The organism is uncultured Campylobacter sp., from assembly GCF_938045625.1.
In the GTDB taxonomy this organism is placed as follows: domain Bacteria; phylum Campylobacterota; class Campylobacteria; order Campylobacterales; family Campylobacteraceae; genus Campylobacter_A.
Map to the genome: position 1 here is coordinate 57,672 of NZ_CALIAV010000023.1, position 44,082 is coordinate 101,753.

The 44,082-nt window shown below is 46.1% G+C and carries 34 protein-coding genes and 2 pseudogenes (1 of these 36 cut by a window edge); 28 read left to right on the forward strand and 8 right to left on the reverse strand.

From position 1 onward, the window contains the following. The 3 genes from Q0386_RS02240 to pbpC form a co-directional block, all read right to left on the reverse strand. Positions 1-7: the beginning of a valine--tRNA ligase gene (locus Q0386_RS02240; RefSeq protein WP_299026441.1), read on the reverse strand. It extends 2,795 nt beyond the left edge of the window; the window shows 7 of its 2,802 coding nt (coding positions 1-7); the start codon lies at positions 5-7; its stop codon lies beyond the left edge, outside the window. 130 nt (positions 8-137) lie between these two features. Beyond that, positions 138-5,303, reverse strand: coding sequence for an alpha-2-macroglobulin (locus tag Q0386_RS02245; protein ID WP_299026443.1), 5,166 nt, complete (start codon positions 5,301-5,303; stop codon positions 138-140). After that, the gene (pbpC, locus tag Q0386_RS02250) at positions 5,303-7,471 is read right to left on the reverse strand and encodes a penicillin-binding protein 1C (RefSeq protein WP_299026446.1); all 2,169 of its coding nucleotides are present in this window, start codon (positions 7,469-7,471) and stop codon (positions 5,303-5,305) included. The genes Q0386_RS02245 and pbpC overlap by 1 nt, the downstream gene beginning before the upstream one ends. Positions 7,472-7,572: 101 nt before the next feature. On the opposite strand from pbpC, the gene fumC reads away from it, so the two are divergent. The 19 genes and pseudogenes from fumC (at position 7,573) to Q0386_RS02345 (ending at position 26,120) form a co-directional block, all read left to right on the forward strand. Continuing rightward, entirely contained in the window at positions 7,573-9,000 is a 1,428-nt protein-coding gene (fumC, locus tag Q0386_RS02255; RefSeq protein WP_299026449.1) for a class II fumarate hydratase, read from the forward strand. Positions 9,001-9,149: 149 nt separating this feature from the next. Then, entirely contained in the window at positions 9,150-9,530 is a 381-nt protein-coding gene (locus tag Q0386_RS02260) for a hypothetical protein (RefSeq protein ID WP_299026452.1), read from the forward strand. 320 nt (positions 9,531-9,850) lie between these two features. Further along, positions 9,851-10,999: a hydrogenase small subunit gene (locus tag Q0386_RS02265; RefSeq protein ID WP_299026455.1), complete on the forward strand. Its 1,149-nt coding sequence runs from the start codon at positions 9,851-9,853 to the stop codon at positions 10,997-10,999. 2 nt (positions 11,000-11,001) lie between these two features. Beyond that, positions 11,002-12,720, forward strand: a complete 1,719-nt coding sequence (locus tag Q0386_RS02270; RefSeq protein ID WP_299026458.1) for a nickel-dependent hydrogenase large subunit — start codon at positions 11,002-11,004, stop codon at positions 12,718-12,720. An 11-nt stretch (positions 12,721-12,731) separates the two neighbouring features. Continuing rightward, positions 12,732-13,415 carry a Ni/Fe-hydrogenase, b-type cytochrome subunit gene (gene cybH, locus Q0386_RS02275; protein WP_299026461.1) on the forward strand — a complete coding sequence of 228 codons (684 nt, stop codon included), beginning with the start codon at positions 12,732-12,734 and terminating at the stop codon, positions 13,413-13,415. Beyond that, positions 13,415-14,068, forward strand: coding sequence for a HyaD/HybD family hydrogenase maturation endopeptidase (locus Q0386_RS02280; protein WP_299026464.1), 654 nt, complete (start codon positions 13,415-13,417; stop codon positions 14,066-14,068). The genes cybH and Q0386_RS02280 overlap by 1 nt, the downstream gene beginning before the upstream one ends. After that, positions 14,065-15,606 (forward strand): hypothetical protein, encoded by a 1,542-nt coding sequence (locus tag Q0386_RS02285; RefSeq protein WP_299026467.1) that lies wholly within the window; start codon positions 14,065-14,067, stop codon positions 15,604-15,606. Before Q0386_RS02280 ends, Q0386_RS02285 begins: the two co-directional genes overlap by 4 nt. Next, positions 15,590-17,815: a carbamoyltransferase HypF gene (gene hypF, locus Q0386_RS02290; RefSeq protein ID WP_299026469.1), complete on the forward strand. Its 2,226-nt coding sequence runs from the start codon at positions 15,590-15,592 to the stop codon at positions 17,813-17,815. The genes Q0386_RS02285 and hypF overlap by 17 nt, the downstream gene beginning before the upstream one ends. Before the next feature lie 51 nt (positions 17,816-17,866). Then, complete coding sequence (gene nikR / locus Q0386_RS02295; protein ID WP_299026472.1) at positions 17,867-18,280, forward strand: nickel-responsive transcriptional regulator NikR; 414 nt, start codon at positions 17,867-17,869, stop codon at positions 18,278-18,280. A 131-nt stretch (positions 18,281-18,411) separates the two neighbouring features. Beyond that, positions 18,412-19,595: pseudogene (gene nhaA / locus Q0386_RS02300) on the forward strand (Na+/H+ antiporter NhaA). A 4-nt stretch (positions 19,596-19,599) separates the two neighbouring features. Continuing rightward, on the forward strand, positions 19,600-20,883 hold the full coding sequence (locus Q0386_RS02305; RefSeq protein ID WP_299026475.1) for a DUF2157 domain-containing protein: 1,284 nt from the start codon (positions 19,600-19,602) through the stop codon (positions 20,881-20,883). After that, complete coding sequence (locus Q0386_RS02310; RefSeq protein ID WP_299026477.1) at positions 20,880-21,407, forward strand: GDYXXLXY domain-containing protein; 528 nt, start codon at positions 20,880-20,882, stop codon at positions 21,405-21,407. The genes Q0386_RS02305 and Q0386_RS02310 overlap by 4 nt, the downstream gene beginning before the upstream one ends. 237 nt (positions 21,408-21,644) lie before the next feature. After that, a complete protein-coding gene (gene hypB / locus Q0386_RS02315; protein WP_299026480.1) occupies positions 21,645-22,451 on the forward strand; it encodes a hydrogenase nickel incorporation protein HypB in 807 nt (268 codons plus the stop codon). Next, positions 22,451-22,765, forward strand: a complete 315-nt coding sequence (locus Q0386_RS02320; protein ID WP_299026522.1) for a HypC/HybG/HupF family hydrogenase formation chaperone — start codon at positions 22,451-22,453, stop codon at positions 22,763-22,765. Before hypB ends, Q0386_RS02320 begins: the two co-directional genes overlap by 1 nt. Continuing rightward, positions 22,762-23,859 carry a hydrogenase formation protein HypD gene (gene hypD / locus Q0386_RS02325; protein ID WP_299026524.1) on the forward strand — a complete coding sequence of 366 codons (1,098 nt, stop codon included), beginning with the start codon at positions 22,762-22,764 and terminating at the stop codon, positions 23,857-23,859. Before Q0386_RS02320 ends, hypD begins: the two co-directional genes overlap by 4 nt. Before the next feature lie 12 nt (positions 23,860-23,871). Beyond that, positions 23,872-24,921 carry a hydrogenase expression/formation protein HypE gene (gene hypE / locus Q0386_RS02330; protein WP_299026526.1) on the forward strand — a complete coding sequence of 350 codons (1,050 nt, stop codon included), beginning with the start codon at positions 23,872-23,874 and terminating at the stop codon, positions 24,919-24,921. Positions 24,922-25,066: 145 nt separating this feature from the next. Next, positions 25,067-25,408, forward strand: coding sequence for a hydrogenase maturation nickel metallochaperone HypA (gene hypA, locus Q0386_RS02335; RefSeq protein ID WP_299026528.1), 342 nt, complete (start codon positions 25,067-25,069; stop codon positions 25,406-25,408). A gap of 135 nt (positions 25,409-25,543) precedes the next feature. Continuing rightward, positions 25,544-25,834 carry a hypothetical protein gene (locus tag Q0386_RS02340; protein ID WP_299026530.1) on the forward strand — a complete coding sequence of 97 codons (291 nt, stop codon included), beginning with the start codon at positions 25,544-25,546 and terminating at the stop codon, positions 25,832-25,834. A 70-nt stretch (positions 25,835-25,904) separates the two neighbouring features. Continuing rightward, a complete protein-coding gene (locus tag Q0386_RS02345; RefSeq protein WP_299026532.1) occupies positions 25,905-26,120 on the forward strand; it encodes a hypothetical protein in 216 nt (71 codons plus the stop codon). Here Q0386_RS02345 and Q0386_RS02350 read toward each other — a convergent pair. Both Q0386_RS02350 and Q0386_RS02355 read right to left on the reverse strand, forming a co-directional pair. Continuing rightward, positions 26,117-26,299: a hypothetical protein gene (locus tag Q0386_RS02350; protein WP_299026535.1), complete on the reverse strand. Its 183-nt coding sequence runs from the start codon at positions 26,297-26,299 to the stop codon at positions 26,117-26,119. The two genes, Q0386_RS02345 and Q0386_RS02350, sit on opposite strands and share 4 nt — an antisense overlap. 776 nt (positions 26,300-27,075) lie before the next feature. Further along, a complete protein-coding gene (locus tag Q0386_RS02355) occupies positions 27,076-29,625 on the reverse strand; it encodes an AsmA-like C-terminal domain-containing protein (RefSeq protein ID WP_299026537.1) in 2,550 nt (849 codons plus the stop codon). A 37-nt stretch (positions 29,626-29,662) separates the two neighbouring features. Here Q0386_RS02355 and mltG point away from each other — a divergent pair, with 37 nt between their 5' ends. The 9 genes from mltG to Q0386_RS02400 all read left to right on the forward strand — a co-directional run bounded on the left by mltG (position 29,663) and on the right by Q0386_RS02400 (position 38,154). Then, a complete protein-coding gene (mltG, locus tag Q0386_RS02360) occupies positions 29,663-30,517 on the forward strand; it encodes an endolytic transglycosylase MltG (protein WP_299026569.1) in 855 nt (284 codons plus the stop codon). 64 nt (positions 30,518-30,581) lie between these two features. Then, the gene (locus tag Q0386_RS02365; protein ID WP_299026539.1) at positions 30,582-32,798 is read left to right on the forward strand and encodes an NADP-dependent isocitrate dehydrogenase; all 2,217 of its coding nucleotides are present in this window, start codon (positions 30,582-30,584) and stop codon (positions 32,796-32,798) included. A 12-nt stretch (positions 32,799-32,810) separates the two neighbouring features. After that, a complete protein-coding gene (locus Q0386_RS02370; protein ID WP_299026541.1) occupies positions 32,811-33,698 on the forward strand; it encodes a malate dehydrogenase in 888 nt (295 codons plus the stop codon). 120 nt (positions 33,699-33,818) lie between these two features. Continuing rightward, the gene (locus tag Q0386_RS02375; RefSeq protein ID WP_299026544.1) at positions 33,819-34,433 is read left to right on the forward strand and encodes a CHAP domain-containing protein; all 615 of its coding nucleotides are present in this window, start codon (positions 33,819-33,821) and stop codon (positions 34,431-34,433) included. Positions 34,434-34,731: 298 nt separating this feature from the next. Next, entirely contained in the window at positions 34,732-35,043 is a 312-nt protein-coding gene (locus Q0386_RS02380) for a 4Fe-4S dicluster domain-containing protein (protein ID WP_299026546.1), read from the forward strand. Next, on the forward strand, positions 35,040-36,200 hold the full coding sequence (locus Q0386_RS02385; RefSeq protein ID WP_299026549.1) for a 2-oxoglutarate synthase subunit alpha: 1,161 nt from the start codon (positions 35,040-35,042) through the stop codon (positions 36,198-36,200). The genes Q0386_RS02380 and Q0386_RS02385 overlap by 4 nt, the downstream gene beginning before the upstream one ends. Further along, on the forward strand, positions 36,190-37,035 hold the full coding sequence (locus tag Q0386_RS02390) for a 2-oxoglutarate ferredoxin oxidoreductase subunit beta (protein WP_299026552.1): 846 nt from the start codon (positions 36,190-36,192) through the stop codon (positions 37,033-37,035). Before Q0386_RS02385 ends, Q0386_RS02390 begins: the two co-directional genes overlap by 11 nt. Then, positions 37,032-37,592: a 2-oxoacid:acceptor oxidoreductase family protein gene (locus Q0386_RS02395; protein WP_299026555.1), complete on the forward strand. Its 561-nt coding sequence runs from the start codon at positions 37,032-37,034 to the stop codon at positions 37,590-37,592. Before Q0386_RS02390 ends, Q0386_RS02395 begins: the two co-directional genes overlap by 4 nt. An 82-nt stretch (positions 37,593-37,674) precedes the next feature. After that, complete coding sequence (locus Q0386_RS02400) at positions 37,675-38,154, forward strand: flavodoxin domain-containing protein (protein WP_299026558.1); 480 nt, start codon at positions 37,675-37,677, stop codon at positions 38,152-38,154. A gap of 195 nt (positions 38,155-38,349) precedes the next feature. Here the strand turns inward: Q0386_RS02400 and Q0386_RS02405 are convergent, their stop codons facing one another. The 3 genes and pseudogenes from Q0386_RS02405 to Q0386_RS02415 all read right to left on the reverse strand — a co-directional run. Next, positions 38,350-41,325, reverse strand: coding sequence for a hypothetical protein (locus tag Q0386_RS02405; RefSeq protein WP_299026561.1), 2,976 nt, complete (start codon positions 41,323-41,325; stop codon positions 38,350-38,352). Further along, on the reverse strand, positions 41,312-41,881 hold the full coding sequence (locus Q0386_RS02410; protein ID WP_299026563.1) for a DUF4214 domain-containing protein: 570 nt from the start codon (positions 41,879-41,881) through the stop codon (positions 41,312-41,314). The genes Q0386_RS02405 and Q0386_RS02410 overlap by 14 nt, the downstream gene beginning before the upstream one ends. 40 nt (positions 41,882-41,921) lie before the next feature. Further along, positions 41,922-44,082: pseudogene (locus Q0386_RS02415) on the reverse strand (autotransporter adhesin); the annotation flags it as partial.

The following is a 44,082-nucleotide window of genomic DNA, read 5'->3' on the forward strand; positions in this document are numbered from 1 at the left end:
CCGCCATATTTTATCCTTAATAATTGTTTAAAAAATGTCGGATTTTACTACAAATTTGCTAATAGTATGTTTAAAATAGGTTGTTTTTAAGAATAGGCAAAGAAAGCGAAGCGGCTAAAAAACCGCTTCGCAAAGGATCATTTGACGATAAATTCGTGCTGAGCTAGATCGTAGTCACTCATGCTCTCGTCGTACATGTTTTCCGTGATGACCGCAGGTAGCATGCACTTACCGCTCATGACGACGCGAAGAGGCGTGTAGAGCACGTGCGCATCCTTGCTAGCATCCAAGCTATAAAAGCTCAAAACTCTGTCGTCCTCGATGTTTTGATGCTCGAGAGTTAAAGAGTTTTTCGTGGCTTCAGTTCTTACGTTTGGTACGATGTTTTCGTTTACCACCTCAAGGCAAGGGCTGATCGTTTCGTTTATCACGCCGTTTCTGATAAACTCATTCGTTTTAAGAGAAAGCTTCGAGTAGATGACGTCGTTTACCTTAAGCGCGTTGATATCGATCTCTTTGCCGTCTTTGCCGACGAAGGTTCTGTAGATATCAAGCCCTTTTTTGTCAAATTTGTGACTTACGTCTAGCTTTTTGTAGCCTGACGCACTAACGCCTAGATACACGGCTGCGCCGTTTTCAGGCACGATAGTAATCTCAGGCTTTTTAGGAGCGATGTTGATAGCTCCGCGACCGTCGAAATTTAGATCGTGTCCGTCGGCGATAAGCTTAAATTTGTTCTCGCTTGAGACGTCTTTGATATAAGCTCTTAGCGCTCTTAGCGTAAATGCGCGCTCCTGCGTCGAATGTAGCTTATCTACGCGAGCGATCAGGTAGTCTGCTAGCTCGTCGCTAAATGCGTTTTTCTCAAAGTGATTAGCGTGTAAAAGTAGCATAAAGGCCTTGTTTCTGATCTCTGAGCCAAAGTTATCGGCCAGCTCTTTTTCGCGGTTATAGGCTGATTTATTTAGCTCTTTTAGCACTTTTTCGCTCTCTTTATTTAGTCCCTCGTTTTTGAGGATCGCCGCCATCAAGTAGCCTTCAAGCGCGCTACCTTGGTATCTTTTTTGATCGTATAGAGCGTTTAGCTTTGATCTATCGAGCTTCTTTTGCGTGCTTAGGACGTAGGCTGCGTAAAGAGCTTGGAAGTTGTCGTTGCTGCCAAACGCCTTTAACCAGTCGATCGCTTTATTTTTTACGTGGCTATCAAGTGCAAAGCCTGATTTTTCAAGGGTAAATAGCATATCGATAGAGTAGATAGAAGCAAAGTTGTTCGTGTAGCCTAGCTGATTCCAGTAGCCGATGCTGCCGTCTGTTTTTTGCATATTGACGACGTCTTGCAAGCCAGCTTCGACAAATCTTCTTCTATCGGCTTCTTTTGCTTTAGCTTCTTTAGAATCATCTCCGCCAAGCACTAGGAAATTTAGCTCAAAAAGCTTACTTGAGCGCTGCTCGGCGCATCCGTAAGGGTAGTTTACGAGCTTATCGCTATTTGCGCTTAATACGCCTTTTATAGAGCTTGAAGCGTCGATCCTGATGCGTTTAAACTCGCTGTCAAGCTTAAATGTTTTTTCCACGGTAGCCTGGAAATTTTTAGCGTAGGTGCTAAGCGGATAGGCGTGGATGACGTCAAGCTTTTGTGAGTAGGTATAGCCGTTTTTACCGTCGTTTGCGGTGAAATTTATATACGCTTTGCCAGTAGCGTTAGCATCGACCGTGAAATTTAGCTTAGCGTTTTCCTCGGGTTTTAGCTCGATACTATCTACGCCTAGTTTCGCGTTTAGGTTGGTATCTAGGCTTAAGGCTACCTTTTTTGGCTCTTTGGTCGTATTTATGACTCTTAGAGAGTAGTTTATCTTATCGCCCTCGATAAGATACGCCGTTTGAGTCGGTTTTAGGATGATATCGTCTTTTACCTTTATGGCATTTACGCTAAAGCCGAGCTTATCGCCGACTACGCTGAGCGCGGCTAAATTTATCTCTGAGTTAAAGTCGCTAGGCACTTCTATCTCGAAATTCGCTACGCCGTCGGCACCGGCTTTTGCCGTTTGCATTTTGATGTAGGTTTTGACGTTTTTCTTATCGACCGGGCTAGCAAATTTTGCCATTCTCATCTCCATAAGGGCAGCCGCCGCGTCGCCGCCGAAGCTTAGTACTTTACCGTCTTTTTTAAATCCGCTCAAATTTGCGTAGATGTCATAATCAAGCACGCCGTCGTTTAAAATTTTGTCAAAAAAGTCAAGCGGGCTCTTTAACTTTTGATTTGTTACTTGTAGTACGCCTTCATCAACTGCAAATAACGTAACTTCCGCATTTGGCTCAGTTTTTACGGTAGTTTTAAATTTGGAGTTTGACTTCACGACTTTTGGCGCTTCGATGCTGACGTTTGTCGCTCGGTATGATTTATCCGCTTTTGCATAGACTTTATCGTAGGTTCTAAACGGCAAGACGTCGTTATCGGCTACGCGCATGATGGATGCAGTTACATAAAGTCCCTCAAAATCGAAGTCAAGGTCAAATTTGGCGTTTGCTACGTTGTTTTCTATATTTACGACTTTATACTTTTTGACGTTTTCTGACTCGACCGTGATGATGCCGATGCCGCTTTTTAGCACAGAGCTAACGTCTACGTTTAGCAAGTCGCCTTTTTTATAGGCTTTTTGATTTAGCTTGATTTTAGCTTTAGCTAGCTCTTTTGTCGGTTGCAACGTGCCGCCGTAGTCCCAGCCGCTAACGTAGATATCTAAATTTGCCGAGTGGCCGCTTAGGATATCGGAAACCACGACTATGAAGTCGCCGCTTTGATTGAAATCATAAACGAATTCGTTACCGCTAAGAGTATCGCTAAAGACCTTTTCGTAGCGTTTGTTCCATTTTAGATAGCCTTCTTTGTCGTAGTTGTATTCCCAGATCGCTTTTTTGATCTCGACGGCTTTTTGTCTATCTTTTAACTCCTCGTCTTTAAGCGGATCGACGCTTACGAAATTTAGCGTTAGTTTGGAGTTTGCGTCGATGTAGGTGTCGTTTGCCCTGACGCCGACCATCACGTCAAAAGGATATACGCTAAAGTCGTTGCTAGCGCTTACATTTTTGCCGTCATCGTTAATGGTAAATACCGCGGTGCCTTTTAAAATGCTTGCGATTTTGCCTTTGCTTTGTAGCTTAAACGCAGTCGCGCCTTTGCCTTCGTTGTCTAGAGTGACTGGTTTAGTAAACTGATCTAGGCCGTTTGCAGCGTATTCGCCGTTGCTAAATTTATACTCTTTAAATTTATCGTTTTTGTAATCTTGCTGATATAAATTTAACGCCACGTCGCCTTCTAGATTAGCCGCCGCTCCGCCAAAAAGGTAGTTGCTTTGTAGTTTTACGTCTATTAGATCGTCTAGAGCGTAAATTTGCTTATCTAGCTTGACCTCGTTTTTGATGCGTTGCGGGGTGAAGGACTCGACTGAAAAGTCGTAGCTATCGATGATTTTATTTGCAAAGATCACTTCAAATTTAAACGTTCCGGTTAGTCCAGAGTTTACCGGCTCGTCGAAATTTATCACGCCAAGCTCGGTGGTATTTACGCCTTTATTTAGGATCACTTTGTTTTGCGGATCTCTGATTTTTAGCTTAACGGGCATGTTTGAGAGGCTCTTAAACAGCGCGTTTTTGATGATGATCTCGCCTTTTATATTTTCCTGCGGGCGGATGATGTTGCTAGCAAAGTGCAAATACGCGCTATACGTTTCGCTTCTATCTTTGGCGTCTAAATTTGACTCCTCGTTTAGGCGTTTGTTTTGCGATAGGGCGATGAAGCTTTGCTCTTTACCTAGCGTTAAAACTGCGCTTGAGACGTCCTTGCCGATGTCTTTTTTATTAAATTTAAATACGCCTTCGTCGTTTGTGATGCCGCTTGCGATGAGATTGTTTTTAGTGGAGTAAATTTTGACGTCCGCGTTTGCGACCACTTCGTTTTTACTCAAGCGGTTGGCAAATAAAAATACCTCGTCTTTTGAAACCTTCATGCTTAGGCCGATATCGGTTAGATAGACCGCTTTTTGTACGCTTTTGTCTTTGTCGTAGTAGACCGTGACTAGATAAACTCCGTCGCCGCCCTCGGCAAAGTCAAGCTTGATCTTGCTTTTTTGCATTTCGTTTTGAGCGCCGCCTAGGTCGTAGTTTTTGCTAGCTACTTCCTCGGCGTAGTTATCCAAAGGAGTCTCGGTAAAATTTAAAAAGTATCTTAAATTTTGCTCTTTTAGCTTCTCGACGACGACTTTAGCGGTGTTTGTATTTACGCTTTTTATGCCGATCTCGCCCAGGTTAGACATATACGTGCCGCTATCGGTAAACTCCAAAAACGGCTTTAGATCGCCGAACGCGACGTTAAATGAGGAGTTTTCTCGTAGCATCGAGTAATCGTCGCCAAAGCCCTTATAGAAGGTGACTTTGTATGTTGTCTGCGGTTTGAAGTCTTTACTGGTAATGTCGATATAGTAGTAGTAATACTCGCCGTCTGGGTCTTGGTGGCTAGTGTACTCCATTTCGCCAACTTCAAAGCTATTTACGCCCTCGACCTTGATAAATTTTTTAATATTGTCAGAATCTATCCAATCTTTAAGATAGAGTCTAGCCGCTAGTTTGCCGTTATCTAGGCTAATGCCTTCGACTTCGCTTAAAAACATAGTCTTGGCTTTTGGCTTATCGACGAAATTTTCATCGGGATTTGAGACTTTTTGCACGACTTCAAAACTATCGGCCAAATTTATACCCGAAGTATTTTTGAGGTTTTTAGAAACCGAAAATACTAAATTGTCGCCGCTTTCAAGTAACTTTATCTGAAAGCTTTTAGGCGTTTTGGCTACGATTTTATATTTGATGTTTTGCTTGGCCAAATTTTGCTTGTCGTAAATTTTAAAATTTGCGGCAAACTCATCCTCGCTAACATTATCGTTAAATACCGCTAAAAAGGTATCTCCGGAGTACTCGATCATGTTTGATAGCACGAAATCTCCGCCGTAAAATTTAACCTTACTATCGCCTTTTTTGCACGAGTAGCTTATGCCTTTTGCAAGAGGCTTTTTAGGGTAAAAGAAAATCGAGTCTGATCCATACTCAAAGGCTCCCGTTATCTCGGGCGAACACTCGATTATTTTTTTGTGCGTGACCTTGCCGATGAGAGACTGTTCGTTTTGGGCGTATTTTACGCCAATGCTTACCGAGCCATCGTCTAACGCCTTGCTTGAACCGTCAAGCGTAAAGGCGCTCAAATTTGCTGCCAAAATGCAGCTTAGGCTTAAGCTGACTAGCTTTAAACGCATTAAAACCTCCTTATTTCGATATTGATTTCGCTTAAATTCGAATTTTCGTCCAGACACCCGAGCTTGTGTTTGCCTTGCGTTAAATTTAAGGTATTTTCGCTCGCGTTGTTTACTTTTTCCCATTCGTTTTCGTCGATTTTGAGATATATCTCATCGCCGATATATGCGTAACATTTTAGCATAACTTTAGTTAAATTTTCATCGCTTAGCAGAATTTGATTATTTGACGGCGTTGCAACGAGAGGTTTATAGCTTTTAAATTTATAGTAACAAGGACTTTCTTTGATATCTTCTTGAGTAATCGCGCCGTTTTTTAGTAAAAATCCTACCTCATCGCCTCTGATACTCTCGCAGATATCTTTTAGCGCTACGCCCTCTATTTGCCAGTCATCCTCTTCATCTCTGCACTCTTTAAATTTAAACGCGTCAAGACAGGTTTTTTTGGACTCAATGCCGCCTGGCGCGCCCATGAAAGACAGTTTTTGCTTTTGAGCTAGTAGTTTAAAGACGTCAAAAACCGTGCGAGACGCGTCGCTAAATCCGCTTAAATTTTGCGTCTTTTTGCCGTTAAAGTTACCAAACCACACCGCGACCGTGTAGTCGTTATTTACGCCGATCGTGTATATATCGCGCGAACCGTAGCTGGTGCCGGTTTTAAAGGCGATTTGAGGCGTGTCTTTTGCGTATTGCCATGCGACGCCCAGATAGCTTCTTGACGCGCTTGAGAGCATTTTTGAGGTTAGATACGCGCTTTGCGGGCTGATTAGCCGTCCGTAGCCTAGTATCGTCTTGCCGGCCGCTTCCAGCGGTTTTAGCTCGCCGCCGTTTGCGTAGATAGTGTAGAGGTGGGCTAAATTTAGCAGGCTCATTTCCGCACTTCCAAGCGCGATACTATCTGCGTAAAATTCCTTTGAATTGCTCACCAAACGCACTCTAGAAAGCAGCTCGTAAAGAGAGTTTTCGCCTAATTTGTTGTTTAGGCTAACGGCCGGGATATTTAGGCTAAGCGCTAGCGCCTCGGTCGCTGAGATGATACCAAAAAACCTGCTGTCGTAGTTTTTGGGCACGTACTCTCCGAGGAAAATTTCTGTATCTATCATCTGGCTTTTTGGCGTGATGAAACCCTCGTCGAGTCCTAGCGAAAATATAAACGGCTTTAGCGTCGAGCCCACGTTTCTGCTCATCGTTACGCCGTCGTTTTGTCCCTGCGGAGCGTGCCAGTCGTGCGAGCCCACGTATGCCGCTACGCTCATGTTTTTGTTGTCGATTATTATCCCCGCGGCGTTGTAGGCGTCTTTTGATTTTAGCGAGGTAGCCGTATTTTTTAGCGCGTTTTCTAGTAAAATTTGCAAATTTAGATCCAAATTTGAGTGTGTAACTCCGTTTTTTAGAGCTTGCGCGGCGTAGTGCCTGGCCTTATAAACGGCGTCGTAGCGTTTGTTTTTAAATGGCTCTCTTTGCGCTCTTTGGAATGCGCTTTGATCTATCACGCCGGCTTTATAAAGCAACTTTGCGACGCGGTTTTTTAGCGCGTTGATGTTTGATTTTTTATCTAGGCGGTTGGCGTTTGGGTTTTTTGGGATCGTGCTCAAAAGCGCGCACTCGGCGATACTAAGCTCGCCAAGCTCTTTGCCGAAATAAAACCTCGCCGCAGCCGCCGCACCCTCGATATTTCCGCCGTATGGAGCGAGGTTAAAGTAAAAATTTAAAATCTCGTCTTTGCTATAGTGCCACTCCAGCTGAAGCGCGGTAAAGATTTCTTTAAATTTGTTTGCATAGGTGCGCTCCTCTCGCTTCATCATGCGCGCGACTTGCATCGTGATCGTAGAGGCGCCGATACGGTTAGAGTGCGTGAGATTGTGCGCGGTCGCGCGGATCATGGCAAATGGATTTACGCCGATGTGGTAGTAGAAAAATTTATCCTCAAACAAAACAACGCTATCTTTTAGTGTCTGCGGTATGTTTTTAGCCTCAAATCTCCAAATTTCGTCGCTGCTAGGCCGAAGGGCGACGATCTGGCCGTTTTTATCAAAAAGTATGAACGAATTTTCCCGCTTTAGCGCTTTCGTGTCAAGCGGATAGGCAAAGTCAAGCACTAAAAAAGCTACAAAGCAGAGCAGGGCGACTGCGGCGAAGTATTTGATAAATTTAGCTAAAACTCTTTTCATTTCGCGATTATATCGAATTTGCGCGTAAAATCTCGAAAGATTAAATTTATGATAATTGATATATAATTTCAAATACTAATTTAAGTAAAGGAGATAAAGGCATGGAATATAGAATAGAAAAAGACACGATGGGCGAGGTGAAGGTACCAAACGATAAATATTGGGGTGCGCAGACACAGCGCAGCCATGAAAATTTCGAGATCGGAGTAGGGCTGGAGACGATGCCAAGGGAGGTCATAGAGGGCTTTGCCTATCTAAAAAAGGCGTGCGCGCTGGTTAATCGCAAGCTGGGCCGCCTAGACGAGCCTCGAACCGAGGCGATCGCGCAGGCGTGCGATGAAATTTTAAACGGCAAGCTGGATGGAAATTTCCCTCTGGTCGTGTGGCAGACCGGATCTGGCACGCAGTCGAATATGAATTTAAACGAGGTCGTTTCAAACCGCGCAATGGAAATTTTAGGACTAAATTTCCGCGATAAAGCGGCACTTGATCCTAAAGACGCGAAGTTTGTGCATCCAAACGATCACGTAAATAAAGGTCAGAGCTCAAACGACACCTATCCTACGGCGATGCGAATAGCCTTTGTACTGGAGCTGCAAAAAAAGCTGCTGCCAGCGATAGAAAAGCTTGAAGCGACGCTGGATAAAAAGACCGCCGAGTTTGCGGGGATCGTAAAGATCGGCCGTACTCACCTGCAAGACGCCACACCGCTCACGCTCGGGCAGGAATTTAGCGGCTACGCGCATATGCTAAAGGCGAGCAAGGCGCAGATCCTCGCTACCGTGCCGTTTTTAGAAGAGCTTGCCATCGGCGGCACCGCGGTGGGCACCGGGCTAAACTCGCACCCGAAATTTAGCCAGATGGTAAGCGATGAGCTAAACGCTCTAACGGGCACGGCGTTTAAATTTAAATCCCATCCGAATAAATTTCACGGCCTAACCAGCCACGACGCGGAGGTGTTTTTAAGCGGCGCGCTAAACGGTCTGGCGGCAAATTTGATGAAGATCGCAAACGACGTGCGCTGGCTAGCAAGCGGGCCAAGATGCGGTATCGGCGAGATAAACATCCCTGAAAACGAGCCTGGAAGCTCGATAATGCCAGGCAAGGTAAATCCGACGCAGTGCGAAGCCGTCACGATGGTCGCCGCGCAGGTGATGGGCAACCACGTCGCGATCTCCGTCGCCGCAAGCCAAGGCAACTTTGAGCTAAACGTCTTTAAGCCGGTGCTTACCTACAACCTCATCCAAAGCATTCGTCTATTAAGCGATGCGATGCTAAGCTTTGAGAAACACTGCGCTTGCGGTATCACGGCAAATGCGGCAAAAATCGACAAGTTACTTCACGAAAGCCTGATGCTCGTAACCGCGCTAAATCCGCACATCGGCTATGCAAATGCCGCCAAGATCGCCAAAACCGCGCATCATAACGGCACGACGCTGCGCGAGGAAGCGATAAGATCGGGCATACTAACCGCCGAGGAATTTGATGCGTGGGTGGTGCCTGAGGATATGATCGCGCCGAAGGAGTAAATTCGGTCGCTTGATTTTTGGGCTCGGCGGGATTTGGGCGATTTTGCCGAGCCTTCTTTAAAATCCATAAATTTGAGAGTAAAATTTACGGTTGCGCCTTAAATTTTACTCAAATTTGCCGATATACTTTTAAATTTAAAGGCACGGCGATGGATGTAAAACTAAACATAAATTTAAATTCAAATTTGATGAGCGTCGGCAAAAGCTCTGCAGCGACTAGCGCGGCAAATTTAAAAAACGTAAATTTGCAAAGCGGCGATAGAGGCGATATCTTGCGCGACGCGTCAGATTTTTTTGATAGCGCAAACGAGGGCGAAAGCAGCGCCGATATCCTAAAAAAGCAGCTAGAAAAACTGCAAAAACGCCTAAAAGAGCTTGAAGCCGCGATAAAGCGAGTAAAAGCGAGCAAAAATCCATACGCAAAAGATATGGCGGCCTCGCTTGAGACGCAAAAGGGAGCGGTGTTTGCGCAGATAATGCAAATAAGCGCGCGAATTTTAGAAATACAAGGCGGTCAGGGTAAAATTTGACGCCGTAAATTTGTATTTCAAATTTTAAAGCCTTGAAACCAATTAAGAAATAGGGTGATTTTGATTTTAAAATATCAAAATGTAAAAATGATTTGTTAAATTTATCTTTTTATACTTTAATTATTTTTAGAGCTTTCTTTGCAAAAATATCACTAAAATAACAATATACTTAATTATTAAAACTAGTTCTTTTACTAAATATAGAATTTTAAATTTTAGTTGTAATATTTCAATATTTAAAGCTATTTGATAATAATTAAAGACAAATTTACTCTTTTATCAAACATGCCAAAATGCAAATTTCACTCCAAGGAGAGAGCATGAGAGACGATGTCCTAGTTAGGATAAACGAGAGGCTTAGCGTGCTTGCCGCGCTTCCGACTTTAAAAAACGGATCGATCGGCGAAGCTTTAAAGAAAAGCGGATTTAGTAGGCGAGATTTTATGAAGTGGGCTGGCGCGATGACGGCGTTTATGGCGCTGCCTGCGTCAATGACGCCGACCGTAGCTAGAGCTGCCGAGCTTAGCGATAGATTGCCAGTGATATGGCTACACATGGCCGAGTGCACCGGATGCAGCGAGAGCTTGCTTCGCACCGATGCGCCGAGTATAGATAGCTTGATTTTTGACTACATTAGCCTCGAGTATCACGAAACCGTGATGGCTGCGGCAGGCTGGCAGGCTGAGGAAAACCTAGAAAGCGCGATCGAAAAATACAAAGACAGATACATCCTTCTAGTCGAGGGCGGCATACCTACGGGCGATACGGAAAACTATCTAACGGTCGGTCCTTTGGGGCTTAGCGGACTTCATCACGCAAAGCACGCGAGCGAAAACGCCGCGGCGATATTTGCTATCGGTACCTGTTCGAGCTTCGGCGGTATACAAGCGGCAAAGCCAAACCCGTCAAATTCCGTCGGCCTATCAAAAGTAACCTCAAAACCGGTCATAAACGTCCCGGGCTGTCCTCCTAGCGAGAAAAATATCGTGGGCAACGTCCTTCACTACATACTTTTTGGCACCTTGCCCGCACTTGACGTATATAACCGTCCGAAGTGGGCTTACGGGCTTAGGATCCACGATCTTTGCGAAAGACGCGGTAGGTTTGACGCGGGCGAGTTCGTGCAGACCTTTGGCGACGAGGGCGCGAAAAACGGCTACTGCCTCTATAAAGTCGGCTGCAAAGGCCCATATACGTTTAATAACTGCTCTCGTGAGAGATTTAACCAGCACACCAGCTGGCCGGTGCAGGCCGGTCACGGCTGCATAGGTTGCTCGGAGCCTGATTTTTGGGATACAATGGGGCCTTTTGAGGAGCCGATGGCAGATAGGCTGTTTAACACCGTTTTAGGCCTAGGCGTCGATAACGTCAGCGATAAAATCGGCATCGGAGTACTGGCGCTCGCAGGTATCGGTATAGCAGCGCACGCCGCGGTAAGCATTTTTGCTAAAGACAAAGAGGAGGCGTAAAAATGAGCGAGCAAAGAATAGTAATAGACCCGATAACCAGGATAGAAGGCCATCTGCGCATAGAGGTCGTCGTAGATGAAAATAACGTAGTGAAAGAAGCCTACTCGGGCTCGACGCTCTGGCGCGGCATAGAGCAGGTCGTAAAGGGGCGCGATCCGAGGGATGCTGGGTTTTTCATGCAGAGGATTTGCGGCGTTTGTACGTTTTCGCACTATCGCGCGGGTATCATGGCCGTCGAGAACGCGCTAGGCATCGTTCCTCCGCTAAATGCGCAGCTAACGCGCACGCTGATGAACAACGCCCTTTATATGCACGATCACGTAGTGCATTTTTATCAGCTTCACGGCCTTGACTGGGCGGACGTGGTCTCGGCTCTAAGCGCGGACGCACACAAGGCTAGCGACGAGGCGTTTAAATACTGCGATACGCCTTATGCGACCGGCGCAGATAAACTAAAAGAGGTAAAAGAGCGCGTCGAAGCCTTCGTAAAAAAGGGAAATTTAGGGCCTTTTGCCAACGCATACTGGGGACATCCGACCTATAAATTTACGCCCGAGCAAAATTTGATCGTGCTTTCGCACTACATTGAGTGTTTAAGGATACAAAGGACGGTAGCGCAGATGATGGCGATATTTGGCTCCAAAAACCCGCACCCCCAAAGCCTTACCGTTGGCGGCGTGACCTGTGTCATGGATCTGCTTGATCCTGCAAGACTGGGCGAATACCTAACTAAATTTCAAGAAACTGCCGATTTTATTAACAGGGCGTATTATCCCGATCTCGTCATGGCTGCTAAAGCCTACGGTAGCGAGCCTAGCGTACTAAAAGACGTCGGCGTGTCAAATTTGTTCGCTTACGACGAGTTTTTAGTTGGCAGAAACGAGTATCTGATCCAGGGCGGCGCTATCATAAACGGAGACATCAGCAAGGTTTACGAAGTAGACGGCGATAAAATCACCGAGGAAGCCACTCGCGCATGGTATAAAAACCCGGCCCCGCTGCATCCGTACGACGGGCAGACCGAGCCAAACTACACCGGCCTAAAAGATATGAAAACCTTAGATGGCCACGGCAAAGAGGTAGATACTAAAGTCTTTGACGAAAAGGGCAAATATAGCTGGATCAAAGCTCCTCGCTATGAGGGCAAACCTATGCAGGTGGGCCCGATAGCCAGCATCGTGATAAACTACGCTAAAGGCAACGAGCGCGTGGTAAAGATCGTCGATAAATTCTTAAAAGACTCTGGACTTCCACTCGAGGCGGTATTTTCTACTCTGGGTAGAACCGCAACCAGGATGCTAGAGGCCAAACTAGTAGCCGATCACGGACTAACCGCCTTTAATAGCTTAGTAGAAAATCTAAAAACCGATCAAGAAACCTGCTCGAAATACGTCATAGATAACGGTAAAGAGTATAAGGGAAATTTCCAAGGCAATGCCCCTCGCGGAGCGCTAAGCCACTGGTGCCGCATAAAGGGCGGCGTGATAACCAACTGGCAAGCAGTCGTGCCTAGCACGTGGAACGCCTCGCCAAAAGACGCCGCAAACGTACGCGGAAGCTACGAGGAGTGCCTCATCGGGCTAAAGATCGCCGATCTAACCAAGCCGCTTGAGATCATACGCAAGATCCACTCCTATGATCCTTGTATCGCATGCGCCGTACACGTGATGGATGCACGCGGCACGCAGCTGGGCGAATACAAAATCAATCCGAATTTGTGAAAGGAGCGGCTATGAGCGAGCATAAATTTGACCGCAAAAGCGAGTATGAATTTTCCATCGGGCTTAGAGCGACGCACTGGATCAGGTTTTTTGCCATCACCCTTTTAGTCGTGAGCGGATACTATATTTCCTATGTTTTCGTTAGTCCCGAGGTCACGACCCAGCCCGTGCTGTTTATGAACGCAAAGTGGCGCGCGGCTCATCAGATCGCGGGATTTGTCCTGATAGCGTGCTTTATTTTCAAGCTTTACCTATTTATATTTGATAAATACAGCCGCAAAGAGGTCGTGAGCGTAGTCGATTTTTTTAGCCCGAAAGTCTGGATAGCGCAGATAAAATACTATCTGTTTTTGGGCCCGCACCCGCATCTAAAGGGCGTTTATAACCCGCTTCAGTTTGCGTCGTATTTTTTCTTTTATCTAGTGCTTTTTCTGATCTGCCTAACGGGCCTCGTGCTCTACGTCCACGTCTATCACGAGGGGCTTGGCGGGCTACTTTACGAGCCGATGAGGCAGTGCGAGGAGCTCATGGGGGGTCTAGCTAACGTCCGCACGATACACCGTATCTGCATGTGGATCATCATGGTTTTTGTCGTGGCGCACGTGTATATGGCGGTATTTAACGCCGTAAAAGGCAAAAACGGAGCTATGGATGCCATCGTAAGCGGCTACAAATACGTAAAAGACGAGCACTGATGCGCGTTTTGGTGCTTGGTATCGGCAACGTGATGTTCGGCGACGAGGGCGTTGGGGTGCATTTTGTAAAGATGATGGAGCGAAACTACAAATTTAGCCCTAAAAACGGGGCTAAATTTGACTCCGATTTAAATTTGGACGATAAATTTGACACGTCAAATTTAAGCGGCGATATAGCTCGTCGAGACGGCTCCAAATTTAACGCAGACGGCGCAAATTTGGAGCTAAAATTTATCGACGGCGGTACGCTAGCCATGGCGCTCACGCCCGTTATTGCTTGGGCAGATGTTTTGATAGTCGCCGACTGCATCAGCGCCGAGGGCGGCGAGACGGGGGATGTGTATTTTTTCGGTTACGAGCAGATGCCGCCCGCCGTCTCGTGGAACGGCTCCGCGCACGAGGTCGAGATGCTAGAAACCTTGCGGCTCATGGAGCTTGCGGGCGATTTGCCGCGGACGAAAATTTTAGGTATCGTGCCAAAACGTATCGAGCCTATGAGCTTTGAGCTCTCCGCGCAGGCGCAAGAGGGGGCAAATTTGATGGAAAAGACGCTTTTAAACGAGCTTTCGCGTCTTGGATTTAGCTACGAAAAGATCGCAAATTTTAGCGTTTCAGACATCGCTTTAGAGTTTTCAAAAAAGGGCGCGATATGATTTTAGCTTTTGAGTTTGATTGCGCGAGTGAGAATTTCGCATTTTTTCTTAAATTTTACGCGCAAAAAAGCGGGTTAAATTTTAGCCTTATAAAGCAGCGAGACTTAACGACGCTTTACGTTAATGGCTCGCAAGATGAGCTTTTGGCGTTTTCGGATATGCTTTCTGGCTCGCTGCCTCACAGTGTGTTTTTGCGCGGCTCAAAGGTCTACGCGAGCGAAAATTTACCAGGCGTTGAAACGAGCGAACCGCAAAATACACTCTCAAACATCACGCCAAGCGTCGTTAGCGCCTATCTTAAAGGCGAGCTAAAAGAGTGCGAAAACGGCGTTTTTAGCGACGTTTGCGTTTTTATAGAGGGCAAATTTACTCCCGTGACGAAGGCAAATTTTAGCGAGCTTTTGGAGTTTGCTTTTAAAAATTTATGCGCGGGCCAAAGTGTTAAATTTAAAGATATTAGCGGCGAATTTGAAGCGTCAAATTTCACCGAATTAAATGCAAATTTTAATCTTTTAATGCCGACAAACCTTAAAAATTTACCTAAAATTTTTATCGCAAATGAAGCCGAGCAGGTAGCGCTGGCAAGCTACGAAAAGCCCGCCGTTATGCTAAAAACGACGGCGATCTACCGCGGCAACCACCCAAGCTCGCCAAGATTTTTTGATGTCTGCGCAGCTAGGGACATTTTCATCTACGCTCTTTGCGACAAGCTTTTTAAAGCAGGCGTAAATTTTATCGCTTTAAAGGCGCAAAGGTCGCCGTTTAAGGCCGTGGTGCTTGAAAACGGATACATTTTTAGCGGCTCTAGGATTTATTATTCGCGCGAAAATTTGAACCGAATAGAGGGCGCTGCGGATAAAAATCTAGCCGCTTTTAATCTCGCAAAAAAAGAATTTGACGCAGAGGGCGGGATAGCTAGGATATTTTTAAGCAGGTTTAAAGACGATGAAGTTAAAATTTACCCCAAATTTGATGATTTTAACGTCTTAAATTTCGCCTTGCCCGCGAGCTTTGAGGAGCTTTATGCGCAGATAAAGCGCGAGGAGGGCGGCGAGAGATTGCTTCAAAATTACGGCGAAAACTTTAGCCTGCCGCACGGCGAGCTTGGCGTACAAAACGGCTTTTTTGGGCTATTTTGTATGGCTGGAGTGCTGCTTGGATTTGATAGCGATACGCAAAAAGCGGGAGAGATTTTACTGCAAAACGCGAGCGATTTTAACGGCGCAAAAGGGCCTAGGCTCGATTTTAAAATGCTAAACAAAACGCATTTTGACGTCGTTAAATTTGCTAGAAGCGGCATGAGCTTTAGGCTCGCAGGCGTCGATGCTAGGCTACTTAGTTACGGATACGCCGAGTCGCTGGCGTATTTTTTGAGCGATTTTTCAGACTCGCTAAAGCAGGATTTCGGCGTGCAAAATGCGCTGCTTTGCGGCTCGCTTTTTGAGAACAAAACGCTTGCAAATTTGACGTTAAAGCATCTAAAAACGGGTTTAAACGCCAAATTTAGCAAAGAGTTTTTGATTGAAGAGATGTTTTAAATATGAAATTTCAGGCCTGGTTCAAGGTGTGGGTTTTCGCCCTTTTGTTTATAATCTAGCCCTTAAATTCGGCCTTGCAGGCGAAATTTATAACGACGACGAGGGCGTAAAGCTAATACTTTACGGGCAGGGCGAGCAGATAGAAAAATTTGAAAAAGCGCTGCATGAGGAGCTACCAAGCCTCGCTCGTATCGACGAAATGAGAAAAACCGAGCTAGAGGGCGCGAAATTTGACGACTTTCAGATAGTCGCCTCAAAATCGGCCAAAAAACACGCGCCTATCTTGCCAGATTTTGCCCTCTGCCAAGACTGCGAGCGCGAGTTTTACGACCCCGCAGACTCGAGGTATCATTATCCTTTTATCAACTGCACCAACTGCGGCCCGAGGTTTTCGATTATCAAGTCGCTACCTTACGACCGCGCAAACACGACGATGAACGCGTTTAAGATGTGCGAATTTTGCGGCGGCGAATACAAAAATCCGCTAAATCGCCGCTATCACGCACAGCCCGTTTCCTGCCCAAACTGCGGGCCTAGGCTTGCTTTAAAAGACAAATTCGGGCGAGTTTTAGCGCAGGATAACGAAAGCGCAAAGCAGGCCGCGCGTCTCATAAACGAGGGCAAAATTTTAGCCGTAAAGGGGCTTGGCGGATTTCATCTGATGTGCCGTTTAAAGGAGGATACGGTGGGGCTGCTAAGAGAGCGCAAAAAGCGACCTAAAAAGCCATTTGCCGTGATGTGCAAAGACCTAGCGCGCGCTAAAAAATACGCACGAATTTCGCCCGAGGAGCAGCGGCTTTTAAGTTCAAATTTAAAACCGATCGTCGTTTTACAAAGCTTGCCTGGCGCGCCGGTTCCCTCAAATTTAGCACCAGGACTAAATAAAATCGGCATATTTTTGCCCTACACGGGCGTTCATCTTTTGCTTTTTGAGTACTTAGATGGCGACGTTATCGCCACCTCGGCCAATGTCTCGGGCGAGCCCATCATATATGGCGAAAAAGACCTGCGAGAAAAGCTGGGCGGAGTGATAGATTTTTACCTAGATAACGACCGCGAGATACACTCGCCAAGCGACGATAGTATCGCGTTCGTAGCGGGCGGCGAGCCTATATTTATCCGCACCAGCCGCGGCGTGCATCCCAAATTTATCCGCACTAAATTTAAGAGCGAAAAGACAGTTTTAGCCGTCGGAGCCGAGTTAAAAAATCAGTTTGCGATCTTTAAGGACGGCGAGCTAATGGTGAGCCCGTATATCGGCGATCTAAAAAACGTCGCGACCTATGAGAGGTTTTGCGCGCTAATCAAGCTTTTTAGCGAGATTTACGAGCTAAAATTTGACGAGATCGCGGCTGATTTGCACCCGCATTTTTTAAATTTGAAATGGGCGCGCGAATATGCCGCAAATTTTGGCTCAAAAATCACGCAGATCCAGCATCATCACGCGCATTTGCTTTCGGTGATTTTAGAAAACGATCTGGACGCAAAGCGCGAGTATCTGGGCTTTTGCTTTGACGGTACGGGATATGGCGCGGACGGGAGCGTCTGGGGCGGAGAGATCCTAAAAGTGCGCGGCAAAGAGTACGAGCGGGTTTGCAAATTTAACGAAATTTTGCTGATCGGCGGCGAGGCTAGCGTGAAAAATATCTGGCAGATAGCTTATGCCGCGATTTTAAAGTATGGTTTGGAGTGCGAGGCGGAGGCGTTTTTGGCCAAATTTGAGCCAGCAAAGCTAAAAAATCTAAAAATTCTGCACGAAAAGCAAATAAACTGCGTCAAAACAAGCTCGCTTGGACGCATATTTGACGCATTTGCGGCGGTGATCCTCGGGCTTGATAGTATCAGCTATGAGGGCGAGGCGGGGATGAGCCTAGAAGCGCTCTACGACGCAAATTTAGACGCTTGCTATGAGTTTGAGATCACGAGTGACAAAATCTGCTTTAAAGAGGCCTTTAAAAGAGCTCTAAAAGACGAAGCAAAAACGGCTGCGACGGGCTTTATAAAAGGGCTAGCAAAGCTTGTAGCAGACGTAGCTTGCGCGCAGTCAAACGATATCTTGCTCGCAGGCGGAGTTTTTCAAAATAAAGCCCTGCTTGAAAATGTAATTTTAATTCTTAAGCAAAAAGGTAAGAAGTATTACATAAATAAGAACTTTTCGTCAAACGACTCCTCGGTAGCTATCGGTCAGATCGCGCTTATATTAATTTAAATTAAAGTTTTCTGATGTATAATAACTAATAATTTCTTTAAGGAGGCGATAGTGGAAAACATTATAAGATTCAGCGTCTCGTTGCCAAAGCAGTTATTAGACGAACTCGACAACAAAATAAGCGCTCAGGGCTATGCTTCGAGAAGCGAGTTTACTCGCGATTTGATTAGGGAAAAAATAGTAAATGACAGCTGGAAAGACGCGGACGAGGATCTCATCGGCGTTTTGACGCTCATTTATTTGCACCACCAAAACGACCTCGTCGTGAAAATGATGGACATCGAGCACCAGGCAAATTTGCACATCGCCTGCACGACTCACGTCCATATAGATCACGACAACTGCCTGGAGACTCTCATACTTCGCGGTAAAGCGGGAGCTATCGAGAAATTTTCCGAAAAGATGGGCGGACTAAAAGGGGTTAAATTTTCAAAACTAACCAAGGCCGCCGTCCCGCGCTCATAATGCTTAAGATGCGGGCAAGCTTGATAAGCCATATCAAATTTGCCCGCAAAAGTCTCTCTTTTATCACGCATTTATCTCTTTAACGCTAAAATTATCAGGATTTATCACTATTTTTATTTCAAGGTTAAAATTTGAAACATATCTCTTTTAAAAATTTCGTCCAAAACGAGGCTAGTTCGGGCATCTTGCTCATCCTTGCCGCGATTTTTGCGATGATATTTCAAAACGGCTTTTTGAGCGAATTTTACAACTCCTTTTTACGTATAAATATGGGCGTGGTTTTTGGCGAATTTAGCCTGCAAAAGCCGCTCATTTTGTGGGTAAACGACGGGCTTATGGCGGTGTTTTTCTTTCTTTTGGGGCTTGAGCTAAAGCGCGAGATAGTCGAGGGTGAGATGCGAAATCCCGCTCAGATCGTGCTACCTATCGTGGGTGCGGCAGGCGGCATCGTCATGCCCGCGCTCGTTTTTTACGCGTTTAACCACGCCGATGCTTTCGCGCTAAAAGGCTGGGCGATCCCGACTGCGACGGACACGGCGTTTGCTCTAGGTATCATAATGATTTTAGGCAAAAGAGTGCCGGCGAGTCTAAAAATTTTCCTCGTGACGCTATCTATCATCGACGACGTTTGCGCTATTTTGATAATGGCGATATTTTACAGCGGACATCTCTCGGCTATGTCGTTTATGGTTGCCGGAGTGGCTACTTTAGGGCTTTTGGCTTTAAATTTAGCCGGCGTAAATAAAAAAGCCTGCTATGTGATTTTGGGCATAATCCTTTGGGTGAGCGTGCTAAAATCAGGCGTGCATGCGACGCTAGTGGGCGTCGTGGCGGCATTTTTTATACCGCTTAAGGCAAAGGACGCGAGGGCTCGATGCTAAAGCAGATCGAGCACGACCTGCACGGTTATGTCGCCTTTTTCGTGCTACCGGTGTTTGCCTTCGTAAACGCTGGCATCTCGCTAAAAGGCATCGGTCTGGAGCAGATTTTCCATCCCGTATCGCTAGGCGTCATCTTGGGGCTGTTTGCGGGCAAACAGCTTGGGGTGTTTGGCTTTTGTTTTCTTGCGATCAAATTTAAGCTCGCAAAGCTACCCAAATACTGCAATCTAGCTCAGTTTTACGGTCTTTGCTTGCTTACCGGTATCGGCTTTACGATGAGTCTTTTTATAAATTCGCTCTCCTATCACGACACCTACGAGTTTGCCTACGCCGATAAGCTAGCCGTGCTAATCGCATCGGTGATCTCGGGTGCGGCGGGCTATGCGGTGCTCTACTGGGCTGGGCGACACAGGATAATGAAATGCGTGGAGTAGAAAAATGATGATATTTCATAAAAATTTTCTCGCAGACGAGCTTGCGAAGTGGCGAGAGGATGGGCTGATAAGCGACGAGGCGGCGCGCAAGATAGCAGCTAGATACGATATAGATCTATCGGGCGCAAACGAGCGGCGAAGCTTTATATTAAAGCTCGTAGCGTATCTGTTTTTGGCGCTTTCCCTATTTACGTTAGTTGGCGCAAATTGGGAGGAGCTACCGCGCGCCGTGAGGCTAATCATAGTGCTTGGCATACTCGCGGCGGTAAATTTTAGCGGAGTTTGGGCGCAGAAAAATGGCAAAGAGACGCAGGCTACGACGCTGTTTTTCTTGGGTAACTTTTGCTACGGTGCGGCGATCGTTTTAGTCGCGCAAATTTACCATCTAGGCGAGCATATGCCAAACGGCGTGCTGCTGTGGGCGGTTGGAGCTTTGGCGCTCGGGCTTGCTACGCGCAAGTCCATCATCACGCTTCAGGCTCTTATTTTGGGGCTTATTTGGTTTTTGATGGAGTTTGAGTTTAGCGGCGTTTCGCACGGATTTTTGCTGTTTATCGTAACTTCGGCTGCGGTGCTTTGGCGCGACGATTCGTGGCTACTTACGGGCGCGCTTTTTGCGAGCGTGTTTGCTTATATCGTCTCTTTCGTGCTTTACGAGCGGTATTTTCTAGCTGATCTGCGCGTGGACGACGCGTTTTACGGAGTTCATTTTTTCGCGCTTAGCTACTGCTTGCTAGCCGTTTGCGCTTCGTTTTTGCTTGAGAGGGCGGGCAAATTTGAACTCGCGTTTTATCTCAAAACCGTCGGCATCGTCTGCGGCGCCGGCATCTTGTGCTTTGATATTTCGCTTTACGAGGACTTGCATTTTTCGCGTCCGTGGCCTTATGGCGCCCAGAGCTACGAGAATGTTTTAAACGGCGTTACATTTTTAAAAAGCGTGTTTGGAGCGCTGTTTGTGGCTTTTTGCGCGGCCTCTTTAGGACTTGCGTTTTACTTTAAAAAATACGCCGCCGCAACAGTCGGAGCGCTTTTAGTGGCGCTACCTTTTATCTTAGACGCGTTTGCGGGCTACGAGGAGGGCGTGTTTTCGCTCATCGGCGTTTGCGTCGCGGTCGCTCTTATCAAGCAAAATAATATGAAATTTGGCATCGCGCTCATCTTTTGGGTGGCGTTCGTGCGATATGTTGATCTAGTCGGCGATTACGTTAGTGCTAGCGCGCTATTTTTGGTGTTTGCGCTGGTGGTGCTCGGCGTGTCTAGGATCTCTAAAAAAAGGAGCGCGAGATGAAACTAAAGCTGATTTTTGCCGCCGCTGTATTTCAAATTTTAGCCGTGATAGCGATGCTTGCGTATGCGTACGCGCCGATATATTTTGGCAAAGAGATCTTGCTGCAAACTACGCTTTACGATCCGCGCGATATGTTTCGCGGCGACTACGTGCGCCTTAGCTACGGCTTTGCAAGCATTTACGAGCTGGACAAAAGAGACTCAAATTTGAGCAAAAGGCAGCAGCTGCACGGCGCTAAAATTTACGCTATCTTAAAGCAAGATAAAGACGGCAAGTATAAATTTGACAAATATAGCTTTGAGCAGCCTGATGGCGGGACGTTTTTAGCTGGCAGGGTTGATTATAATACCGCAAATTTCGGCATCGAAGCCTTTTTTATGCCGCCCAAAAGCGCAAAGCGGATGGAGCGAGATATGATGGAGTTTAACGCCACGGCCGTCATCAGCGTGATGGATAATGGCAAAGCTCGCATCAAAGATATCATGCTAGAAAAACCAAACGCGGGCGAGTCTCGCGGATATTAAATTTATCGGCAAAGAGGGCTAAATTTGACTAGACTAATCTGAAGTCAAATTTAGCCTAGTGCTTCAAATTTAACGCGGCTTAAATTTGAGTCAAATTTGACCCGCCTCGCCGCCGCCGCAAAAATCTCAAAATATAAATAAAACGCAACGAAATAATATCCTCAAGGTATGAAACTAAAGCGAGATTTTAACATCTAAGAGTATAATAACCCCAAAAAATCGCTAAGGAGAAACAAAATGTGTAAAGATTGCGGATGCTCGCTCGGTGGGCACGATCACGCCCATACTCACGCCGACGGCACGACTCACTCGCACGCTCACGATCACGGTGCCGAGCACGGACACGGCGCGGCTCACGAGCATAGCCACGGCCACGCGCACCCTGCGCTAAATGACAGTAAAACGGTCGAAGTGATAACTAAAATTTTATCCCAAAACGACGAAGAGGCCGCGCACAACCGCGCTCATTTGGATGAGCACGGGATTTTATGCGTAAATCTCATGAGTAGCCCCGGCAGCGGAAAAACTACGCTACTAGAAGCCACGATAAAAAGCGGTAAATTTAAAATCGGCGTCGTTGAGGGCGATCTAGAGACCAACCAAGACGCCGACCGCATAATAAAAGCTGGCGGCAAAGCCCATCAGATCACGACCGGACAGGCATGTCACCTCGATGCCTTTATGGTGCATGAGGGGCTTCATCATCTGCCGCTAGAGGGCCTTGATATAGTTTTCGTTGAAAATGTCGGCAACCTCGTATGCCCCGCTAGCTACGACGTGGGCTCGCACTTTAACGTCGTGCTGCTCTCGGTGCCTGAAGGCGACGATAAGGTAGCCAAATACCCCGTGATGTTTCGCGCTGCCGATCTCATCGTGATAACCAAAACTTCGCTGTTGCCGCATTTTGAATTTGACGTAAAAAAAGTCGTCAAAGAGGCTCGCAAACTAAATCCGAAGGTGGGCGTCATTGAGCTTGACGCAAAAACGGGCGAGGGCATGGAGAAGTGGCTAAATTTCTTAAAATTTAAAAAAGAACTTAGATAATGTGCCTCTCAATCCCTTCAAAAGTGGTCTCAATCGACGAAGATAACGTCGCTACCGTCGAGACGCTAGGCGTGAGTCGCCGCGTGAGCCTCGATCTCATCGCCGAGCCCGTAGCCGTGGGCGAATACGTACTCATCCACGTCGGTTACGCGATGGAAAAAATCGATACGAAATTTGCGCTAGAGAGCATCGAAATCTACCGCCAAATCGCCAAAGATATGGAGAGCGGCCAGATCGGCGCGGACGAAGGCGACGCGGGACTAAGCGCCATGCAAGCGGCGGCAAACGAGCCAAACGCAAAGGAAAAAGCGTGAATCTAATCAATGATTTTCGCGACAAAGAGCTTATTTTAGCGCTTTCAAAACTCATAAAAAAAGAGAGCGTAAAACCGCTAAATATCATGGAAATTTGCGGCGGACACACGCACTCGATCATGAAATTTGGCCTGCCGCAGCTAGTGGGCGAACATATAAATTTCGTCCACGGCCCGGGCTGTCCCGTCTGCGTGATGCCAAGAAGCCGCATCGACGAGGCGATAAAGCTAGCCCAGATGCCAGGCACAATCCTGTGCACTCTAGCCGACATGATGAGAGTCCCCGGCTCAAACACCAGCCTGCAAAAGCTGCGCGGCGAGGGTTGCGACATCAGAGCGCTATATAGCCCGCTAGACTGTATCAAAATCGCGCGCGAAAATCCCGAAAAGAGCGTGATATTTTTCGCGATCGGGTTTGAGACGACGACGCCTATGAGCGCAAATTTAGTCCAAAAGGCGCTGGAGCTCGGGCTGAAAAATCTATTTTTCCACATAAATCACGTTACCGTCCCCGCACCCGTACGAGCGATCCTAAATGACGAAAACGTCAAGATCGACGCATTTTTGGGACCTAGCCACGTGAGCGTGATCACGGGATATGGCATCTACGAGAGCATCGCGGCCGAGTATAAAAAACCTATCGCGGTTAGCGGATTTGAGCCGCTTGATCTGATGGACGGTATCCTAAATCTCGTCCGCCAGCAAAACGCGGGCACGCACGAGGTCTATAACGAATACGCAAGAGTCGTTACGCGCGAGGGCAATGTAAAAGCGCAGGAACTTGTAGCTAAATTTTTCGAGCCGTGCGACTTCTCTTGGCGCGGTCTTGGCGTGATCGCTCAAAGCGGTATGAAGCTGCGCTCCGAGTACGCGAAGCTTGACGCGAGGGTCAAATTTGACTGCAGCGTCCAAAGCAAAGGCGAGAGCAAGGCCTGTATCTGTCCTGAAATTTTACGCGGGCGCGCAAAGCCGTTTGACTGCAAAATTTTCGCCAAAGCCTGTACACCAAAAACTCCCGTGGGTTCGTGCATGGTCTCTAGCGAGGGCGCGTGCGCGGCATATTACAAATACGGCGACGTAAAAAGCGCGGGCTAAGAGGAGGCAAATTTGAGCAAGATAATGCTAAGCCACGGCGGCGGCGGCGAGGAGATGAACTCGCTCATAAACGAGACGATTTTTAGGATATTCGATAATGAAATTTTGCGCGAGAGCAACGACAGCGCGATACTAAATTTCAGCGATTTTCACGCGGACAAAAATGCTGGCGACTCGGCAAATTTGACGCCTAAATTTAACGGCAAGCTAGCCTTTAGCACCGATAGTTTCGTTGTTACGCCGATATTTTTTAACGGCGGGGATATCGGCAAGATCGCCGCATGCGGCACGATAAACGACCTAGCTATGGTGGGTGCTGAGGCAAAGTACCTAAGCTGTGCGCTCATCGTTGAGGAGGGGCTGGAAATAGCCGAGCTAGAGCGCGTGCTAGGCTCGTTAGCCGCGGTCGCTCGCGAAAACGGCGTGCGGATCGTCTGCGGTGATACGAAGGTCGTGCCGCGCGGTAAATGCGATAAAATTTTTATCAATACGAGCGGTATCGGCGAGATCGTCTGTGAGGGCGTGGAGCTAAAAAGCCTGCGGGCGGGCGCAAAGATCCTGATCTCGGGCGACGTGGGCAGGCACGGCGCGGTGGTGCTGGCTAGCCGCGAGGAGCTCGATCTACAAAGCGATCTAAAAAGCGACTGCAAGGCGCTAGTGGGCGCGGTAAAGGCGCTGATTACTGGCGGCGTGAAGCCTCTTTGTATGCGCGACGCGACGCGCGGCGGTCTCTCGGCGGTGCTAAACGAATGGGCGAAATTTAGCGGCCTAGACATCCTCGTTCGCGAGGAGGATATCAAGGTCGGCGACGAAGTGACAGGCGTTTGCGAGCTGTTTGGCTTTGAGCCTTATGAGCTAGCCAACGAGGGTACGTTCGTGCTAGCCGTAGATGAAAAAGATGAGGCGCGCGCGCTTGAGATTTTACGCAAATTTGACGCTAACGCAGCCTCGATCGGCGAGATTTTAGGCGTCGCAAACGGCCGCGTCATCCTGCAAAACGTATACGGCTCGAAACGCTTTTTAGAAGCGCCAAAGGGCGAGCTATTGCCTCGAATATGCTAGGCATGGCGATGGATAGGTCAAATTTAATCGCATTGACTTTTGAGGCTTGGACGGCACGAGAGCGGGCTCGCAAAATTTATCAAATTTACGCCCTAGGCGCGTCCGTGCAAATAAAATCCGCTCCGTCCGCAATCAAGGAAATCCGATGCACGAACTAAGCATAGTCCAAAGCCTAGTCGCGCTCTGCGAGAAAAATGCCGCCGCAAACGGCGCGAAAGAGGTCGTGCGCCTTGAGGTGCGTATAGGGAGGCTAAGCGGCGTCGAGCCTCACTATCTGCAAAGCGCGTTTGAGGTTTATAAAACGGGTACGATCTGCGAAAATGCCGAGCTTGAGATCATAGTGCAAAACGTCGCCGTGGAGTGCAAAAGCTGCGGCTTTAGCGGCGAGCTTAGCGAAAACGACTTCACGTGTCCGGCCTGCGGCTCGCAGGAGCTAGAGGTCACGGGCGGCGAGGATATGCACCTCATGCGCCTTGAGATGCGGTGATTTTGCCGCAAATTTTAGCTCAAATTTGATGTTTAAATTTGAGCCGATTTTTAAAATTTGTTTCCAAAAATGCGGCAAATTTTACGCATTTTCCACTATTTAAAACGCTGCAAAATAGATTTAAAAATAAGCCAAATGCCTAAATACTTATTTGAAACCATAGAGCAAATGCTGCTAAAATGCGTAGCCCAGGGCGGTGAGCCCGAGCTTAGCTTTCGCCTGCGCGGCGAGGAATACATGATCATCGCCTATGCGGATCGCTGCTCGTTTCAAAGGTGCTCGGACGAGCTTGGCGCAAACGCGAGCGGCGAGCGGTATTTTTCCACATTGCAAGAACTCTACGCCGCACCGCAGATAGACGGATGCTCGCTAGAGGAGCTTTGGAGCGAGACGGATGATTTTTACTGCTTTGATTTTGAGCCGTGAGACCACGAGATTTGTGCGTCGTAGGCAAACGCGCGGATAAATTTAACTAAATAAATTTGAAAGGAAATAAATGGGTTCTGCTTGGAGTTACAGCGCGAAAGAGTGTAGCGTGGACTGTAAATTTAGCGCAGAATTTGATGGTCTCGACCTAGCCATGGGCGCGCCGAGTTTGGGCAAGCTACGGCTTTACGCGAGTGCGGAGCTTTTGCGAGGCGGCGTAAATTTGCAAAGCGGATTTAGCGGCGACGCAAGAGCGGAGGCGCAGGGTTTAAATTTGAAGCGCTAAGAAAGCGAGAGCGAGAGCGAAAACGTAAAATTTAGCCAAAGCGGCGAGATTGAGCAAATTTTACTTAGCGAGCAGGCTACAGCGTGTTTTACGTTTTCGGACGATTCACGGTTTTTGGCGTTTGCCGAGTGGACGGCTGATAAAATGTAGCTTTTAAAGGTGCTGCAGCTAGCGGACATGAGTCTAAAAACCGTTGACGGACTCCAAAGAGTCGCGCGGTTTTTATATTTTGAAGGCGCCCTACTTGAGATTTTAGACTCGCCGATTTTTATGCCCGAAAGCTTTTGGGTGGGACGTTCGCGAGCTTTTTGACGATGAGATCAAAAGCTAAATTTGACGCCGCAAAACACCCGAGCCGCTAGCGAAAAAAATTAAAACGTAAGCAAATTTATAAAAATCATAGTCCCGGCAAGACGGCGCCAAACGCCAAAATCCGCCGTGAATTTACAATAAATGTGCAAAATCTACGGTCGGCGCGCTAATTTTTAGGGGGCATTTTTACCCTGAGCGCGTTTGGTACGTCTGCGTACTAGATCTATGCCTGGTTATCTTGCTACTAGCCTTGGCGCCATTTTTTATCAAATTTGACGCGGACGCGATTTTTGGCTTTGCGGCACCAAATATCGCAGCGACGTTTGGCGTTTTGCTCTCGGTTTTCACGGCCTATAAGATTACAAATTTATGAAAATCCGCAGCGAGTCTAACCTATTTTAAGGGCGAAATTTTGCTATGCGGTTATTGACGCTGTGATTTTGGGCTTTGTTTTCGATTCGGTTTTTGCCGTATTTAGGTATGGCACTCATGCTTGCCGTTCAAAAATAGCAAAGAGCGCAAATTTGATTAAATTTGCTAGGAGCCCGCGAACGCCTTGCATAGGCGAGCTGCGCGGGGTATCAAATTTGGCTTTATTTAACCCGCAAAACTAGCGGCGCAGCCGCCCGGAAGCTCGTCAAATTTACTCAAATATCAAAAACGGCGCTTCAAGTACGTTTCTGATTATCTTAAACGGCGAGAGTAGCGCGTCTTGCAGGATTTGCGTCGAGTACTGCGGCTTTTGCAGCGTTCCGCGCACCTTGATGACGGTCGAGAGGGTGCGGTCTTTGCCCAGCACGATCTGATTTATGAGCGGGATTTTGTCGATGATGGAGCTGGCGTCCTTTAGTAGCTTTAGTTCCAGATCCACGTCGATCTCTTTGGTTGCGAGATTTATTGTGCCGTGTCCGCCGATATCGGCGCTCGAGCTCTCTAGCTCGATAGCTAGAAACTTTAATACATCGCCTTTTTTCTCAAACAAAATTTTGCCAAATTTCACCGGATACCCGTCTGCGCCAAAATCCGGCGTCTTAAACACGAGCAGGGATGGCACGGAGTTTAAAAACGTCAGAAGCTGATTGTAAAATGTATAGTCTTTTAGCGTGGCGCCGATTAGCCTCACTTCGCCTTTGAAATCATCTGTGCTAGCACCTAAAACGCGCATTTTAAAGCTGCCGCCCTCAAAACTTTTGATGTTAAAAATCGAGTTGATAAACTCGCCTCTGATGTCGTTTGCCCACATTTTAAATTTTTTGTCCGATTTTATGAGCGAAAAGTTGCCGCGAGCGGGCTTGGCGTCAAATCTCACCGTCCCGCCCGCACTCTGGCCGCTGTAGGCTAGCAGGTCTAGAGTCGCGTTGAAATCATTTAAAATCAGCTTTGAGCCCTTGGCCTCAAACTCGATGTCGCCGTCTTTGTCGGTCAAATTTTCATCTCCGCTAAGCGCCAGATCAAGCTCCTTTATAAAAAGCTCCGTCTTGCCGCCCGCGATTTTGAAATTTAGACCGCCGCTTTTGCTTTTGCCCGTTGCGCCATTTGCATTTACGTCGATGGTAAAGCTATCGGCGTCATACGGCGAGCCGTCTTTTTTAAGCAGTGGCGTTTCAAATTTGACGCCGTTAGCCTCGATGCTAAGATTTTTAAAATCCTTGGTTTTTATATTTACGCCGCCTTCAGAGATTTGCAGGCTTTTTAGCAGCGGCGAGTAGGGCAGCAGACCGTGCGCGTCGGGTAAATTTATCTCGTTTTGCGCACCGAATCTTAAACCTACGGCGGCCGGAGACGCGATATCTAGCTTCGTATCCTTGCCGCTAAAATCAAGCCTAGCCGCAAACGGCGTCGCGCCTAGTTTTAAAATTTCGCTCTTGCCAAATGCCAAATTTAGCCCTTTTAGTGTGCCGTTTATGTCGCCTGCGAGCTTGCCTAGATCGAGATTTACTGCCGCATCCGCGCTAAAAAAATCCATCCCCGTGTTTTTTGCATTTACCTTTAGCTTGTCGTTTAAAAGCTCGACGTCTGCGGTATCTACGTTAAATTTAGCTCCCGCGATCAGGGTTTGTCCGCCGGTGATCTTAAATTTTCCTTTAGGCGTCACCTCTAGCGGGTCAAATTTGATATCAAGCGCGAGTTTGCCGTCGGTTTTGCCGCTTAGCTGCTCGACGGGAACTTCGATATCGTAGGCCTTTAGTATGGAGTTTACGCTTTTGTCGTAGAGAGCCGAGGTTTGCAGATTTAGCGTGAGTCCCGCGCCTTTTTCCTCGAAAATTTTATAGATTTCAAGATTGCTTCCGTTTAGATTTTTGCCCTGCCATTTTGGGTTTTTTAGCGTGAAAAATAGCGAACCTTTTTTTAGCTCGACGTCGACTCCCTCGGCGGTCGCAGGGGGCAACTTTTCGTGAAATTTAACCTTTACGTTTTTAGAAAATCCCTGCGCGCTAAGCTCGTTTAGATAGGGTTCTTGCTTGTTTAGGTCAAATCTACCCCGAAACGATTTTACGAAGTAGTTATCCGCTGTGATGTAGCCGTAGATCCAGCTTTTTATCTCTTTATCTAGCCCAGTTTTTGCGCCCAGCTCGTCCATAAAGCCTCTTAGGCTAGTCGCGTTTATGTCGCTTAGCTCGTATGATAGCTCGCTTTTTTTGAGATTTATAGCAGCGTTTCCGTTTAGCTCGTGGCTAGAAAAAGTGCCGTTAAAATCGTAAATTTGACGCCTCAAATCGGCATTGCTAACGCCGCTTAAAGTGATGTTAAAGTCCTTAAACTCGAGCAGATAAACGTTTGCGGTTATGCCGTCCTCGGTGTCTTTAAAATTTGAACTAACCGCCAAAAACGGGCTATCTAAGTAAAAAACGTCGTCTCTGTAAAATAGCGTGGACTCGCTGTTTAAAAATTTGACGCGTTCGAGTAAAATTTCGTCAAACAGCCTATCGATCCAGACGATATTTTTGGAGAGGTCTAGTAGCGCTTCCTCGGAGCTATCCTTGGCGCTTTGTTTAGGCATCTCTATATTTTTCGCGCGTAAAATTATTTTTTTATCGAGTTTTATATATAATTGCTCTATTTTAAAGTCGCCCGCGTCGATATTTTCTATCTCGACGCCGTGTTTTAGGACGGCTATAAAAATGACGAATATCAAAACCGCGGGGATCAAAATGCGCCAAATTTTCTTCATTATCAGCGAGATGATTTTCATATTTTTTCTGAGCTTTCTTGTTTATCTTAGCCGCCCGGTGAGCGTGAGCGAGGTCATTTTCGTGCCTCAGGGCAGTACGTTTGGGATTATATCATATCTAGGCGAAAAAAATACGGACGCAAATAAATTTGACGCCGTGATCTTGCGCGCTATGGGGCACGTGCAAGCAGGCTGGATAGACCTGGGCGCGGCAAAGCTTAGCAAGCTTGATTTTTTATATAAGCTCACGACCGCAAAGGCGGCCCTAACTCAAATAACGCTGATTCCTGGCGAAACGACGGCCGTGTTTTTGCAAGAGGTCGCAAAAAAGCTAAATTTGAGCGAGGCGAAGCTAAATGAATTTTACGCCAAATTTGCCCCGCTAGAGGACGGCTTTTTGGTACCAGAAACCTATAAAGTACCGCTTGGCGTAAACGAAGAGCAGCTAGCGGCACACCTCGTAAATTTATCTAAAAAATCCCACGAAAAAACGGCTACCGAGCTACTTGGAAACTACGACGAAAAGCGCTGGAGCGAGTATCTCGTAATAGCCTCGGTCGTGCAAAAAGAGGCGGCAAGCGAGGATGAGATGCCGCTTGTGGCCTCCGTCATCCAAAACCGCCTAAAAAAGGGCATGAAGCTGCAAATGGACGGCACGCTAAACTACGGACTCTACTCGCACGAGACAGTCACGGCCGAGCGCATACGAAGCGATAAAAGCAAATTTAACACCTATTTAAACGAAGGGCTGCCGCCAAGCCCAGTTTGTACCGTGGGTCTAGCGGCGATAAGGGCGGCGATAAGGCCCGCGCAGAGCGAGTTTTTGTACTTCGTGCGGGATAAAAAGACGGGCAAGCATAAATTTAGCGCTACGTACGAGGAGCATGTGGGCGCGATAAATTCCCAAAAATAGCCTATCAAAAGGCGTTTTAATATAAATTTGGATAAGATTTTGCGAAATTTAATTAGGAGAAAAGATGAGCGACATCGTCTACACTAGAACCGACGAATCCCCGCTGCTTGCTAGCTACTCGCTGTTTCCGATCCTGCAGGCGTTTTTGCGCGCGGGCGGCATAGAGATAGCCCAGGCCGACATAAGGCTAGCCGCGCGGATCATCGCCGCTTTTAACGACAAGCTGCCGCCTGATCTGCGCGTGAGCGACGATCTGGAGATGCTACGAAATTTGACGCAAGAAAAGCGCGCGAATATAATTAAGCTGCCAAATATCTCGGCTAGCTTACCCCAACTAAACGCCGCTATCGCCGAGCTTCGCGCCAAAGGTTACGATCTGCCACCGTACCCGTCCGAGCCAAAAACGCCGGAGGAAAAAGACGCGGCCGCTAGATACGCCAAAGTGCTAGGAAGCGCGGTAAATCCGGTGCTACGCGAGGGCAACTCAGACCGCAGATGTGTCGGTGCGGTAAAACGCTATGCCCGCGAAAATCCATATAAAATCACCCCTTTTGAAAAAGATAGCAAAACCGAAGTCGCCTACATGAAGGGCGGAGATTTTTACTCCTCTGAGCGTTCGGTTGGCTTTGAGGCGGATGAAAATTTACGCGTCGAGTTTATCTCAAAAAGTGGCGAAAAACGCGTGCTAAAAGAAAATTTAGCGGTAGAAAAGGGCGATATAATCGACGCTAGCTTTATGAGCGCAAGTAAGCTAGACGCTTTTATAAAAGAGCAAATTGCGGACGCGAAGGCAAAAAAATTGCTATTTAGCGTGCATCTAAAAGCCTCGATGATGAAGGTGAGCGATCCCGTGATTTTCGGGCATTTCGTAAAGATTTTTTTCGCGGAAGTTTTTGAGGAGTTTTCGGACGAGCTAAAAAGTGTAAACTTCAGCGAAAACAACGGATTAAAAGACCTTTTTGCGCGGATTTTAAATTTACCTCAAGCTACGCAGGAAAAGATCAAAGCCAAATTTGACGAAATTTATGCCGCAAGGCCAAATTTAGCGATGGTAAACTCGGCTGCAGGCGTTACAAATTTACACGTGCCTAGCGACGTTATCATCGACGCCTCGATGCCTGCGATGATAAAAAACGGCGGCAAAATGTGGGACAAAGAGGGCGCCCTGCGCGAAACGAAAGCCGTGATACCAGATAAAACCTATGCAGTCGTTTATGAGGCCGCGATCGAAGATATCAAGGAAAACGGCGCGCTAGATCCCGCTAAAATCGGCAGCGTCTCAAACGTCGGGCTGATGGCAAAAAAGGCCGAGGAGTACGGCAGCCACGATAAGACCTTCGTGATGAGCGAAGCGGGTGAGGCGCGCGTGGTAAATGCAAAAGACGAAATTTTATTTAAATTTGAGCTAGAAAAGGGCGATATATTTAGGATGACGCAGGTTAAAGACGTCGCCGTGCAAAACTGGGTTGAGCTGGCGCTAAAACGCGCGAAAATCACGGGGCAAAAGGCGATATTTTGGCTGGATGAAAACAGAGCTCACGACCGAGAAATCCTAAAAAAAGTAAGAGCGCAGCTAGCAAGTGCCGATACTAGCGGGCTTGATATAGAGATCCTCTCTCCCGCGGTAGCTTGTAAAAAGTCGCTTGAGATCATCAGACGCGGCGAGGACTGCATCAGCGTCACGGGCAACGTCTTGCGCGACTATCTGACCGATCTTTTTCCGATCTTGGAGCTTGAAACCAGCGCCAAGATGCTCTCGGTCGTGCCGCTACTAGAGGGCGGAAGTATCTTTGAGACGGGGGCTGGAGGCAGTGCGCCGAGGCTCGCCGAACAGCTACTAGAGCAAAATCACCTAAGCTGGGATAGCCTGGGCGAGTTTTTGGCTCTAGGCGCTAGTCTTGAGCAGCTGGCGGGCTTTAAACAAAGCCCTGAGGCGCAAATTCTAGCTGACGCACTAAATGCGGCCGTAGAGCGCTATCTAAAAGAAAACAAAGTCCCGCGGTTTGAAGTCGGACAGCTAGATACACGCACGAGTCATTTTTATATTGCGCTTTATTGGGCGAGCGAGCTAGTCGCTAGCGGTACGCAGCTGGGCGATAAATTTAAACTCGTCGCCCAAAATCTCGCGCAAAACGAGAGCGCGATCGTGGCCCAAATAAACGCGGCGCAAGGACGAAAGGTCGATATCGGCGGATACTATAAGCCAGACGGCAAAAAGGCTAGCGCGGCGATGAGGCCGAGTGCGACGTTTAATCAAATTTTACAAAACCAAATTTTATAAAAAAGGAAAAAAATGAAAATTTCAGTTATCGGAGCCGGAAACGTAGGCGCAAGCGCGGCTAGCGCTATTTTGCTAAGAGGCATCGCAGACGAGATCGCGCTAGTTGATATTTTCGGCGACGTTGCACGCGCAAAGGCGATCGACCTATCTCAGAGCGCGGCGGTTTTCGGCCTGGACGCTAAGGTTGCCGGCGGCGATGATTTTGAGCTTATTAAGGATAGCGACATCGTGGTCGTGACCGCCGGAAGCCCTAGAAAAGAGGGGCAGACCAGAGAAGATCTGCTGCTAAAAAACGCCGGCATCGTAAAAGGCACGGTGGAAAAAATCGCCAAATTTGCCCCAAACTGCGTCATCATAAACGTAACAAATCCGCTCGATGCGCTCACGTATCTAGTCTATAAAACTAGCGGTTTTGATAAAAGTAGGGTACTAGGCATGGCGGGCGAACTAGACTCAGCGCGCCTAAAATACGAGATATCACAAAAAACGGGACTAAAAAACAGCGCCTTTAGCGCGCACATTATAGGCTCTCATAACGACGATATGGTGGCGCTGCAAAGCAACGTGAGCGTGGATCTGGGCGGCGAATTTGACGCAGTAGCGCAGGAAGCTAAAACTGGTGGCGCAAAGATAGTTAAGCTACTTGGCACGTCGGCGTATTACGCCCCGGGCGCGGCTGCGGCCAAGATGTGCGAGGCGATAAAAACCGGTAGCGATCAGTGGCTAAGCTGCTGCGTGATAGATGGCGAGTGCGCGGGCGGTAGGCTCGTGAAGCTAGGCAAGGGCGGAGTGCGCGAGATCAAGCAACCAAGCGCGGAGGAAAAAGCAGCTCTTGAAAAAGGCGAATCGCAAACGGCTACAAATATCAAATTTTTAAAAGAAAGCGGGGTAATCGCGTAGCCGATGCTTGTAAATTATAAAATTAAAATTTACGCCCTGTTTTTAGCGGCTTTTATGTCGGGGTGCGCTAACGTTTCGTCAAGCGCTCCGAAAAGCAACGTCCCGGTCGCGGCGCTAACGATGCAAAGTCAAATCCAAGCCGAGACTTCGCTAGAAAAGAGCAAAGTCCAAAACTCGGTAGTCGAAGCGACGCAAAGTAAAATCGGCGGGTTTGACGTAAAAGAAAAGGCATTGCTTGACCTTATGCAAAAATATATAGGCAAAAAAGACGGCGGCGATTGTTCCGGCTTCGTAACGCTTGTGAATAAAAAATTAAATCGAGACTTTTTTGACGAAAAAGAGCTTGATAAATTTTACACCAAGCACGGTCTAAAAAGCGAGGCTATGTTTAAGCTTTACGAGAGTAAAAATCTGATCGCCTTTGACGATCCGAAGGTTGGAGATTTAGTATTTTTCAACAACACGACTAGAAGCACGAAAAATAACAAAAAAGCAAAAATCGTCACTCATGTAGGCATAGTAAGTAGCGTAGAAAAAGATGGCACGGTTGGCTTTACGCATAACTCGAGAGGCAAAAATGCGGTGGATTTTATGAATCTAAAAAATAAAAACACGCGTAAAAAAGGCAACAAAGAGCTAAACTCCTATGTCGTATCTTGCAAAAATAACAATACGTCGTGTCTTGCGTCAAATAGATTTGCGGGATTTGGCAAAGCCAGCGTAAGGAGAAACTAAGTTTAACCGATTTTTGCTTATCGCTTCAAATTTACCGCCGTATCCGTATAAATTCGTCATCAAATTTACGGATCAGCGGCGATAAATTTGACTTCTAAAATTACTCTATGCCAAATTTTGCCGCAATGGTCGTTAAATTTGAGTCAATAAGCACAAAAACATCCGCACGAGCGTTTCAAATTTGCTCGTTTTCATACAAAAAATCTCCAAATTTTATTTTACTATCCGATTTAAATACCAAATTTAACTTAAATGCTATAAAATTATCGTTATGAGTTAAATTTTGATAAGGAAAAATATGCTGATAAAAACTGACGTTCCCGTTTGGGTCGATATCTCGCGCTGTAAGGCGTGCGATATCTGCGTGAGCTGCTGTCCTGCGGGTGTACTGGCGATGGCCGTCGAGCCGCGCGCTGTGCTAGGTAAAACGATCGAAGTGGTGCATCCGGGGGCCTGTATCGGGTGCAAAGAGTGCGAGCTGCACTGTCCCGATTTTGCTATTTACGTGGCGGAGAAGGGATTTAAATTCGCCAAACTAACCGCCGAAAGTAAAGAGCGCGCGACCGCCGTAAGAGAGAATAAATTTGAAAAATTAGAGGCTGGGCAATGAGCGAATTTTTAAATAGTAACGGCGGCAAAAGAGAGATCATTGCTAGCGGCAACGAGTTAGTCGCGCTTGCGGCGGTTGAGTGCGGGTGTAACTTTTTCGGCGGTTATCCGATAACGCCAAGTAGCGAGATCGCACACGAACTAAGCGTGCTGCTGCCAAAGCACGGCGGCAAATTTATCCAGATGGAGGACGAGATCGCGGGCATCTCGGTAGCCCTTGGAGCCTCGATGAGCGGTGCAAAGGCGATGACTGCAAGCTCGGGCCCCGGCATCTCGCTAAAGGCCGAGCAGATCGGGCTTGGCTTTATCGCGGAGGTGCCGCTGGTGATCGTAAACGTCATGCGCGGCGGCCCTAGTACGGGGCTACCTACCCGCGTGGCGCAGGGCGATCTCCTGCAGGCGAAAAACCCGACCCACGGCGACGTAAACAGCATCGTTATCGCGCCCTCAAGCCTAGAGGAGTGCTATACGCAGACCGTTCGCGCGTTTAATCTCGCCGAAAGATTCATGACGCCCGTGTTTTTGCTACTGGATGAGACGATCGGACACATGCACGCAAAGGCCGTGCTGCCGCAGGTTAGCGAGCTGGAAATTTACTCGCGCAAGCAGTTTGGCGGCGATCCTGCAGACTACCGCCCGTACAGGGCCGCGGCGGACGAGCCTGCCGTGCTAAATAAATTTTTCGGCGGTTACCGCTATCACGTTACGGGCCTACATCACGGCGAGACGGGATTTCCGACCGAGGACGGCGCTGTCGTGGACTACAACATCAAGCGCCTTTTTAACAAAATTAACGCACACGCGAACGAGTTTGAGCTCTGGGAGGAGTTTATGCTGGATGACGCGGATATTTGCATTATCGCTTTTGGCTCCGTAGCCCGCTCGGCAAAAGAAGCGGTGCTAAATTTACGCGAAAAAGGCGTGAAAGTAGGGCTTTTTAAGCCTATCACGCTATTTCCGACGCCAAGTGCGAAACTATGCGAGATCTCGGCTAAATTTAACAAAATTTTGATCTGCGAGCTAAATTTGGGCCAGTATACGGGAGAGATAATCAAAGCTACGCTAAGAGACGACTTTAAGACGCTACTAAAAGCCAACGGCCGCCCGATCAGCCCGCAAGAAATCGCGCAGAAAATAGGAGAATTTGATGGCATTTAACTACGACGACTACCTACGCACGGACAAAATGCCGACTCTGTGGTGCTGGGGCTGCGGCGACGGCGTGATACTAAAGGCGCTAATCCGCGCAATCGACAAGCTCGGCTGGGACATGAACGACGTGTGCGTGGTATCTGGCATCGGCTGCTCGGGGCGCTTTAGCTCATATATCAACTGCAACACCGTCCACACGACGCACGGTCGCGCGATCGCCTATGCCACGGGTATCAAGCTAGCAAACCCCGATAAACACGTCATCGTGGTAACCGGCGACGGCGACGGGCTAGCAATAGGAGGCAATCACACGATCCACGGATGCCGCAGAAATATAAATTTAAACCACGTTTTGATAAATAACTTTATCTACGGCTTAACAAACTCCCAAACCAGTCCGACCACGCCGACTGGCTTTTGGACGGTGACGGCGCAGTACGGCAACGTCGATCCAAATTTCGACGCGTGCAAGCTCGCAACCGCCGCAGGAGCGACATTTGTAGCTCGCAGTAGCGTGATAGAGCCCGCAAAGCTGGAAAAGATATTTGCCGAGGGATTCGAGCACGACGGATACAGCTTTTTTGACGTATTTTCAAACTGCCACATAAATCTGGGTCGCAAAAACAAAATGGGCCAAGCTACGCAGATGCTCGAGTGGATCGACGATCGCACGGTGAGCAAGGCTAAATTTGATGCAATGAGCGAGGATGAGCGCGAGGGTAAATTTCCACTCGGAGTGCTGCACAAAGACGAGTCGCGCATGGAGTATGCGAAGGCCTACGACATGGTGATAAAGGCCGCCAGAGACGGGGAGAAAATAGACTTTGGAGCGCTAAAATGAAAAGGCAGTTGAGATTCGTCGGAGTGGGCGGTCAGGGCGTGATTTTAGCGGGCGAGATCTTAGCCGCGGCTAAAATCGAGGAGGGCGGATACGGCGTCAAAGCCTCGACCTATACCTCACAGGTGCGCGGCGGACCGACAAAGGTCGATATCATCTTAAGCGAGCGAGAGATATTTTATCCGTACGCAAACGAGGGCGAGATCGAGTTTATGCTCGCTACCGCGCAGGTTAGCTTTGAGCAGTTTAAAGACGGCGTAAAAAATGGCGGCATCATCGTCGTGGAGCCAAATTTGGTTCGCGCTAGCGACGAGGATAAAAAACGGTGGAAAATCTACGAAATACCGATCATCTCCATCGCCAAAGACGAGGTCGGCAACGTAATAACTCAAAGCGTCGTCGCGCTCGCAGTCGCCGTGCAGATGAGCGGTTGCCTGGATACCGAGCTAGTTAAACGCGTGATGCTCTCAAAAGTACCTAAAAAAGTCTACGCCGAGAACGAAAAAGCCTACGAGCTTGGACTTAAATACGCCAAAATTTGCATAGTAAACGACAAATAAAAGCGTGATTTGAAATAAGATAAATTAAGTATCATTTCGTTATAATTCAGGTATTAATTTATTTGATTTTAAGGAGAACGAAATGAGCGTTGGTATTTTTTACACGACGACAAAGGGGTACACAAAGAGCGCGTGCGAGTATCTAGCGGGCAAAATAGGAGCGCAGCTAATAGACGTAAAGAGCGCAGGGGCGGAGGATTTTGCTAAATTTGACGTTATCATCGTAGCGGCGCCTAGCTACGGCGACGGCGAGTTACAGTCTGACTGGACGGAGAAACTTCCGCTTTTAAAAGCCGGCAGTAAAGGCAAAAAAGCCGCCATCGTAGCCATCGGCAATCAAGCCAACCACCCGCAAACGCTTTTTAGCGGCGCGGTGGATTTTCTGCCTTATCTAAAAGATGCGCAAATTTTCGGCGCTAGCGACGTGGACGGATATAAATTTAACCACTCATCGTTTTTATTAAACGGCAAATTTATCGGCCTAGCACTTGACGTTAAAGGCGATGAAAACTACGCAAAACGTATCGACAAATGGGTTGAGGAAAACAAGTCTAATTTTTAATTTATTCTACTTCCTGCCGCTTCGCTAGCTAAATTTGCGGAGCGGACGACCTTTTTCTGCTCACGGCATTAAATTTATTAGTTAACGGCGACGGCAAAATTTGGCGCTTGCGACAATGACTCAAATTTGATGGTAAATTAGCAAAAAAAGCAAGATGTAAAAAGGGGCCAAATTTAGCCCCTTTTAGTTTTAAGTTTAGCTTAACGTCGTGTATCCGCCGTCTACGTCGCTAAATCCTGCGCCGTAAGCTACGCCGGAGATTTTGACTAGAGTGTCGCTACCTTCTTGATAGCCTTCCACACCGTCCGTATTTAGCGCTAGATATGCATTAAATTTATCCGCTCCTACGTTTTCTAGGAAATAAGCGCCTTCGCCGTTTTTTAAATTTGCGAGCTTTTCCGTCAAATTTGACGAATCCGTGCCGTCTGCGGCCTTTGAAATTTTTGCGATATTGTCAGGCAGTTTGATTTTTTCTTTCTCGGATATTTTCATCATACCCGTGCCTGATTCTATCGATATTTCTTTTTGATCCGGATTTTGGGCGAGCGTTTCTTTGAGATCAAATTCCTCTTTGCTCAAAAACGATCCATTATTTCCCTGGGCTTTTGAGATGAGAGTTGTTTTATCAGAGTTTATATTTTCATAGATTTTAAACGTCGTTTGCGTATCTCCGATATGGGCTACGGCTTTTTTATCTAGCGCTTTGTCTGTTATAGTCGCAGTTCCTTCAAAGCCTTTGGTTACGTTATCTAGCGGGGCGATATTCCACGGCGTAGACAAATCCGTAACGAGAGGTGATTTTGATGTGAGTAACGAAGCGTCACTATCTGGGCTAACGTCAAATTTGATAGTTTTGTTAGCGTATTGTGAGCTAGTAGATAGGGCTGATTTTATCTGCTCGTTTTCGTATGTAACGTCTATGGTTCTATCGTTTTTACTGTAAGTAGAGTCTTGCAATACCTGCTTTATTAGCTTGTTTGATGCGTCGTAGGTTTTTGTGACGGTTTGGATAACCCTGCCGCCTTCATTATTGCTTAGGGCTTTTACGATCTCGGCGTTTGGAGTGGATTTGTCTATCTCGTAAACCTTTGCTCTAGTTTGCCAACCGGTCGTATTTAGCACTTTTTCGTTTTTATCGAAAAATACTCCTTGGGCAAATTTAAACCCGCTATTTTCGTCTTGAGCTCTCTCAAAAACTATTTGGTACGTCTTGTTTGCTACCGTATCTTCGTATTCCCAGATTTTAGATTTTCCATCTACTACATCTTTAGCTGCCGCATCTTTAAAACTAGACGGAGTCGGAACGGTAAAATCGGAGTTTAGTTTATTATAGATCGAGGTTGCACCGTCTTTTAACTCCGTAAATTTGCTTCTATATTCGACGTTTTTTACCTCTATCAGCGTATCGCTACCATCTTGATAGCCCTCTACGCCGTCGGTATTTAGCACCATATAGGCGTTAAATTTATCTTCTCCTACGTTTTGCAAGAAGTACTGTGCCTTGCCGACTCCGAGCGTAGATAGTTTTTCCTCGATATTTTCTAGATTTACGTCCTCTTGCGCTCTTGCTAGCTCGGTGATGTTTGATGGAAGCATGATTTTATCTTGAGCGTTGTCTAGTACGGCCATTTTTGAGCCGTTTGATAGATTGTTCGTATCGGCGTTGATGCTTATTTTTTTCAAATTTGCATTTTCTTGTAGGGTCTGGGCTATATCGAAAGTATCGACTCCGTAGCTGCTATTGACTGTATATGCAGCCTTTGACACTAGCGTTACGTCGTCTGAGAATCGTCCGTCGTACGCTCGGTAGACCACTTCGTCTTTTCCGATATCGGCGGTCCATTTCGTATCTAGCGCGCTATCTGTTACCGTGACTTTACCTTTGTAGTTGAAATTCGGCGCAAGAGGGCTTAGATGTTCGGGCGAGCTTGCGTTTAGATACAACTTGCCTTTGAAGTCTAGATTTTCGCTATCTTTACTGATCTCAAAGTTTATATCGGTATTTGCGTATTTTGGATCTGTTTTGCTAGCATAGCTTAGCTTGCCGTCCTCGTAGGTTAGAGTGAGCTTTTGTCCGTCGCTTCTTTCTAGTATTTTTTCTTCCAGTACGCCTTTTTCGTCAAATTTATCTCTAGTGACGTCTCCTATTTTTGAGACGCTAGGCGTGTATTCTTCGGTTACTTTGTAGCCGCCTTTTTCATAAATTTTATAAGCTGAGATCTTGTAGTCCTTGATCATATTTTCGCCGTTATAAAATTTGCCGTCAGGCATATCTACTTTTATATCGGAGTTTTCTGGCTGAGCGTCTCTTTTGCCAAATTCTATCCTATACGTTACGCCCGTCGTGTCATTTGAGTATTCCCAGGTAAAGGCCTTGCCGTCTTTTACGTCGATCGGTTTCATGGCTGCTTTGCCGGTTTGCTCGTTGACCTCATACACTCCGTTATCTTTGTCGTCCCTAGATAATACGTCTTTTACAGCATCGTATTGTGTTTTTATGAAATTTATCTTTGCATTATCCGTACTATCTAGGGTTTTGATAGCGTCTACGTGAGATTTTATATACTCAAAATGCTTAACGATATTTGCCGAAGTATCTTTTATTACAAATTTATCGCCATTTGCTTTTTTGTCTTTTAGCGCTATAAAGGTAGCGATATCTAACATAAAATCTTTACTATCGTCTATAAAAAATTTCTCTACCGAACTGCTTTTTATCAAATTTAGATGATCGCTCGTTACGTTATGTAGCCAAATTTTACCTTCGGAAATTTTGTTTAGTAGCGCCGTAGTAGCCTTGCTGGCGTCTAGCGTAAAGCTACCGCTAAATTTGATAGATAGGACGTATTTTAAATTTGAGACGATTTTATCTATATTGTTTTGTATATTTCCGGCTTCGTCTTCTATGATAAACGATGTGTTTTCGTCGGTAATACTTGCAGCTTTTTCCAAAAACGCCTTAACGTCGGTTTTTTCGATGATGGGATCAGGGTCGGGTTTTGGTTCCGGTTTGGGATCTGGTTTTGGCTCCGGAGTAGGGATGTAATCTTTATCGTAGTTTGGAAATTGACTTTTTATCTCGCTTTCGCTTTTTCCGGTTACTTGCGATATTACGGATATTTTATCGTTTTTGCTTAGCGATTCGTCTAGTTTTGAGTTATCTAGCGTCAAATTTGATTTGTTTTTTATGATGACGTTTTTTATATCCTGAGCGGAAGATGTCGCCGTTATAGCGTCGTTTATTTTTAAACAAAGAATTTAAAGCGATTTTTATATCGCCGCCCGGTATGTCTTGTACGCTATCGGCTACGACGTTTGAGGCGATGATTTTGTTTATCAGCGTTTTATGCGCGTCTCTAGTGGCGGCATCCGAGCTTTGCGCGTGGACCGGGTTTAGCGCCGCTTTTAAGATCTCGCTTACGACTTGACCTCTGTCATTTGTATTATTTAGCATATTTACCCAGCCTGCTTTTCCGCCGACGTCGGTATTTTCATCCTTGTTTAACAATGTTGCATAAATATGCTTGATGAAATTTTCGTTGCTCTCCAGGCTTTTGCCAAAAAACTCCTTCGACGCCGTCGTATCCAGCATCAAATTTGCAATGTTAGATAAACTTGAATTTTTAGCATTTGCCGATTTTAGCCAGGCTTCATTACCTGCACCTTCGCTAGATCTGCCAAATAGGGCAACATAAAGTCCTGAAATTTGTGACTTGGTTAAAGACATTTTCACACCTTTAAATTTTATTTTTTAAATATACGTGTGGAATATTTAAAATTTTATTATTAGCTAGCACTTTTGTATCTTGTCCATTTACTGCATAGATACCAACATTTTTTGTAGCACCACTATCAGATGTTATTTGTCCACCTTTATTTTCTATTTTTTCTGCATTTATTAAGTACATTCCTGTTGAAACATCTCCTAAACTTATATTAGAATTTGAAGTTGTTTCTATTTCTAATTTATTTGGATCTGGACTAGCAGGAGCTCCATCATATTTTCTTGTATCTTTATCATAGAAACCATAAATTCCTATTGAATTTTTTCCAACCTTAATAGTTCCATCATTTTGACCTCTAGCAGAATTTATAAACATTGCTGTTGACTTTTCAGCAGCTGAAAAATCAATAGTTCCATGATTTACTGCTTCAAAATTTCCTTCTACCCAAGTCATAGTAGGGTTTTTAATTCCTTCTGCCATAAGTCCAATATTTTCTTTAGCTGCAATACTTCCATCATTCACAGAAGTAACTATTTTTCCAGTAGCAATAGAAGTTTCACCATCAATAACATGAGCTAAAACCATTTTAGGTTTTAAATTCTTATTTGCATTAATATAGACTCCTCCTTCTTCAGAACGAACTTCTTCTGCTGAGTTTCCATTGTTATTGAAAGTCCAGTTATCTATATTAACTGTTGAACCTTTTTTAGCATAGACTCCTACTCCTTGAATATTTGAGCCTATTAATTCTATTGTTGCATTTCCACCATCAAATGTTGTTCCTTCAGAAGCAATAGCCACAACTCCTTTTGTTCCCTTTAATTTAATAGTATTAGTACCTAAAGTAACTTTTCCTCCTGTTGCTCCAACCTTTTTAGTTATAAATATTCCTGTTCCAGCTGTTGTACCATCACCAATTTCCATATTTCCAGTATAATGAATATTGCTGTCTTTATCAGCAAATATTCCTACTCCACTTTTTCCAGCTGTGATAGGAGTTGTTATATTATAAGGAGTTCCAGCTGTTCCTTGTGCATCTGCATAAACACCTATTGCATATTTAGCTTTATCACTTGGATTAGATTTTGGTACTGTATTTCCAACTGTAATTCCCTTTGTATAAGATTGAATATCTGTTTCTCCCTTTAGTAATAATCCTATTATTCCATCTCCAGTTCCTTGAGCTGTGTAATCTAATTTTGAAGTAGTATTATCTATTGTAGCCTTATCTCCTGTTACTCCTTGTAAATATACTCCAACTCCATATCCTGTAATTTTTCCAATATCAGCTCCAGCTAAGGCACTATCTTTACCATTTACATAATAAGCAACTCTATTTTGATTTGCTGTTCCTAAATTAATTTTAGCTCCAGCTGTATCAGCAACTTTTCCTCCTTCTGAAATATATACAGCTGAAGAACCATTAGAATCAGTTGAATCTTTTAAAGTAATTGTTCCAACTTTTGAAATAGTAGCTTTAGGTGCATAAATTCCTGCTGATTCCTTAGAATTAATATTAATATCTCCTGTATTTTCTAAATCTACATCAGTTATATTTGAAGCATCATTTTTTGCATACATCCCTACTGATTTTTTTGTATTTATATTAATATCTTTTTCATTTTTTACATTAGCATTTTTTCCAGCTTCTGCTTGTGCAAACATACCTATTAATGATTCATGCAATGTTGAGCCATCAGCTTTACCTAAATTAATAGTCCCAGCATTTTTAGCACTATCAGTAGTCCCATTATTTTTTGCAAATATTCCAACTGTTTCTTTGTCCTCTAAAGATATTACTCCTGTTGTTTTGTTTTCTCCTATACCAGTTTCAGAAACAAATATACCTACTCCCTTTTCTGCTAAAATATCAATATTTTTATTATTTTCAGCCTTTCCATGATTTTGAGCAAGCATTCCCAAAGATTTTATTCCTGTTGATGTAGCAACAATCCCTGCATTATTAATAGCAGTAGATATATTACCACTTGCATCTTTTCCATCTGCCAACATTCCTATTCCATCTTCTTCCTTTAAATTTATAGTACCAGAACTTGTGTTATTTTCAATATTAGAACCTTCTTTTGCTAATATCCCTACTGATGATTTACTATTTACATTAATATTTTTTTCATTAATTCCTGTTGTTCTTTTATTAGCTAATATTCCAATATTATCTTTATTTGTTGCACTAGAATTCAAA

Excerpts from the sequence above, each read along its gene's own strand:
- Q0386_RS02270 (WP_299026458.1), top strand. The coding sequence starts at position 11,002 with ATGAGCGAGCAAAGAATAGTAATAGACCCGATAACCAGGATAGAAGGC.
- Q0386_RS02355 (WP_299026537.1), bottom strand. The coding sequence starts at position 29,625 with ATGAAAATCATCTCGCTGATAATGAAGAAAATTTGGCGCATTTTGATC.
- Q0386_RS02280 (WP_299026464.1), top strand. The coding sequence starts at position 13,415 with ATGCGCGTTTTGGTGCTTGGTATCGGCAACGTGATGTTCGGCGACGAG.
- pbpC (WP_299026446.1), bottom strand. The coding sequence starts at position 7,471 with ATGAAAAGAGTTTTAGCTAAATTTATCAAATACTTCGCCGCAGTCGCC.
- Q0386_RS02260 (WP_299026452.1), top strand. The coding sequence starts at position 9,150 with ATGGATGTAAAACTAAACATAAATTTAAATTCAAATTTGATGAGCGTC.
- Q0386_RS02385 (WP_299026549.1), top strand. The coding sequence starts at position 35,040 with ATGAGCGAATTTTTAAATAGTAACGGCGGCAAAAGAGAGATCATTGCT.
- Q0386_RS02265 (WP_299026455.1), top strand. The coding sequence starts at position 9,851 with ATGAGAGACGATGTCCTAGTTAGGATAAACGAGAGGCTTAGCGTGCTT.
- Q0386_RS02350 (WP_299026535.1), bottom strand. The coding sequence starts at position 26,299 with ATGTCCGCTAGCTGCAGCACCTTTAAAAGCTACATTTTATCAGCCGTC.
- Q0386_RS02390 (WP_299026552.1), top strand. The coding sequence starts at position 36,190 with ATGGCATTTAACTACGACGACTACCTACGCACGGACAAAATGCCGACT.
- Q0386_RS02380 (WP_299026546.1), top strand. The coding sequence starts at position 34,732 with ATGCTGATAAAAACTGACGTTCCCGTTTGGGTCGATATCTCGCGCTGT.
- Q0386_RS02345 (WP_299026532.1), top strand. The coding sequence starts at position 25,905 with ATGGGTTCTGCTTGGAGTTACAGCGCGAAAGAGTGTAGCGTGGACTGT.
- Q0386_RS02410 (WP_299026563.1), bottom strand. The coding sequence starts at position 41,881 with ATGTCTTTAACCAAGTCACAAATTTCAGGACTTTATGTTGCCCTATTT.
- Q0386_RS02320 (WP_299026522.1), top strand. The coding sequence starts at position 22,451 with ATGTGCCTCTCAATCCCTTCAAAAGTGGTCTCAATCGACGAAGATAAC.
- Q0386_RS02400 (WP_299026558.1), top strand. The coding sequence starts at position 37,675 with ATGAGCGTTGGTATTTTTTACACGACGACAAAGGGGTACACAAAGAGC.
- Q0386_RS02305 (WP_299026475.1), top strand. The coding sequence starts at position 19,600 with ATGATGATATTTCATAAAAATTTTCTCGCAGACGAGCTTGCGAAGTGG.
- Q0386_RS02365 (WP_299026539.1), top strand. The coding sequence starts at position 30,582 with ATGAGCGACATCGTCTACACTAGAACCGACGAATCCCCGCTGCTTGCT.
- Q0386_RS02285 (WP_299026467.1), top strand. The coding sequence starts at position 14,065 with ATGATTTTAGCTTTTGAGTTTGATTGCGCGAGTGAGAATTTCGCATTT.
- Q0386_RS02310 (WP_299026477.1), top strand. The coding sequence starts at position 20,880 with ATGAAACTAAAGCTGATTTTTGCCGCCGCTGTATTTCAAATTTTAGCC.
- Q0386_RS02340 (WP_299026530.1), top strand. The coding sequence starts at position 25,544 with ATGCCTAAATACTTATTTGAAACCATAGAGCAAATGCTGCTAAAATGC.
- Q0386_RS02375 (WP_299026544.1), top strand. The coding sequence starts at position 33,819 with ATGCAAAGTCAAATCCAAGCCGAGACTTCGCTAGAAAAGAGCAAAGTC.
- Q0386_RS02395 (WP_299026555.1), top strand. The coding sequence starts at position 37,032 with ATGAAAAGGCAGTTGAGATTCGTCGGAGTGGGCGGTCAGGGCGTGATT.
- Q0386_RS02370 (WP_299026541.1), top strand. The coding sequence starts at position 32,811 with ATGAAAATTTCAGTTATCGGAGCCGGAAACGTAGGCGCAAGCGCGGCT.
- Q0386_RS02245 (WP_299026443.1), bottom strand. The coding sequence starts at position 5,303 with ATGCGTTTAAAGCTAGTCAGCTTAAGCCTAAGCTGCATTTTGGCAGCA.
- fumC (WP_299026449.1), top strand. The coding sequence starts at position 7,573 with ATGGAATATAGAATAGAAAAAGACACGATGGGCGAGGTGAAGGTACCA.
- hypA (WP_299026528.1), top strand. The coding sequence starts at position 25,067 with ATGCACGAACTAAGCATAGTCCAAAGCCTAGTCGCGCTCTGCGAGAAA.
- hypB (WP_299026480.1), top strand. The coding sequence starts at position 21,645 with ATGTGTAAAGATTGCGGATGCTCGCTCGGTGGGCACGATCACGCCCAT.
- cybH (WP_299026461.1), top strand. The coding sequence starts at position 12,732 with ATGAGCGAGCATAAATTTGACCGCAAAAGCGAGTATGAATTTTCCATC.